Annotated in this window: 43 protein-coding genes and 1 riboswitch (1 of these 44 cut by a window edge); of the genes, 18 read left to right on the top strand and 25 right to left on the bottom strand. The window is 35.7% G+C overall.

All coding sequences use genetic code 11. The annotated features are described in order from the left end of the window. Window positions 1–227: 227 nt before the first annotated feature. Genes AB8P06_RS02885 through AB8P06_RS02895 form a run of 3 tightly spaced genes read left to right on the top strand, consistent with a single transcriptional unit; the run spans window position 228 to window position 3,374 of the window. On the top strand, window positions 228–1,001 hold the full coding sequence (locus AB8P06_RS02885) for a class I SAM-dependent methyltransferase (protein WP_369837611.1): 774 nt from the start codon (window positions 228–230) through the stop codon (window positions 999–1,001). A gap of 14 nt (window positions 1,002–1,015) precedes the next feature. Beyond that, entirely contained in the window at window positions 1,016–2,449 is a 1,434-nt protein-coding gene (locus tag AB8P06_RS02890; RefSeq protein ID WP_369837614.1) for an MBOAT family O-acyltransferase, read from the top strand. 1 nt (window position 2,450) lies between these two features. Further along, window positions 2,451–3,374, top strand: coding sequence for an SGNH/GDSL hydrolase family protein (locus AB8P06_RS02895; RefSeq protein WP_369837617.1), 924 nt, complete (start codon window positions 2,451–2,453; stop codon window positions 3,372–3,374). On the opposite strand, the gene AB8P06_RS02900 is transcribed toward AB8P06_RS02895, so the two are convergent. The 23 genes from AB8P06_RS02900 to AB8P06_RS03010 all read right to left on the bottom strand — a co-directional run bounded on the left by AB8P06_RS02900 (window position 3,371) and on the right by AB8P06_RS03010 (window position 26,941). Then, complete coding sequence (locus AB8P06_RS02900) at window positions 3,371–4,309, bottom strand: glycosyltransferase family 2 protein (RefSeq protein ID WP_369837620.1); 939 nt, start codon at window positions 4,307–4,309, stop codon at window positions 3,371–3,373. The genes AB8P06_RS02895 and AB8P06_RS02900 overlap by 4 nt on opposite strands. 21 nt (window positions 4,310–4,330) lie before the next feature. After that, complete coding sequence (locus AB8P06_RS02905; protein WP_369837623.1) at window positions 4,331–5,275, bottom strand: glycosyltransferase family 2 protein; 945 nt, start codon at window positions 5,273–5,275, stop codon at window positions 4,331–4,333. A 205-nt stretch (window positions 5,276–5,480) separates the two neighbouring features. Further along, on the bottom strand, window positions 5,481–6,419 hold the full coding sequence (locus tag AB8P06_RS02910; protein WP_369837626.1) for a glycosyltransferase family 2 protein: 939 nt from the start codon (window positions 6,417–6,419) through the stop codon (window positions 5,481–5,483). Beyond that, window positions 6,419–8,215, bottom strand: a complete 1,797-nt coding sequence (gene asnB, locus AB8P06_RS02915) for an asparagine synthase (glutamine-hydrolyzing) (RefSeq protein WP_369837629.1) — start codon at window positions 8,213–8,215, stop codon at window positions 6,419–6,421. The genes AB8P06_RS02910 and asnB overlap by 1 nt, the downstream gene beginning before the upstream one ends. Window positions 8,216–8,221: 6 nt before the next feature. After that, window positions 8,222–9,820, bottom strand: a complete 1,599-nt coding sequence (locus AB8P06_RS02920) for a glycosyltransferase family protein (RefSeq protein ID WP_369837632.1) — start codon at window positions 9,818–9,820, stop codon at window positions 8,222–8,224. Between the two features lie 6 nt (window positions 9,821–9,826). Next, the gene (locus AB8P06_RS02925) at window positions 9,827–10,612 is read right to left on the bottom strand and encodes a class I SAM-dependent methyltransferase (protein ID WP_369837635.1); all 786 of its coding nucleotides are present in this window, start codon (window positions 10,610–10,612) and stop codon (window positions 9,827–9,829) included. A 46-nt stretch (window positions 10,613–10,658) separates the two neighbouring features. After that, on the bottom strand, window positions 10,659–11,585 hold the full coding sequence (locus AB8P06_RS02930) for a glycosyltransferase family 2 protein (RefSeq protein ID WP_369837638.1): 927 nt from the start codon (window positions 11,583–11,585) through the stop codon (window positions 10,659–10,661). Window positions 11,586–11,793: 208 nt separating this feature from the next. Next, window positions 11,794–12,711, bottom strand: a complete 918-nt coding sequence (locus AB8P06_RS02935) for a glycosyltransferase family 2 protein (RefSeq protein ID WP_369837641.1) — start codon at window positions 12,709–12,711, stop codon at window positions 11,794–11,796. 12 nt (window positions 12,712–12,723) lie between these two features. Continuing rightward, window positions 12,724–13,392: an NAD-dependent epimerase/dehydratase family protein gene (locus AB8P06_RS02940; RefSeq protein WP_369837644.1), complete on the bottom strand. Its 669-nt coding sequence runs from the start codon at window positions 13,390–13,392 to the stop codon at window positions 12,724–12,726. A 37-nt stretch (window positions 13,393–13,429) separates the two neighbouring features. Next, on the bottom strand, window positions 13,430–14,266 hold the full coding sequence (locus AB8P06_RS02945; RefSeq protein WP_369837646.1) for a 2OG-Fe(II) oxygenase: 837 nt from the start codon (window positions 14,264–14,266) through the stop codon (window positions 13,430–13,432). A 9-nt stretch (window positions 14,267–14,275) separates the two neighbouring features. Further along, window positions 14,276–15,136 carry a glycosyltransferase gene (locus tag AB8P06_RS02950; protein ID WP_369837649.1) on the bottom strand — a complete coding sequence of 287 codons (861 nt, stop codon included), beginning with the start codon at window positions 15,134–15,136 and terminating at the stop codon, window positions 14,276–14,278. Next, complete coding sequence (locus AB8P06_RS02955) at window positions 15,137–16,321, bottom strand: glycosyltransferase family 4 protein (RefSeq protein WP_369837652.1); 1,185 nt, start codon at window positions 16,319–16,321, stop codon at window positions 15,137–15,139. Beyond that, complete coding sequence (locus tag AB8P06_RS02960) at window positions 16,318–16,914, bottom strand: acyltransferase (RefSeq protein WP_369837654.1); 597 nt, start codon at window positions 16,912–16,914, stop codon at window positions 16,318–16,320. The genes AB8P06_RS02955 and AB8P06_RS02960 overlap by 4 nt, the downstream gene beginning before the upstream one ends. After that, a complete protein-coding gene (locus AB8P06_RS02965) occupies window positions 16,914–17,810 on the bottom strand; it encodes a glycosyltransferase family 2 protein (protein ID WP_369837657.1) in 897 nt (298 codons plus the stop codon). The genes AB8P06_RS02960 and AB8P06_RS02965 overlap by 1 nt, the downstream gene beginning before the upstream one ends. A 2-nt stretch (window positions 17,811–17,812) precedes the next feature. After that, on the bottom strand, window positions 17,813–18,913 hold the full coding sequence (locus AB8P06_RS02970) for a DegT/DnrJ/EryC1/StrS family aminotransferase (protein ID WP_369837660.1): 1,101 nt from the start codon (window positions 18,911–18,913) through the stop codon (window positions 17,813–17,815). Between the two features lie 7 nt (window positions 18,914–18,920). Continuing rightward, window positions 18,921–19,859, bottom strand: a complete 939-nt coding sequence (locus tag AB8P06_RS02975) for a GNAT family N-acetyltransferase (RefSeq protein ID WP_369837663.1) — start codon at window positions 19,857–19,859, stop codon at window positions 18,921–18,923. After that, on the bottom strand, window positions 19,859–20,716 hold the full coding sequence (locus AB8P06_RS02980; protein ID WP_369837665.1) for a GNAT family N-acetyltransferase: 858 nt from the start codon (window positions 20,714–20,716) through the stop codon (window positions 19,859–19,861). Before AB8P06_RS02980 ends, AB8P06_RS02975 begins: the two co-directional genes overlap by 1 nt. After that, entirely contained in the window at window positions 20,694–21,971 is a 1,278-nt protein-coding gene (locus AB8P06_RS02985; RefSeq protein ID WP_369837666.1) for an ABC transporter ATP-binding protein, read from the bottom strand. Before AB8P06_RS02985 ends, AB8P06_RS02980 begins: the two co-directional genes overlap by 23 nt. Before the next feature lie 64 nt (window positions 21,972–22,035). Further along, on the bottom strand, window positions 22,036–22,884 hold the full coding sequence (locus AB8P06_RS02990) for an ABC transporter permease (protein ID WP_369837668.1): 849 nt from the start codon (window positions 22,882–22,884) through the stop codon (window positions 22,036–22,038). 163 nt (window positions 22,885–23,047) lie between these two features. Next, window positions 23,048–23,911 carry a glucose-1-phosphate thymidylyltransferase RfbA gene (gene rfbA / locus AB8P06_RS02995; protein ID WP_369837671.1) on the bottom strand — a complete coding sequence of 288 codons (864 nt, stop codon included), beginning with the start codon at window positions 23,909–23,911 and terminating at the stop codon, window positions 23,048–23,050. A 3-nt stretch (window positions 23,912–23,914) separates the two neighbouring features. Beyond that, the gene (locus AB8P06_RS03000) at window positions 23,915–24,367 is read right to left on the bottom strand and encodes a hypothetical protein (protein ID WP_369837673.1); all 453 of its coding nucleotides are present in this window, start codon (window positions 24,365–24,367) and stop codon (window positions 23,915–23,917) included. Between the two features lie 4 nt (window positions 24,368–24,371). Continuing rightward, the gene (rfbB, locus tag AB8P06_RS03005) at window positions 24,372–25,451 is read right to left on the bottom strand and encodes a dTDP-glucose 4,6-dehydratase (protein ID WP_369837676.1); all 1,080 of its coding nucleotides are present in this window, start codon (window positions 25,449–25,451) and stop codon (window positions 24,372–24,374) included. 176 nt (window positions 25,452–25,627) lie between these two features. Continuing rightward, the gene (locus tag AB8P06_RS03010) at window positions 25,628–26,941 is read right to left on the bottom strand and encodes a UDP-glucose dehydrogenase family protein (protein ID WP_369837679.1); all 1,314 of its coding nucleotides are present in this window, start codon (window positions 26,939–26,941) and stop codon (window positions 25,628–25,630) included. Window positions 26,942–27,144: 203 nt separating this feature from the next. Here AB8P06_RS03010 and rimP point away from each other — a divergent pair, with 203 nt between their 5' ends. The 11 genes from rimP to pckA all read left to right on the top strand — a co-directional run bounded on the left by rimP (window position 27,145) and on the right by pckA (window position 45,728). Further along, window positions 27,145–27,612 (top strand): ribosome assembly cofactor RimP, encoded by a 468-nt coding sequence (gene rimP / locus AB8P06_RS03015; protein WP_369837682.1) that lies wholly within the window; start codon window positions 27,145–27,147, stop codon window positions 27,610–27,612. A 17-nt stretch (window positions 27,613–27,629) separates the two neighbouring features. Next, the gene (nusA, locus tag AB8P06_RS03020; RefSeq protein ID WP_007847175.1) at window positions 27,630–28,865 is read left to right on the top strand and encodes a transcription termination factor NusA; all 1,236 of its coding nucleotides are present in this window, start codon (window positions 27,630–27,632) and stop codon (window positions 28,863–28,865) included. Window positions 28,866–28,941: 76 nt separating this feature from the next. Next, window positions 28,942–31,908: a translation initiation factor IF-2 gene (infB, locus tag AB8P06_RS03025; RefSeq protein WP_369837686.1), complete on the top strand. Its 2,967-nt coding sequence runs from the start codon at window positions 28,942–28,944 to the stop codon at window positions 31,906–31,908. Window positions 31,909–32,212: 304 nt separating this feature from the next. Continuing rightward, the gene (locus AB8P06_RS03030; protein ID WP_369837689.1) at window positions 32,213–35,050 is read left to right on the top strand and encodes a SusC/RagA family TonB-linked outer membrane protein; all 2,838 of its coding nucleotides are present in this window, start codon (window positions 32,213–32,215) and stop codon (window positions 35,048–35,050) included. Window positions 35,051–35,063: 13 nt separating this feature from the next. Next, window positions 35,064–36,464: a RagB/SusD family nutrient uptake outer membrane protein gene (locus tag AB8P06_RS03035; protein ID WP_369837692.1), complete on the top strand. Its 1,401-nt coding sequence runs from the start codon at window positions 35,064–35,066 to the stop codon at window positions 36,462–36,464. Window positions 36,465–36,597: 133 nt separating this feature from the next. Beyond that, the gene (locus tag AB8P06_RS03040) at window positions 36,598–38,535 is read left to right on the top strand and encodes a putative porin (RefSeq protein WP_369837695.1); all 1,938 of its coding nucleotides are present in this window, start codon (window positions 36,598–36,600) and stop codon (window positions 38,533–38,535) included. A 15-nt stretch (window positions 38,536–38,550) separates the two neighbouring features. Continuing rightward, on the top strand, window positions 38,551–40,137 hold the full coding sequence (gene bshC, locus AB8P06_RS03045) for a bacillithiol biosynthesis cysteine-adding enzyme BshC (RefSeq protein ID WP_369837698.1): 1,587 nt from the start codon (window positions 38,551–38,553) through the stop codon (window positions 40,135–40,137). Window positions 40,138–40,174: 37 nt separating this feature from the next. Continuing rightward, on the top strand, window positions 40,175–42,124 hold the full coding sequence (locus AB8P06_RS03050) for a LysM peptidoglycan-binding domain-containing protein (protein ID WP_369837701.1): 1,950 nt from the start codon (window positions 40,175–40,177) through the stop codon (window positions 42,122–42,124). A 69-nt stretch (window positions 42,125–42,193) separates the two neighbouring features. Further along, complete coding sequence (gene fabD, locus AB8P06_RS03055; protein WP_369837704.1) at window positions 42,194–43,069, top strand: ACP S-malonyltransferase; 876 nt, start codon at window positions 42,194–42,196, stop codon at window positions 43,067–43,069. Between the two features lie 10 nt (window positions 43,070–43,079). Further along, window positions 43,080–43,985 carry a GYDIA family GHMP kinase gene (locus AB8P06_RS03060; RefSeq protein ID WP_369837707.1) on the top strand — a complete coding sequence of 302 codons (906 nt, stop codon included), beginning with the start codon at window positions 43,080–43,082 and terminating at the stop codon, window positions 43,983–43,985. A 126-nt stretch (window positions 43,986–44,111) separates the two neighbouring features. Continuing rightward, window positions 44,112–45,728, top strand: coding sequence for a phosphoenolpyruvate carboxykinase (ATP) (pckA, locus tag AB8P06_RS03065; RefSeq protein ID WP_369837710.1), 1,617 nt, complete (start codon window positions 44,112–44,114; stop codon window positions 45,726–45,728). Between the two features lie 101 nt (window positions 45,729–45,829). On the opposite strand, the gene AB8P06_RS03070 is transcribed toward pckA, so the two are convergent. Continuing rightward, the gene (locus tag AB8P06_RS03070) at window positions 45,830–46,240 is read right to left on the bottom strand and encodes a type II 3-dehydroquinate dehydratase (RefSeq protein ID WP_369837713.1); all 411 of its coding nucleotides are present in this window, start codon (window positions 46,238–46,240) and stop codon (window positions 45,830–45,832) included. Between the two features lie 242 nt (window positions 46,241–46,482). Then, window positions 46,483–46,578: riboswitch (SAM riboswitch) on the top strand. A gap of 83 nt (window positions 46,579–46,661) precedes the next feature. Between AB8P06_RS03070 and AB8P06_RS03075 the strand changes: the two genes are divergently transcribed. Next, window positions 46,662–49,571, top strand: a complete 2,910-nt coding sequence (locus tag AB8P06_RS03075) for a SusC/RagA family TonB-linked outer membrane protein (RefSeq protein ID WP_369837716.1) — start codon at window positions 46,662–46,664, stop codon at window positions 49,569–49,571. Window positions 49,572–49,589: 18 nt separating this feature from the next. Beyond that, window positions 49,590–51,083 carry a RagB/SusD family nutrient uptake outer membrane protein gene (locus AB8P06_RS03080; protein ID WP_369837719.1) on the top strand — a complete coding sequence of 498 codons (1,494 nt, stop codon included), beginning with the start codon at window positions 49,590–49,592 and terminating at the stop codon, window positions 51,081–51,083. Between the two features lie 365 nt (window positions 51,084–51,448). On the opposite strand, the gene AB8P06_RS03085 is transcribed toward AB8P06_RS03080, so the two are convergent. Continuing rightward, the gene (locus AB8P06_RS03085) at window positions 51,449–52,666 is read right to left on the bottom strand and encodes a protein O-mannosyl-transferase family (RefSeq protein ID WP_369837722.1); all 1,218 of its coding nucleotides are present in this window, start codon (window positions 52,664–52,666) and stop codon (window positions 51,449–51,451) included. Between the two features lie 189 nt (window positions 52,667–52,855). Between AB8P06_RS03085 and AB8P06_RS03090 the strand changes: the two genes are divergently transcribed. Together AB8P06_RS03090 and AB8P06_RS03095 are read left to right on the top strand one after the other, a co-directional pair. Next, window positions 52,856–53,179: a DUF6660 family protein gene (locus tag AB8P06_RS03090; protein WP_369837725.1), complete on the top strand. Its 324-nt coding sequence runs from the start codon at window positions 52,856–52,858 to the stop codon at window positions 53,177–53,179. Window positions 53,180–53,414: 235 nt separating this feature from the next. Then, window positions 53,415–57,671, top strand: partial view of a CusA/CzcA family heavy metal efflux RND transporter gene (locus AB8P06_RS03095; protein ID WP_369837728.1) — the 5' portion only. The gene runs 108 nt beyond the window's last position; only the first 4,257 of its 4,365 coding nucleotides appear in the window; the start codon lies at window positions 53,415–53,417; its stop codon lies beyond the right edge, outside the window.

Genomic DNA, 57,671 nt, shown 5'->3' on the forward strand with positions numbered 1-57,671 from the left:
AAAATTTTTTATTTTTTCTACTTCTGTTTGAATTTCTTCAAATGAACACTGTAAAGATAATTGATTTCATTAATAAAACCAGTTTTTTCCCATAAACACAGATTAAAAATCATTAAATTATAATCTGATTTACTGAGCTTAACAATTGATTTATTAATGCAATTTAACGGTTCAATGACCAAAAGTTAGAGAAAAATTTCTATTTTTGTCCCTTATGAATTTACACAATGAATGAAATTACCAGGGTTCTCAAAACATTTTACGGTTATCTGAAAAGACCGGATCTTTATCCCGAATTAGGAAGGAAGATTCTGAAAAATACAGTAAACAGGAATAATGCGTTTAAAGGAAAAGAAAAAACCCATTCCTGGGCACAATCAAAAGCCGTTTCGCAGCAGGAAGCTGTTTCCCGGCTTTTAGGGATTGATATCGCTCCTTTCAGAAATGAATTTCAAGATATTTTAAAAAAATCGGAACAAAGAGAAAAAGAATGTCCTATTACCATGGGCGGTCCGGGAGCTCTTGAGTTGATTTATTATGCCTGTGAATATACTCAGGCTAAAAATGTTGTAGAAACGGGAGTTGCTTATGGCTGGTCTTCACTGGCTTCTTTATTATCCCTTGAAAAAAGAAACGGAACTTTATACAGTTCTGACATGCCCTATCTGGGGCAGAATGGTGATCAGTATGTTGGTTATATTGTTCCCGAAAATCTCAAAACCCACTGGAAATTATTCCGTTTTGCTGATAAAGAATCTCTCCCAAAGATTTTTGAAGAAAATCAGAGTTTTGATGTGATACATTATGATTCGGACAAAAGCTATAACGGAAGAGTCTGGGCATATGGCGAATTGTATAAACATTTAAGAAGCGGCGGGGTTTTTATCAGTGATGATATCGGAGATAACTCGGCTTATCAGGATTTTTGCGAACAAAATCAGATTGAAACGACGGTGGTGGAATTTGAAGGAAAATATGTAGGTGTTTTTATAAAAAAATAATTTTATAAAACGCTATGTTATTTAATTCCATTGGCTTTTTAGTTTTTCTGCCTGTAGTTTTCATACTCTATTGGTTTGTCTTCAAAAAAAAATACCAGCATCAGAATCTGTTGTTACTGGTTGCCAGCTTCTATTTTTATGCGTGCTGGGACTGGCGGTTTCTTTTTTTGCTGATGTTTTCCATCGGGCTGGATTTTTTATCAGGAATTCAGATTGAAAAAAGTAAAACCAAAAAAGAAGCTACATTTTGGCTGACATTAAGTATTGTGATTAATCTTGGTTTCCTGGGATTTTTTAAATATTATAATTTTTTTGTCGGAAGCTTTGCTGACCTGTTAAACGGCTTTGGTTTTAAAGCCAATGTCTGGTTACTGCATATTGTTCTTCCCGTCGGGATTTCTTTTTATACTTTCCATGGACTTTCTTACGTTATTGATATTTATAAAAAGAGAATTAATGCAGAACGGAATTTCATCGATTATGCAGTATTTGTAAGCTATTTTCCATTATTGGTGGCCGGGCCTATTGAAAGGGCGACCCATCTTTTACCTCAGATACAGAAAAAAAGAATTTTTAATTATGAACAGGCAGCAGATGGAATGCGGCAGATCCTTTGGGGTTTTTTCAAGAAAATGGTTATTGCTGATAACTGCGCTCCCTTAGTCAACGAAATTTTTAATAATTACCAGACGGAAAGTTCCAGTAATCTGGTGTTAGGAGCTATTTTATTTGCATTTCAGATTTACGGGGATTTTTCAGGATATTCGGATATTGCATTGGGAGTATCCAGATTATTTGGAATAGAGTTGCTGAAAAACTTTGCATTTCCTTACTTCTCGAGAGATATTGCTGAATTTTGGCGGAGATGGCATATTTCACTTTCTTCATGGTTCAGAGATTATCTTTATATTCCTTTGGGAGGAAGTAAAGGAGGTTTGTTAATGAAGATCAGGAATACCTTTATTATCTTTCTTGTCTCGGGTTTCTGGCACGGGGCAAACTGGACCTTCCTTATCTGGGGCGGATTGAATGCTCTATACTTTATGCCTTTATTAGTGACAAATAAAAACCGCCAGAACCTTGAAGTGGCAGCTATGGGAAAATTTTTACCATCTGTTAAAGAGATCTTCCAGATCCTGATTACTTTTTTACTGACGTGTTTTGCCTGGATTTTTTTCAGGGCAGAATCGGTAGCACAGGCGATTTCCTATATAAAGAAAATATTCAGCAATACACTTCTTACTGTTCCGCAGCCATTTCCTGTTAAAATACTTGCGCTCACTGCAGTTATGTTTGTCATTGAATGGATCAACAGGGAAAAAGTACACGGACTAAAGATTGAGAGATTTAGCCCCTGGGTGAGACGGGGAGTGTATATAGTAATTATTTACATCATTGTCCGTTATGCAAACTTCGGAAATAATGAGTTTATCTATTTTCAGTTTTAGCATGAAAAAGTTTTTATTTAAAATATCATTCTATATTGCAGGAATCCTTTTATTATTTGGGATTCTGGGGTCTTATGCCGACGGGAATACAGATAATAATTATATGCATTTTGCCGTAGAGAAGCCTCAGAATATTATCCTGGGAGATTCAAGAGGAGCACAGGGAATTGTTCCGGCTGAACTGGAGAAAAAACTCTCAAAGAAATTTGATAATTTTTCTCTGAATATTGTTCAGTCACCATATGGGCAGATTTATCTGGATGCTTTAAAAAGAAAAATAGATCCCGGTACAAAAAGCGGAACCTTTATTTTAACAGTTAATCCCTGGAATTTATCCTTAGATGTCAATGTAAAAAAATTGAAAGACTATCCTGAAGAGCAGTCACATTCACCTTTTACGAATATGTATTTCTATGATTGTTCTCCGAATTATGAATATTTACTGAAGCATTATAACAGAAGCTGGTTTAAATTATATACAGAAAGGGAAGAAGCCGGGAAATCAAATACCTATTTGCATAAGGATGGCTGGATGGAGGTGACCGTTGATATGCAGAAAGATTCGGTGGCCAAGAGAATGTCTGAAAAAATTAATTTTTATAAAGATCTGTCGGTAAAGCAAAAATTATCTGATGTACGGCTATCAGCTCTTGCAGATATTATTGAGTATCTGAAAGATAAAGGAACGGTATATCTGGTGAGAATACCGGCTACAGAAAAAATACTAGAGATAGAAAACAACAAATTTCCCGAATTTAATAAGTTGATGGAGGAACTGGCCTCTAAACATCGGGTTCCTTTCTATGACTTCACAACGCAATATGCTGATTATCTGTACAGCGATGGTACCCATATGTATAAAGAATCCGGGAAAGTGCTTTCGGCCCGGCTTGCGGATTCAATTGCTTTGCACAGAAAAAATTAGAATAAATATTTTCTGAAATTGATATTGTACAATCCTGAACGGATACTCGGAAAATCAGTAACAAGGTATTTTGAGATCAATCCCCATTTTTTTGGCGCAGAGGTGTTGGCAATTTCAAAGCTCCTCAACATTCTTTTGATATGTGTTTTGATATCTTCAGAAATCGAATTTTCACTTTGTGCCCATTTATTAACTTCACTCCAAAGTAAAACTCTGGATATGGAAGGTTTTATTTTTCCGGAATCAACCTTAGTAATCCTGTTATCCTCATGAACTCCTCTCATCGCTATAGCCTGGTCGATAACTCCCGGATAAAGATTCGTATAATAGGATAAACGGAAAATGAATTCCGTGTCCTGATGCAGCCTGAGATGGGTTTTAAAAATTGTTTTTACTTTTGTCAGTGCACTTTTTCTTATCGTTAAGCCATCAAGGCTGAAAAGCCCGAAGCTTCCCCGCATATTGAGTAATCCCGGGAAAACATTTTCAGGATCCTGTTTTTTGTAAACAGTGGTCAGGCGGTCTTCAAAAATACTATAATACTGTTCCTTTGCTTTTTCAGAATAGTAATGTACTCCAATGGCACCATAAACACCTTCAACTTCAGGATTTTTGAAAAGTTCTCTTTCTGCATCAAAACGGTTGGGACAATAATAATCATCTGCATCCAAAAAGGCGATAAAATCTCCGGTAGCCTTATCTATTCCTAAGTTTCTGGTTGCTCCTGCTCCATGGTTTCCTTTGTCAGGATGTTGATAAAGTTTTATTCTGGGATTATTTTCAGCCAGTTTCCTGCAAACCTCTAATGCATTATCGGGAGATTTATCTTCAACAAGGATTATTTCATAGGTTTCCTCAAATTGAAGAGCTGATTCTACAGCCTGAGTGATGTATTTCTCTGCATTGTAGACAGGAATAATGACAGATATTTTCATTGGACAAACGGTACTTGTGTTTTAAGGGACTAATGTATATCTAAAATTGATATTATACAAGCCTGATCGTATACTTTGATAATCTATAAGCAAATATTTAGCAATCATAGCCCATTTTTTTAACTTCGGGACATTGGCAATTTCAAAACTCCGGAGCATTCTTTCGATATGAAGCTTGATATCTTCGGCAATGGCATCCTCGCTTTGGGCCCAATTATTCACTTCGTTCCACAATACAACTCTTGAAATTCCGGGCTTGCTCCTGTTTGTATCTACCTTTGTGATTCTGTTATTTTCATGAACGCCTCTCATCGACACGGCCCTGTCAATAATTCCGGGATAAAGATCAAGATAATAGGACAGCCGGAACAAAAACTCGGTATCTTCATGAAGCCTAAGATCCGGTTTAAACAAAACTTTCATTTTACTGGCTAAAGAGCTTTTTCGAACCGTTAAACCATCAAGGCTGAAAAGTCCGAAGCTGCCGCGCATATTGAGTAATCCCGGAAAGACATCTTCCGGTGCGTGCTTATGGTATACTGTAGTTAAAGAATTTTTAAAAAGAGAATAATACTGTTCTTTTGCTTTTTCAGAATAATAATGCACTCCTAAAGCTCCATAAACCCCATCTATCTCAGGATTCTTGAAAAGTTTCTTTTCTGCATCAAAGCGGTTGGGAAGATAATAATCATCTGCATCCAGAAATGCGATAAAATCTCCTGTCGATTTTTCTATTCCCAGGTTTCTGGTAGGGCCGGCCCCGTGATTATTTTTGTCGGGATGCTGAAATAATTTTACCCTGTCGTATTTTGTGGCTAATTCCTGACAAGCCTGTAAAGAATGGTCAGGAGATTTATCTTCAATGAGAATAACCTCACAGACTTCTTCAAATCTGAGAGCAGATTCCACAGCTTGAGAAACGTATTTTTCGGCATTATAGACAGGTATGATGACGGAAATTTTCATTGTATCAAATTATGGTTATCCTTTTTGTTTCAGATAAATATTCAGTTTTCTTTTATCTGATTTTTATAGAAAAAATTTCTATAAATGAATTGAAAAGATATAAATAATAATACAAATTTCCTATAAAAATTAAAATTCAATTTTTATAATATGTAAATAAAGGATAATATTCTTTTGAAAATAGAGAGATGTAATTTTGTTAAATTTATGAATGGGTATAGGTAAAACGATATCTCGTTTTAAGGATATCAGGATTTTTAAGGATAACTGAAAATAAGTTTGCAGCTTTAGAAATCCCTTTCCTTAAAGAGAGTTCAAAAGCTTTTTTTTGTAAATAAATATGTTTGGCGGCATCAGCATCCGGCTTTACGGAAACAGCCCATTCGTAGAGCGAATTCCAGATTAAAGACTGACGTTGATTATATTCTTTGGAGTAAGTTTTTATTTTAGTAATTCTGTTATTATCATGTACACCTCTCATCGCAACAGCCTCAGAAATATTTCCTGATTTTAAATAACAATGATAAGCAAGTTTAATAATAAAATCTGAATCCTGATGCACCCGGAGATTTACATTGAAACGTAATTGATTAGCGTCAACAGAGGACTTTCGGATGGTAAGGGCATTGAGATGAAAAAAAGTACCGAAAGTTTTAGGTGTCAGACCCAGTAATCCTTTAAAAACTTCTTTTCCTTCTGCCGGATAATTAACGGTCGTAAGCGATGTATCCTTAAATTTAGATTGGAATTCCTTTTTTCCCTGTTCAGTTAAATATTCAATGCCGATGGCGCTGAAAACACCTTCAATCTTTGGATCATTAAATAATTTCTTTTCCGCGTCAAAACGGTTGGGAAGATAATAATCATCCGCATCTAAAAATGAGATGAAACTTCCCGTTGATTTTTCAATTCCCAGATTTCTTGTAGCACCTGCTCCGTGATTGCCTTTGTCGGGATGCTGAAACAATTTTATTCGGGGATTTTCATTGGCCAGTCTTTGACAGAGCTCCAACGAATGATCAGTTGATTTATCCTCAATTAAAATAACTTCTTTTACTTCCTCAAACTGCAACGCAGATAAGACTGATTTTTCAAGAAATTCAGCGGCATTATATACAGGGATAATTACAGAAATATCAAGCATTACAGTACAGATTGGTTATTATGTGCCCAAAGAGCAAGTTGTAATAAGTTCCAGTGTTTATGATCTTTTTTCAGAAACTTTTGAGTCGCTTCAAAATCAATATAATTGAAAACTTTCTGATTACGGTCTTTAAGCAAGTCATTGGAAAGATTCATCAGATTGTCTTCTTCAAACCAGCTTTTAACACTCATTCCAAATCCCTGTTTGTGACGGTTTCTTATGGTTTCCGTCCAATAGGAACCCATGGTTTCGCGAAGGATGATCTTATCATTTTCGTTATCCAGTTTCAGTTGTTCGGGTAACTGGATACAGAATTCAGCAAAGTCGATATCCAGAAATGGTGTTCTCACTTCAAGTGAATTGGCCATAGCCATCCTGTCTGATTTTACCATCATATTTCCCGGAACATAGCCTTCCAGATCTACTCTCATGATGTCATTCAGAGAATCCGGATTCGAGATAAAGCTATAAGGCTGCTGATAATTTTCAGAAAGGCCCAATAAGTGCTGTTCTTCTTTATCAAAAGCATTTCTCACAGAATTCTGATGAAAATCTAAAATAGAAGAGTGTTTTAAATTTTTCTGAGTAATGAAAGAAGTCTGCCTGATGTTCTGATACATTTTTAATCCGAAACGGGCAATGATATTTTTGTAGCTGAAATGATTTCTCAGTTTATTTTCAACTTTGTAAAAATCATAACCACCAAATAATTCATCCCCTACATCTCCGGAAAGAACAACGGTGAGATTTTTTTTAGCATTCCTGCAGATCTCATAATGTGGGAGAAAAGAAATATCCGCAAACGGCTCATCTAAAAATGGTGATATTTTTAACAGTGACGCTGCAAGATCCTGTTTTTTCTCATGAACCTCAATATGATTAGTATTGTATTTATCGGCAATTTCTTTGGCATATTTCAGCTCACTTTCTTTATGATCGTATCCGAAGCTGATAGTGGTCTGTTTAGGCAGAAACTCATTGACCAATGCAACAATAGAAGAGGAATCTAAACCGCCACTTAAAAAACTGCCAACTTCAACATCTGCAATAAGCTGTTTTTTAACGGCATTTTTCAAAAGGTATAAAAACTCTTCTTTGGCATCAGAGAGGCTTATGTTTCTGTCTCTTGCCGGTATACTGTAATAGCGTGAAACCGTAATTTTTCCTTCTTTCCAGATGAGCTGATGGGCAGGAGGTAAAGTGAAAATATTACTGTAAATACTTTGATAGGTACTCACATATCCGTATTGTAAATAGTGGGAGAGCGCTTCAGCATTTACTTTTGGCTGAATCAGTCCTGATGAGAGAATTGCTTTAATTTCCGAAGCAAAGACAAATTCGTTATTGCTTCCGATTGCATAATAAAAAGGTTTTTCCCCGAAACGGTCTCTTGCGCAGAACAGTTGCTGCTTCTGATCGTCCCAGATCCCAAATGCGAACATTCCCGGCAGGTCATGGATGAGGTTTTCCTGTTTTCTCTGATACATGGCAAGAATAACTTCTGTATCGGAGCTCCCGTGATAAGGGTATTCGGAATATTGTTTTTTTATGTCAAGATAACCATAGATTTCACCATTGAGTACGATGCATTCATTTTTATTATTTGAAAACATGGGCTGCTTGCCACTTTCTGAAAGGTCTATAATGGAAAGCCTGCGATGGCCTAAAGCTGCATTTTCATAAAATTCATGATCAGAAGCATCCGGGCCACGATGGTTCATAGCTTCTGTCATTTTTTTTAATTCTTCGTGATAGTTTCGGGCGTTATGAGCTATGATTCCGGCTATTCCACACATTTGTTTTTATTTTTTTTGATAGTTTGAGGGAAGGTACAACGTAAATCTCCCTGTTTTTACTATTCTGTATTTTTCCGGATGACTTACGAACTGTAAAGGTACAATTTCTTTAGAATAGAAAGGGTAATCGTTACTTTCGATATAAATAAAATCATCAGGAGTTTTACCAGTTTTTTTAATGATAAATTTAATATAATCTTTTAATGTAAAATAATAATAAATAGGAGGGTTTGCATTTAAAATATACAAATACCCGCTCAGGTGGTTGCTGGAATAAATTACATTTTGCTGGTTTTCGAGATAGGGTCTAAGGTTTTCAATGTCTTTTTTTCTTGCCTTGTCTAAGTACAGATCATATCCGTTTATTTTTACTTTTTCGGTCTGTTCTGTAAATATAAAATCTTTCCAGCCGTTTTGGTAAGGAATGTGAGTGAATGAAAAGAGCATAAAAGAGAGCCCGCTTAAATATCCAAGTATCCAATATGAGGTTTTGTAAATCCTGAAAAGACAGATGAAAATGAGTAGAAAATAATAAAATTTGTACGCATTCAATCGCAGATGAAACCAGGTTTGGGAACCGAATGTCAGACCATATGGAATGATTAATAAAAGAAGAATTAAATATTTATTGTTTTTAGATTCATCTTCAGTAATCCAAAATCTGATGGAAAGTAAATGCGTGAAAACGATAAATACAAATACATAATATTCATAAAAGAAAATCAGTAACCCTATCGTAAGAATACCGGTAATTGCCAGGATAGCGTCAAGCATTTTGACCGAAGATTCTGAGAATTTTGTTTTCCACAAAAGAAAGATTGCTATGGCAGAAGGTAAGATAGCATTCAGAAAAAGATAGATCACCCATAAAACCATAAATGTTTTGGAATGCTGCTTCCTGTGAAAACCTAAATATTCTTTTAAAAATGTAAATTGATAAATAAAATTATCTAAAGTGTCTAAAAATGTAAAATAAATAAACACTCCTACCACATATCCTATGAAAAAATAAAAAAGGTTCAGCCTCCAGCTTTTTAGATTGATCAATATAAAAAAAGCAAGGATCGGAAGAATGACCACTGTGTGAGAATTGCCATTAAAAAGAACAAACGACAAGACAAAACCTGAAAATAATAGAACGAATTTTTTCTTGAGCAGGGTTGCAATAAGCATTAGTGAAACACCGACGTTTACTAAAATAGTATTACCAATATATTGCTGTATAATAAGATTATTAATCTGCCAGCTTTCAAAGCCAATAATAATCCCGATAAGGCTATATATAAAGATACTATTCTTAAATTTCAGGAATTTTAAGACCGTAAAACAAAGTAAAAAGTTACTGAGTACAAGCGTTGTAATAGAAATGATCCTAAAATGGTAAATATTAGGAGTATATAAAAATTTGAAAATTCTAAAAAAATTAGTTCTGTCAAAACTTAAATATTCTCCTTTATTTCTATAATAAGACAAATAATAAGCTTCGTCATTGAAAATAAAACCTTTATCCAGATTAGAATAGGTAAGATATGCCAATAACACAGTTCCTGCGATGAATACGAAAAATAATAATATATTGACCGGATATTGAAATAATTTCTTCATACCATATTACTTTTCACATTCAAAAATAAAGGCCGAAGCGATATTTTTACTCAACGGATGGTATTGTAGAATAACGTCCAGAAATTTAATCGGGAATGTAAGGCACATTACAATAATCAAAAGAATGTTGTGTAAGGGCCTGATTCCAAAAGAAAAAAGCATCACAAACCACTCCTGTAAAGGCCAAAGCATTCCTCCGGTAGGGCTTATAGAATGAATTTTTAAATTGTTGAAATCCTGAAATTGTACTTTGATCCCTTCATACGTATAGCGCTGGAAATCATATGATGATGCATGAAAAGCCTGCATAAAAGGAATTTCGCATAAAAGTTTTCCTCCGGGTTTTAATACACGGTGAATTTCAGCAATTACAGCCTGCGGATTGGGAACGTGCTCTAAAACGGCGATATTGATAATCTGGTCTACAGAATTATCTTTAAAGGGAAGCCTTGTAATATCACAGAGGATATCAACAGGGGCATAAGGAATCAGATCAACATTTATAATATCATCTCTGAGATCTGTATATCCGCTTCCTAAATTAATAACCACTTTATTGGTGTTTTGGGTTGCTTTTAAAACTCTTCTCAGGAAAAAATATCTTGAAGGGTACAAGGGAGCAATAATGTAGATTAATAACTCGTAAAGCCAAATATATTTTTTGAAAAATGTTTTGATCTTGTCAAGGGAATCTGAAACAATTTCCTCATCAAATTCAAGGAAAACGAATTTTTCATTCTTGTAATTGTAAATAAATTTCGGATCTAAGATGGATTGTATTTTTTCTTTCATTTAGGTTTTTATTTTTAAGTCAGGTTTAATGATGTACTAAAGTGTTTTAGGTGTTGATGGTTTTTTCAATAATGGTATAGGGTCTGTTCCGAACTTCATTATAAATCCGGTAAATATATTCTCCAATAATTCCTAAACTGACCAGTAAAATAGAGTTGAAGAAAAGTATAATAATAATGATTGTAGTATATCCGGCTACTTCAATCTCATTTTTGAAGTATCTTATTATCGTGAATAGTGTAAATAATACTGAAATTAATAAACCGGAATTTCCCAGCAGGCTTATAATTTGAAGGGGAAGAGATGAAAAAGAGAAAATTCCATCTTTTGCAATTTTGATCAGTTTTTTTAATGAATATCCGGATTCTCCTTCTATTCTGCTGCTTCTGTCGTATTCAAGTCCGGTTTGCTTAAAGCCTACCCATGCTCTTATACCTCTTAAATAAGGATTTTGTTCATTAAGAGTCAACATTTGATCCTTCACATTTTTTGTCATCACACAAAAGTCTCCGGAATCCAAAGGGATTTTTGTATCGCTTATCGAATCAAGTAGCCTGTAAAATCCGGTATAAGCGAACTTTTTTAATTGGCTTTCTTTTCTTTTTTTTCGAACTCCATATGCTACTTCGTAACCTAAATCCAGCTGGGCAAAAAAACGGGGTAATAAAGACGGCGGATCTTGCAGATCATCATCTATAATGGCGATATAATCTCCAGTAGCATAATGCAAGCCGGTTTTTACTGCGATTTGATGTCCGAAATTTCGTGAAAGCTTAATTCCCTTGATGTAAGGATAATGTTTAGTCAGCTCTTCTATCACCTCAAAACTATTGTCAGGGCTTCCGTCTTCTACCAAAATCACATCAAGATTCCAGTTGGATTCTTTTTTTTGATGATCTACGGCTTCCATGGTTTTGTGAAGAAATTTTGCCGATCGATAAACAGGAATTACAAGACTTATTTTTTTTTCCATATGTGTTTTATAAATCCCTTAAAATTATATATAAAATGACTGTATTTTTTACATTTAATTTTAATAATCGTGGATTTATGTATGTTTTTAATATGGAAAATAAATTTTGTTTAAATTATTATTTGTTTTCTTTTATTTGGTTTATTAATTTAATAATTTGAATGGTTGTTTCAGACTTTAATTTTGGAAAAATTTGTCAACCGGTTACCTATAAATTTAAAAATGAATGTGATTTTTTTTCTACAATGTTTCTAAGTTCGGTTAATTTTTTTTCTTCTGAGATAATTTTTTTATGCTTTTCTGACAGTTTTTTGTAGTTTTCTAGTTTCCCGGTCATAAGATTCTTAAGCATACTTTGTTTCAGTGATTTCTTCTCTAAATACAAGGAATTCTGCAAACCGGGGTTCATAATATTGGTTTCCACTCTGAGATCAGGATATGTATTGTAATCCACTTTTGTTAATGACTGTTTGCCATCATGAACAACTTTGCTACCCGGGACAAGCAGTGTTTTCTTTTTGTGAAAAAGAATACGGTTCACATATTCTACATCTTCCCCATAATGGAAAAAATAAGGATTAAAGCCACCTATTTCCTCAATCGTATCCTTTGGAAGAAGCCAATGTGCGGCATTGATGAAGTTTATTTCATAAAAAGGCTTTAGATTCTGAAAATAAAGGTCAGAAATTAATCTCGTTTTAAAGTTGATTGCAATATATTTATCCAGGAAGATATCTAAAAGCTTTTCTGTGCCGTCTATATGCATCGGGCTGATAATGCCGATCTCTTTTTTATTGGGATAATCGTGGTAAACCTGTAGCAGTTTTTCTAAACTATCTGCATACAACCAGGCATCCTGATTCATAAGATAAAAGAAATCTGCGCCTTCTTTATATGCTTTTTCGATGCCGATATTATTAGCCTTTCCAAAGCCTAAATTTTCTTTAGATTGAATGAAATCTACTTCCGGAAAATGAGTTTTTATATATTCCTGAGTGCCATCTGTAGAACCATTGTCGATGACAATCGTATGCACGGGAACAGAAGATTGTCTTAAGCTTGTAAAACATCTTTCTGCCCATTTCATGGCATTGTAAGTAACAATAATGATATAAATCCTAGGCATTTGTGTCAGCTTTTAAATATATTTTTGAGCTAAAATCTGTAAATATTCTTGCGGACCGGTTCCCGAAAAGAAATCATTGATTTTTTCATTGAAATCAACTCTATAAAAATCTCCTTCGTTTATTTCATTATAGATGGCTTCTTTATTAATTAAAATTTGCAAAGCGGTGATAATTTCCTTCAGGTTATAATAGTAAGGATAAGCAAAATTGATGGTTTGATTATTCATCTGCATACAATCTGAGGATAAAAACTTAGAGATATCATCAATATCAATCAAAAGCCTTCTGGCTTTATTGTGTACCGTAAATTCAAGATCATTGGTTATCTGATTTTTAAGGAAATTGAATAATGTATTAGGATTTCCTCCTTTTCCTACAATATTTCCAATTCTTAAAATAAGATAAGAGCTAAGATTGTTTTTTATATAATTTTCAATCTCTTTTTTATGGAGAACGTAGTGGCTGTCCTGCTTAGACTGATCATGAATGCTGAGAGTTGAAAAATAAATCAGCTTTTTGTCGCCATGTTCTTCTATATTTTTTTTCAAGAGCGAAAATTCTCTCTCAAACTCAGAACTTCTTGTTTCCAGGGAATTTGAAACCCCGGAAGCAAAGAATAAGTTCTGTTCGGAATCTATATTTTTTAATGAATTGGCAATCAATCCAGAGCCTATTATCATGATTTATTTTTAAATTAATTTTCAACTATATGGAAAGTTAGTTCCCAAAAATTTTATAGTATATTTTTTTTATTAATGAAGGTTTATTATAGCCTTGTTTTTTTCTTTCCGTATTTTCTTTCCAGGCAGTTGTATCTTGTTCAGAATTTTTTCTTTGTACAAAAAGTGTATTATGAGAGTCTTTGAATGCTATTGCTTCCGACTCAGGTCTCCCATTTGAATAATAATATAAAGCTAAGGATTTTCGGCTTCTTTCTTCGGGACAGTTTAACGCATCGGGATGCCCGTGATATGAATTGGATGTCGTGGAAAACATAGCTAATGTATTAAATGTTGGAGAAATCTTAGTTTCACATTTTGTCATATCCTGATTCCATAACTCAAAATGACCTCCATATTCATCTTTCCAATCTTTGTTCAAATAAATTAGAATATTAATTCTTCTGTCCAGCCCATTTATAGGATTTTTATTAAAATCAGCATGAACTTTTAAGAGCCCTCCTTTTTTTATTTCATGAAGTCCTCCTCCAGAAAAATAAGGGTCACCATATAAAACTTCTTCAATACCAGTTAGTTTATTTACAAAATTGAGAAAAGGTTCTGAGTTTAAGAAATACATCAGTTCTCTTGTTTTTGGACCAAAAGACTTTTCCCCTTTGCCGGCAAATTTTTTTTGAAGAGGATCATTGAAGTTTATCGAATCTTGTTTATATAAATCTGGGAATTCTTTTAAAACTTCTTCTAACAATTCAGAATTAAAAAAATTATCGAATGAAATACTTGGAAAAGGAGTTCCATTTTTGTATTTAGCCGAATTTTCTTCAGCAAACTTTAACAAGTCTTGATTGTGGGTGTTTAGAAATTGTTTCATCATAAATTTTTTTTATTTGTGTTTTTTATTTAATTGAAGGGAATATTTTATATAATTAAAATATTTTTTTAAAATTAAAATATTTTCACTGATATTGAGGGATTTAAAAGGGTGGAATTTTAATGTAAAAAAAATATTTTTTTTATTGACAGGATAATATTTAAAGTAATTATATAAAAAGCTTAAAAATGCCTTTGTCTCGGTTTTTGAATTTTTTTTGTTAAATTTTGAACCTAAATTTTCTCGGATAGCTATATTAGTATCAAACCAGGTTTTATCTCTATTTCCCATAGAGAAATGCTCAATTAAAATATCATCAACAACATAATTTTGTAAAGTTTTTGATACCCGTAAGCTTAGATCCAAATCATAACCATGAAATCCCTTTAGATCTTCATTAAATTTGTATATAATAAAATCTGTTTTTTTAATAGCTAAAAAAACACCATCTACACCATATACCTCATTCCTATTACCTAATGTTGTCTTTGTATGTCTGGGAACAGGTTGTTCTTTAGTGCTTTCAAGAATGTTTGTTCGTTGATATTCTATTGAAACAGTCCAACTGGATGGAGCTGTGGGAACATATGACGATCCTGATACACCTATGATACCAACCTGTCTCTCTTTAAGATGTGAAATTAGTTTTTCCCCCCACTTTTGTGTATGGAAAATAATGTCTTCATGAATGAAGAGTAAATATTCGTACTTTGCTTTGGATGCACCCAAATTATAAGCTTTTGTAATACCCATAAGTGCAGGATTCCAAACCTGTATTATTTCGTATTGACATGGTCCTATAGTCTCATCAATATTTTTGATAAGTTGGTTATAATAGTGTTCTTGATAGGATGAAACAATAATTGAAATCATTTAGATAAGCTCATCAATTAAATTAAAAATATCCGATGTAAGTTTTTCATCAGAATATTCTTCTTCCAGTCTTCTGTGGATATTTTCTCCATACTTTTCTCTTAAATCTGAATCTTTCATGAGTTTTATCACTTCATCTGCCATCGTATCCAGATCTAAATACGGGGCAAGAATGCCATATCCGTTTTCTAAAAACTCTACGGCACCACCACTTTGATCAAATGCGGCAATAGGCTTTTTAAGCTTTGCAGCAGTAAGCATTACCAATGGGAAAGGGTCTTCTCTTGATAATAAAAGGAAAATATCAAAGGTGTTGATATAGTCATTAGGGGTTTTATTGTGATCTACATAGACGATCTTATCAATGACACCCAGTTTATCAGCATCAAGTTTAGAGCATTTTACAGGTCCGGTTTTGGAAGAACCACCCAGATTAATAAATTTGAATTTAATATCAGTCTTATCGGCTATCTTTTTTACAAGAAGAGGAACCAGATCTGTTCCCTTACGCAGCTCCTGTGAGCTTGCAATACCAATTACAATTTCCGAATCTGAAATGTTTAATTCTTTTTTTATAGCTGCTTTGTCTTTTTTAAGATCAATGGTTTCGTCAACAAAAGAATGAATAACTTTTATTTTTTCAGGATTCGTATCATATTTGTTGATAAGGTTCTCTGCAACAGCATTGGAGCCGGCAATAATCATGGAAACCTTGGAAAAGTTTTCTAAAATAAAATCTTTCGGATAAGTACTTTCCAAACCATAGGTTAATTCATGAATCGCAACGATGGTAGGGATATTTTTTTTATAAAACGGTATTGACCATCTGAAAGTTTCTGCTGAATTTCCGTAGACAAGATCATAGTTATTGGCCAAAAGCCTGGTGGTTATTTTTTCAACCTGCTCGTCTTTGGTTTCAGATTTCGGGAAAAATGTAGACTGAAGCTTTTTAAAATTTCTGTTGACAAATGAAAAAGACTGATTATAATAGCTGACAACAATTACTTTATTATCAGATATTTTAGCGAAATCTTCATAGAGTTGTCCGGGCCTTAATAACAGAACATCGATGCTGAAATTCTTTCTTTCCTGTTTAAGTTTTTTTAATATGCTCAACAGCAGAATAGGAGCTCCTGAAAGAGATGCTTCGTGGGAAATTACTAATATTTTTTTTATTTCATTCATTTTTGCAGAGGTTCAAATATTAAATTTTGACTATTTTTTATAATGGTGTTGGCAGGAATGGATTTATGTACAACACATCCTGCTCCAATAATACAGTTATCACCGATTTCCACTCCTTTTAATATTACGGCATTGCTTCCGATCCAGCAATTTTTGCCAATGATGACAGGACTTGTTTTAAAATCGGTTTTATCAACAAAAAAATCAGGGTTGAACCCATATTTATGATTGTGGTCATACAATTTCACACCCTCTCCAAATATTGTATCATTCCCGATGATAATGGTATCAATACAATTAACAGAAGAATAGTTATTAAAGAAAACCCCGTTTCCTATGGTAAGCTTAGCGCCGGGCAGAACCGAAATATTACAGTAATCTCTTACAAAAAAACGTTCACCGATTGTTATCTGACCAAATTCACCCTCATTTCCCTTAAATATCTTAACATCCTGAGGAGCAAAAGTATGATGAATATTAATGTTGGGCTTTGAGGTAAAACGCCACCACATTTTCTTCTTCTCCTGAATCTCAAGATCTGTAATTAAAGCAACAATCTTTCTATTGATATAATTTTTTATTTTGTTAAACATTAGAAAAATTTATATTTTAAATGATACAATTTAACGGGTAAACGATATTTTAAGCAAAAATTTAACCAGGGCTCTTTGCCTTTGTACTGATTATATTTTTCGAATACATTTTTTAGTTCCTGCTTATCCGTTGATGTGAGATAAATCTTCTTTACGCTTTTATTGGTTTCGCTTTTATTTTCAAGATCAGGATCATATTTTAACTTCAAAAGTATTTCTTCCACGAAAACCAGTCTTGCTTTTATTTTTGAAATATTTTCCTCATGCCTTCTGTAATATGCCAAGTTTTCCGGGATAAAAGCAAAAAAATAATTCTCATTAATTTTCAGCCATTTATCATAATCTTCCAGAAGAATTTCCTTATTATAAGGCCCCGTTTCAATTAAAGCTTTAGTTTTTATTAAAGCACTTAATCCCGGGACAAAATTTCTGGTTCTTTCCAACTTTCTGAATTGATATTCATCTTTATAGAAATCAAAATTACCATAATATTCTATAACACTTTTATCTTCATTTACAATATAGGCCCCCGAAAATGCCACTGCAAATGTTTCATCTTTATTTTCTAAAGTATGTACAGTTTTTTCAAGAAATTCAGGATGTAAATAATCATCTGCTGCAATAAGTTTTATATATTTTCCTTTAGTAAGTTGAATACATTCGTTAAGCATTTCTGCCAGACCTGTATTTTTTGAATGGAAATTCTTTTCTGCAGGGTAATTATTTTCCAGTAGCCATTGCTCAAAAACTTCTACAGAATTATCCGGTGAGGCATCATCTCCCACAATAAGCTGAATGTTTTTATAGGTCTGATTTTTTATACTGTCAAGGCATTCTTTGATATAACCGGCATGATTATACGAAACGACTACCACTGTTACTAAAGGCTGCTCCATTTTTAATACTCGTTTACCGTTTTAATAATGGTTTCTATTTCATCTTCTTCCAGGACTGAAGAAATCGGCAGGCTTAAGACCTCCTGATGAATTTTTTCACTGATCGGAAAAGACAGATGATTCAGTTCTTTATAAGCCTCCTGCTGATGAGGTGGAATAGGGTAATGAATAATGGTATGAATCCCTTTTTCCGTTAAATAAGCCTGAAGCTTGTCTCTGTTTTCTGTTCGTATTACAAAAACATGCCACACATGTTCCTGTTCATCGGATGGGATTTCCGGCAGAATAATTTTAGGATTGGTAATTCCTTCGATAAATCTTTTTGCGATCTGTCTCCGGGCATCATTCTCTTCATGAATATACTTTAATTTTATATCCAGAACGGCAGCCTGTATCTCATCTAATCTGGAGTTCAGACCTTTGTATATATTGACATATTTTTGTTTTGAGCCATAGTTTCCTAAAGCACGGATGGCTTCATATAATTCATCATCATTTGTTGTTACGGCGCCCGCATCACCAAGCGCGCCAAGGTTTTTTCCGGGATAGAAACTGAATCCTGCGGCATCTCCAAGGTTTCCTGATTTTATATTATTCCATTCCGCACCAATAGCCTGGGCATTATCTTCAATAATTTTTAAATGGTATTTTTCCGCAATATTTCTCAGCTCCTCTGAAAAAACAATTCTTCCCTGTAAATGAACGATTAGGATTGCTTTTGCTTTAGGCGTTATTTTTTCTTCAATTTTTGAAATATCAATATTGTAAGTATGAATATCCGGTTCTACTAAAACGGGGATTAATCCGTTGTCGGAAAGAGCCAGAATAGAAGCAATATAAGTATTGGAGGGTACAATAACTTCATCTCCGGGTTTCATGTAGCCTAATTCTATATAAGCCCGAAAGATCAGGCGCAATGCATCAAGGCCATTGGCTACTCCGATTGCATATTTTGACCCGATATAACGGGATAAATTGGTTTCAAAATTTTTAAGCTCACTTCCTAATAAATACCATCCGCTTCTGAAAACTTCAAGAAGTTTGTTTTCTATTTCCTGTTGGTATTTCAAGTTTACCTTTTTTAGATCTAAAAAATTAATCATTTGTTTTTTAATTTAAAGCGATTTCATAAAAATCATTGCATACAGCTCTTCCGCCATACATTTCTTTCTGATTGATCAGCCCTTCATTCAAAAATTTCCCCTGGTTTTCAGTTGAAATTCCAAAACTGAAATATTCTTTGTTTTGAAACTGATTTTCGATGAGTGAAATAATCAGATAATCCAGGGCGCCGATTTCTCTTCCTCTTTCAGAATTGGCCAGGTATTGAGTGTGAACCACATTCCCGAAATCAAAAAGCAGAGAACCACTTATGAGCTGTTCTTCTTCATATACTTCAAATAATCTGATATTGTCAGGGAAATGATCCGCCAGTTTTTGAATTTCTTCCAAAGTGTGAACCGGCTTTACATTATGTTTGGCCAAAACACTGCTTAATAATTCCCAGTACTTCTCAAGATTTTTATTCTCTGTGATCTTTAGGTCGAGAGCGGAACAGTCTTTAACCTTTTTTGCAGGTGATTTTGCCAGTGGAAGTCTGTTTTTAAGAGAAATGACAGATGAAATATCTCTTCTGACAAGCTGTGCATTATTTAAAAATAAAGCGTACAAGTCTTCCTGAAACGGGAAATCTGAAAATATATAAGGAATAGCTTTGTAAGTCATCTTTTTAAAACCTGCCGAGCTATAATAATTTTTTAATTCAGAAAAGACCTCCAGAACTTCTGTGGCTTTTATTCTTTTGTGGGTAATCAGGGAACCGTAGGTTAATCCTCCATGAGAAAAAATTTCTTTTTTTATTTCTGTGGCAGGGAAAACTGCAATAATTTGATTTTTTCTGGTGAAAACCAGAGAATGGTCTGTAAACCTATCGGCATGATAATCCATATAGTTTCTTTCAAAAAAGAACAGTCCGTTTTTGCTCTCTTTAATGAAAGCATCCCATATTTTTTTTTGATCTGTAGTATATCGTGTAACTTCTATATCCATTATAATTTCAAAGACATTCTCACGTTATTTTGTTCAATCCTATCTATTCTGAAACCAAAATTTTCATAAGCCCTTATGGCTCGGATATTTTCCGGAATTACATTCAGATACAGGCTTTCCAAATGAAGCCCTTCTTTTGCATAAGATAAAATCTGCGTCAATATGGTTGTGCTTAACCCTTTTCCCCAGAATTCCTTTTCGCCTATGTATCCGAAATATTCTGCATTTTTAGTTTCTCTGTCAATTTTTTTAAGACCTGCAACCCCAATGATATTACCATTAAAGGATAATCCTTTTATATAATAATTATCCATTGAATTCAATTTCTGAAACCAGCTTTTCTGATCTTCTTTTGTGAAATCGGGAGTTCCTGTCAGTGTCTTTATTTCCGGGTCGTTCAGCCAATTCCATGACTTTTCCAAAACCGTTTCATTATAATCGATAAATTGCAAATCAGAATATTCATATGATTTAAACTCATCATAATTTCTGAAATAATCCTCTTCATCATAAAATTCAGAAGCTAAACACAGAAGGACGGCACTGTGCGAAAATTTGATATCTCTCCAGATTAATTTGGGAAGATATAAACCTTTTGACGGGTCATCAAGAATAAATGTTTCTTTATTTCCGTCTTTATCTTCAATATTAAACTGAATGATTCCGGAAACAGCAAATATAATCTGCTCCAGTTTTTTATGGGCATGACCGCCCCGCATTACATCCTGAGGAGTATAATACGTCCAATATACTCGTTTAACTTCAAAAGGGATATTTTTTAAATTCTCAGCGATGCTGATGAATCCAAGAGAAGAATCACCTATTTTATTTAAATTAAAATATTGGGGTTTGGCCATTGATGCTTATTTTATAATCAAACTCGGGTCTTATGATTCCCGGTAAAGTGTTGATGTTTTTACCCATTTTTACATTTTCGATTTCAAAACCTATTGTTTCATTGGCAACATATAGAGGAATCTTCTGATCTTCACCGAAAATTATTTTAAAATAATAGTTACCCGTATTAAGAAGATTCGCCGGAATTTCAAATTCCAAAGTATATTCCTTTCTCTGCGAACTGTTATTGGTGGCAACAAAAGCTCCGGTATGGAACACTACAACTTCTTCATAGGTTCTTAATTCAAAAGTTGTATCTAAATTAATGTTTTCTTTGAAATTATAAAACCTCAAACGTACTTTAACTCCGGATTCAATATCCAGAAACTGGCCTTTTGCGGGTTTTGCAGAAAGCTCCAATAATCTGATGTTTTCATTTCCTAAAGCCTTTTCTACAGGTCCTTCATGGAGATAGCTGCTTTGTCTTTCAGCATTTTTCTGATATTCGGTAATGGTATCGATAATATTTCCTGCATAATCCATCATCCCCTGATTTAATAAGATGCCGCTTCTGCAAAGTTCTTTTATAGCCGTCATGTTATGGCTTACAAACAGGATCGTTCTTCCTTCTCCTTTTGTAACATCTCCCATTTTACCGAGACATTTTTTCTGAAAATCGGCATCACCTACTGCTAAAACTTCATCCACAATAAGGATTTCAGATTCAAGGTGAGCGGCCACAGCAAAGGCAAGGCGTACATACATTCCTGATGAGTATCTTTTAACGGGTGTGTCAATATATCTTTCAACACCTGAGAAGTCTACGATTTCATCAAATTTGCGTTTGATCTCTTTATTGGTCATTCCCAGAATTGCCCCATTCAGAAATACGTTTTCCCGGCCTGTCATTTCCGGATGGAATCCTGTTCCTACTTCCAGCAAAGAAGCAATTCTTCCCTGGGTATATATTTTGCCTGTAGTAGGCTTGGTTACTTTACTTAATAATTTTAAAAGGGTAGATTTTCCGGCACCGTTTCTTCCGATAATTCCTACCGCATCTCCCTGTTTGATTTCGAAATCAATATCACGAAGGGACCATACATATTCGGAATCTCCTTTTGTCGTTCTGTCGTTAGCATCACCAATTTTCAGATAAGGATCTTCTTTACCCCTTACTCTGTGCCAGAATCTGTTCAGGTCATGAGAAAGGGTTCCTGTACCCACTTGTCCTAAGCGGTATTGCTTTGATATATTTTCAGCTTTTAAAGCCAGCATGTTTTTTTAATTTAAAGAATTAGACTTCTTGGTATAACTTTTAAACAGTTTTTCCGGGTTTTAATTATACCGTATCCATAAAAGTTTTCTCAACCTTGTTGAAAATAACGATTCCTACTGCTAAAATGATCAGAATAATAACAGTGCTGATTCCCAACATTAAAGGTGAGAAATCTCCAACCCCCAGCCAGGCATATTTGAAACATTCGAAAATACCGGTTAAAGGGTTGTAATAAGCCAACTTTTTAAAACCTGCAGGAAGTGAAGATGTAGGATATATTACCGGAGTAGCATACATGTACAGGCTGACTCCAAACCCAAGCAGCATATTTAAATCTTTGTATTTTGTAGTAAGAGAGGAAAAAATCATTCCTGCTCCCAAGGCGAAAAGTGCCATAAGAATAATTAAGAACGGAGTTATCAAAACCCAGATATTAGGGTGAGCTTCACCGTTGGCAAAATAATATGCCCATACCAGGAGAAATAATAAAAACTGTACCCCGAAACGCATCAGGTTGGAAATAACAATGGAAAGGGGAGTTACAAGTCTCGGGAAATATACTTTTCCAAATATTCCGGCATTCCCCGTAAAGGTATAGGAAGTTCCGGTTAGTGAAGATGCAAAATAGTTCCAAAGTGTAATACCTGCAAGGTAAAACAGTAAAGGAGGTGCTCCGTCTGTAGGCAGTTTGGCAATTCTTCCGAAAACAATCAGATAGGTGATTGTCGTAAAGATGGGATTAATAAAAAACCATACAGGGCCTAAAATTGTCTGTTTAAAACTCGATACAAAATCTCTCTTTACAAACATATAAACAAGATCTTTGTATCTCCAGACTTCTTTAAGTTTTAAATCAAATAAAGAATGGTTGGCCTCTATCGTTTCTGTCCACTTTTGTTGTGGTTCATTCATTTGTGTAATAGTTTATACAAATTTATAATAATTAATTTAACCGATATTTCCCGGATTATGAATAATTATTCATATAAAATCGGAAAAGAAGAACTAATATATTAATATTTGTTATTATGAGCAAACTATTGACTGTAAAGCCAATAGTGGAGGGAATTGTTAATTATTTCTTGACAAGTTGTTTCAGGTATTCACCATATCCGCTTTTGCCGTATTTTAATGCGGTTTCGAGGAGCTTTTCTTCATCAATAAATTTATTCCTGAAAGCAATCTCTTCAATGCAGCCGATTTTAAAGCCCTGTCTTTTTTCAATGACGCTTACGAATTCCGATGCATCATGAAGAGAATCGAATGTTCCTGTATCAAGCCAGGCAGTTCCTCTGTCCAGAACACCTACTTCGAGCTTGCCTTTTCTAAGATAGACGTTATTCACATCCGTTATTTCAAGCTCACCACGTGCGGAAGGCTGTATATTCCTGGCGATTTCCACCACTTCGTTATCGTAAAAATACAGTCCGGGAACGGCGTAATTTGATTTAGGGTGAATGGGTTTTTCTTCGATAGAAACAGCTTTGAAGTCATCATCAAATTCTACCACACCATATCTCTCGGGATCAGAGACGTGATACGCGAAAACAACACCACCATCCGGTTGGGTTTTATTTTTCAATAAAGTTCCCATTTCGGAACCATAGAAGATATTATCACCTAAGACCAATGCAGCTGAATCATTTCCGATAAATTGATCTCCTAAAATAAATGCCTGTGCCAATCCGTCCGGGCTGGGCTGTACCACATATTCTATATTACACCCGATCTGGGAGCCGTCACCCAGAAGTTTTACAAAACCTTCCTGGTCGTGCGGGGTAGTGATGATTAAAATATCTTTTATCCCGGCCAGCAATAATGTGGAAAGAGGATAGTAGATCATCGGCTTGTCATAAACAGGCATGAGCTGCTTACTTACGGCAATGGTAAGAGGGTAAAGTCTGGTTCCGGAGCCTCCGGCTAATATTATTCCTTTCATCTTTTATTTTTTTATGTTTTCTATGGCATAATCCAACTGATTCTTAATATTTAAATCAAGAGTTGGAGTTATTAAAAATGCTGAATTATCTTTTGATAACTGCCCTCCGATAGCTTTGTGGAACTTAATGAGTTCTTTTAATTTCTCTTCAGAGATGAAAGAAAAAGAGCTATATAAGGAGGATTTTACATGATCAAAATTAAAATTATTAATAATGGAGCGTGCCTGTTCTTTGGTGAGAAGTTCTTTAGGCGGGTCTACATTGTAATCAAACATTTTAAGCTCCAGATAATTTTTTGCGTAATGAATGACAGACTCTTTGTAATGGGAAACTTCTATATACTCATCAATCAGCCGTTTCTGTGAAAGATTGGATGCGGCAGGAGGTGGAGGCAATTGCTGGGCACTTCCCCAAATAGAAAATAATACAAAAAGAAATAATGCAATACGCTTCATCCGGCTAGTTATATTGTTTATCGTAATACTTCTGGTAATCTCCGCTCGTTACATTTTCCAGCCATTCCTTATTTTCAAGATACCAGTCAATGGTTTTTCCTAGTCCCTGTTCAAAAGTTACAGAAGGCTTCCAACCCAGTTCTTTATTAAGTTTTGTAGCATCAATGGCGTAACGTTTATCATGGCCGGGTCTGTCTTTTACAAACGTAATCAGCTTTTCGGAATATCCTTCAGGTTTTCCTAATTTAGAATCCATTTGTTTGATCAGCTCTTTCACCAAATCAATATTCTGCCATTCATTGAAACCTCCGATGTTGTAAGTTTCGCCTGTTTTGGCATCATTAAAAATCTGGTGGATTGCTCTGGCATGGTCAATAACGTATAGCCAGTCTCTTGTATATTTTCCGTCACCATAGATCGGGAGTGGTCTTTCATTGATAATATTGGAAATACAAAGCGGAATCAGTTTCTCAGGAAAATGATTCGGGCCGTAATTATTAGAACAGTTGGAAACAATAAACGGCATTCCATAGGTATTTCCGTAAGCTCTCACCAGATGATCTGACGCGGCTTTGGAAGCGGAATAAGGAGATTGAGGATCATAAGAGGTGGTTTCAAGGAAAAAACCGGTTTCACCTAAACTACCGTATACTTCATCTGTGGAAACATGGTAGAATAAATTTTGTCTTTTCTCATCAGGAAATCTTCCGTGGGTATGATCAGGATTTAACGTCCAGAATTCCTTACACAGATTAAGAAGATTAGCCGTACCATTCACATTGGTATTGATGAATGCCATCGGATCGGTAATGCTTCTGTCAACATGGCTTTCCGCAGCCAAATGTACAACAGCGTCCGGATTGTATTTTTCAAAAACCTTTCTTAATTCTTCGGGTTTTGTGATATCTGCTTTTTCGAAAACGTAATTAGGCTCATTTTCGATGTCTTTTAAGTTTTCCAGATTTCCGGCATAAGTAAGCGCATCAAGATTGATAATAGTGATGCCGGGATTGTTTTTTACAAATTCTCTTACAACATGGGAACCTATAAAGCCGGCTCCTCCGGTAATAATTATATTTTTCATTTTAATGTTTTGAAAAAATTTTAGCGTTAAAAATATTAAAAGTACTCATAATAAAGGAAAATGCAATACCCGATTGAAAAAATCAATATGGGTATACAGGTATTCTTAATTGTTTAGAATAGATCAGTATGATGTCAGATGTTCTGTTGAGAACCAACTTCCTTTATGATATACCTTTAGTTTAAGATGGTTTTTCTTCCGATACTTTTATAATAGAATCCGTTCTGTTCGGGGATTTCCAGAGGATACATATTTCTTCCGTCAAAAATAGCTTTATTGTTCATTTTTTCAGCCATAAGCTTGAAATTAGGGTTTTTGAACTCCGGCCATTCTGTAGCAATAAATAAGGCGTCGGCATTTTCTAAAGCCTCGTACATCCCTTTTGCATATTGGATTTTATCCCCAAGGATTTTCTGAACATTATTTTCCGCTATCAGATCGTAAGCAACAATTTTTGCTCCTTTTTTCAATAAAAGTTCAATGTTGTCAAGAGATGAGGCCTCTCGGATATCATCGGTATTGGCTTTAAATGCCAGGCCCCACATGGCAATTGTTTTACCTTCAACACTTCCGCCGAAATACTTTTCAATTTCAGAAACCAGAATTACTTTTTGGGCAACATTCACATTCTCAGTAGCTTCTAAAATCTGGAAATTAAAATCTTCCTGTTTTCCTGATTTAATCAGTGCTTTTACATCCTTTGGAAAACAGCTTCCTCCGTATCCGATACCAGGGAATAAGAACCTGTTTCCGATTCTGTCATCACTTCCCATTCCTAATCTTACCTTATCCACATCAGCACCTACTTTTTCACAATAGTTGGCGATCTCATTCATAAATGTAATCTTTACAGCTAAAAATGAGTTGGAGGCATATTTGGTAAGTTCGGATGACTTTTCATCCATGAAAATAATCGGGATTCCGGTATTTGTGAAGGGCTGATAAATCGTAGACATAATATTTTTTGCCTTTTCCGAGCTTGATCCTACCACCACTCTTGCAGGGTTCATAGAATCTTCAACGGCAAAACCTTCTCTGAGAAATTCAGGATTTGAAACCACATCAAAAGGGATGGCTGTTTTTGAAGCAATGACTTCCTGCACTCTGTCGGCAGTACCTACCGGAACCGTACTTTTGTTTACAATGACCTTATATTCTGTCATCATCTTACCAATGTCATTGGCTACCTTCAGTACATAGGACAGGTCTGCAGAGCCGTCTTCTCCCGGAGGAGTGGGCAAAGCCAGGTAAATCACCTCGCTTTTATCCAAAGCTTCTTTTAAGTCTGTCGTGAAAAATAGTCTTTGAGACTGAATGTTTCTTAAGAACATTTCTTCGAGGTTCGGCTCATAGATGGGAACAATGCCGTTTTTCATATCCTCTACTTTCTTTTCATCAATATCAACACAGTATACTGAATTGCCAAGTTCTGCAAGGGTAGTTCCTGTAACTAGTCCTACATAACCTGTTCCTACAATCGTTATATTCAAAATGTATGTTTTTAAAGTTTGTGACAAAAATAATAAAAATACTTTCAAAACTTCTTTAAATTTAATGTTAACTTATAGGTCTGATAATAAGATGATTTTGCTTTTTCAGAAAAAAAGTGTATATTTGCAATGGATTTACGGAAAAATAATGGAAAGGCTTCGCAAGAAAGCCTTTTTTCGTACAGGTAAACCAAGTTAAATATATGGAGTTTAGAAAAAAAATTGAAGAATTATTAAATGGCTTCCTTGAAACCAGAACAGATTTATTTCTTGTCGATTTAAAGATTTCTGCAGGGGATGACGTTACGGTGATTTTAGATGGAGATAATGGAGTTACTTTGCAGGACTGTCTTGATGCGAGCCGTGCGATAGAGTTTAACATGGATCGTGAAGAACATGATTTCAGCCTGCAGGTGATGTCTGCCGGATTGAGTGAGCCTTTGTCGACTCCAAGACAGTTTAGAAAAAATCTGGGAAGAGAGATTGAAGTGATGTTTGAAGATTCTTCCAAAATTGAAGGCGAATTGTCTAATGTGGATGAAGAAAAAATCACACTAACCTTACGTTACCGGAAACCAAAAGATATTGGAAAAGGTAAAGTAGATGTGGAGGAGGAAAAAGAAATTCCTTACTCAGAGATAAAAAAAGCATTAGTAGTAATTAAATTTTAAAAAAGAAAAAAGAATAAATGGATAATATAGCGTTGATTGAATCCTTTGGTGATTTTAAAGACGAGAAGGGGATCAGTAAAATTGATCTTATGGCGATTATTGAAGATTCTCTGAAAACTCTTTTAAGAAAAAGATTTGATTCAGATGATCATTTTGATGTGATTGTGAATCCTGATAAAGGAGATTTTCAGATATTTTTGAATAAAACGATCGTAGAAGATGAAATGTCGGAAGATGATGATTTGGAAATCGAGATTTCTGAAGCAAAGAAGATAGACCCGACTTTTGAAGTGGGAGAGGATTTTACAATGGAAATTCCGGTAGCTCAATTGGGAAGAAGAAATATCCTTACTTTGAAGCAAATTCTGGCTACAAAATTGCAGGAGCACAACAATGCTATGCTGTATGAGCAGTTCAGAGACAGAATCGGGGAAATTGTTGTAGGAGAAATTCACCATATTCGTCACAAACATGTAATTTTGCTGGATGATGAAGGGAATGAATTTATTTTGCCGAAAGAAAACCAGATTCAATCCGATTTCTTTAAAAAAGGTGAAAACATCAGAGCGATTGTAGAAACCGTAGATTTTAAAGGATCTAAACCGCAGATTATTATTTCCAGAACTGCACCTAAATTCTTAGAGAAGTTATTAGAGCTGGAAATTCCTGAAATCCAGGATGGAACCATTATGCTGAAAAAAGTAGTGAGAATTCCCGGAGAGAAAGCGAAGATTGCAGTAGATGCTTATGATGACAGAATAGATCCTGTAGGAGCCTGTGTGGGAGTGAAAGGATCAAGAATTCACGGCGTTGTAAGAGAGTTGAGAAATGAAAACATCGATGTTATTCAGTGGTCTAAAAACCCTGAGATTTTGGTGAAGAGAGCTTTAGGAAACGTTACCATCAATAAAATTGATATCAATGAGGATAGCAACTATGCATTGGTTTATACCCCGGTTGAAGAGATTTCTAAAGTTATCGGTAAACAAGGTCAAAACATAAGACTGGCTTCTTGGTTGACAGGATATGAAATTGATGTGTACAGAGAATCCAGCGAAGATGATGATGTTGAATTGAGAGAATTTAATGACGATATCGAGCAGTGGATTTTGGATGAATTTAAGAAAGTAGGTCTTACTACGGCAAAATCGGTGTTGGATAAAGATACTGAGAGTCTTTTAAATATGGTTGATCTTGAAGAGGAAACGATTGAAGATGTTAAACGTATTCTAAGAGAAGAATTTGAAGATTAAGATTTTAAATAAATTTTAATAAACAGTAAAAAGAAATACTTTAATTTTAAGAATTAAAAAACAGTAAATAATATAGATGCCAAAAATTAGATTAAATAAAGCGGTTAAGGAATTCAACATATCGATGTCCCGACTAGTGGAGTTTTTACAATCCAAGGGCTTCGAGGTTGAAAGCAATCCTAACGCTCAATTAGAAGAAGCGGCATATTCTGCATTGGACGCTGAGTTTGCCAAAGATGGTGAACAACGTAAAGCTTCCCATGAGGTGGTGATCACAAAAGTTCCGGAAGAAAAACTGGAAATTGAAGAAAAGAAAACCCCTGAAGTAATAAGAGCTAAAGCTAATAAGCCTGAAACTAAAATTTTAGGTAAAATAGACTTAGAAACTAAAAAACCTGAAGTTGAAGAAGCTCCTGTTGCTGCACCTGTAGCAGCAAAACCGGTTGAAGAAGAAAAGAAAGAAGAAGTAGTGGCACAGGAACAGGAAGTGAAAGCAACACCTGAAAAGCAGGAATTCAAAGTTTTAGATAAAATTGATCTGTCTCAAATAGAATCTAGAAACAGACCTGCTAAAAAAGATAAACCAAAAGTGGAAGAGAAAAAAGCAGAGGAAAAACCAGTTGAGCCTGTGAAAGAAGCTCCAAAACCGGTTGTAGAACAACCTGTAGCTAAACCTGTAGAGGATAAAGCTGAACCTCAGAAAACTGAAACTGAGCCACAATCTCAGGAACCACAAAAAATTGAAACGGTCTATCAGAAACTTGATGGTCCTAAAATTGTTGGTGAAAAAATTGATTTGACCCAGTTTGCTCCGAAGCCGAATGCAGGGGCTAAAAAGAAAAGAAAAAGAATTGAAAAACCTGGTGGCCCTAATCAGCCAAACCAAGGTAACAACCAACAAGGCGGAAACAACAACAATAACCAGCAAGGTGGCGGTAACAGACCTCAGGGTGGAAACCAGGGGAACCGTCCTCAAGGGCAGGGTGGACAAGGAAATCGTCCTCCGGGCCAAGGTGGTCAGGGTGGAAACCGTTTTGGAAACAACAATCAGGGAAACCGTCCTCCTGGTCAAGGTGGCGGATTCAAGAAAGGTGGACAAAACAACAGACCCGGGCAAAGAGTTATGCCGGTTGAATTAACTGACGAACAGGTTAAAAATCAAATCAAGGAAACCCTCGAAAAACTTACCAATAAAGGAGGAAAATCCAAATCTGCTAAACACAGAAAAGATAAAAGAACCTTCCGTAGAGAACAAGATGAACGTCAGCAGGAAATTGACGCTCAGGACAGAACATTAAAAGTTACTGAATTTATTACAGTAGGCGAATTAGCCAGCTTAATGAATGTTTCACCAACAGAAGTTATTTCTGCTTGTTTCTCATTAGGAGTAATGGTAACGATGAACCAAAGACTTGAAGCAGATACTCTATTATTGGTAGCTGACGAGTTTGGATATAAAATTGAATTCTCAGATGCTGATCTTGAAGAAGTAGAATCTGAAGAAGATATGGATACTGAAGAGGATCTTTCTCCAAGAGCTCCGATTGTAACGGTAATGGGACACGTTGACCACGGTAAAACATCATTACTTGACTACATCAGAAAAACCAATGTTATTGCCGGTGAATCAGGAGGTATTACCCAGCATATTGGTGCATATAACGTGAAATTGGAGAACGGGCAGAGAATTACATTCTTGGATACACCAGGTCACGAAGCGTTTACAGCGATGAGAGCCAGAGGTGCTCAGATTACCGATATTGCCATTATCGTGATTGCAGCGGATGATGATGTGATGCCTCAAACCAGAGAAGCAATTTCCCACGCACAGGCTGCAGGGGTACCAATGATTATTGCTTTGAACAAAGTTGACCGTCCAAATGCCAATCCTGATAATATCCGTCAGCAGCTTTCAGGGATGAATATCCTTGTAGAAGAGTGGGGTGGAAACGTTCAGGCGCAGGAGATTTCTGCGAAGTTCGGTAACAATATGGATATCCTATTGGAAAAAGTATTACTTCAGGCAGAAATGCTTGATCTGAAAGCTAATCCGAATAGAAATGCTCAAGGAGTCGTTATTGAAGCTTCATTAGATAAAGGAAGAGGATATGTTGCCACGATGCTTGTGCAGACAGGAACATTAAGAGTAGGAGATTATGTTGTGGCTGGTAAAAACCACGGTAAAGTGAAAGCTATGCTTGATGAAAGAGGTAGAAACCTTTCAGAAGCAGGTCCATCTATTCCTGTAACCATTTTAGGTTTAGACGGAGCGCCTACAGCAGGTGATAAGTTTAAGGTGTATGAAGATGAAAGTGAAGCTAAAACAATTGCCAATAAGAGAGAACAGCTTCAGAGAGAACTTTCTATCAGAACGAAGAAACATACGACTCTTGAAGAACTTGGACGAAGAATTGCGTTGGGTGAGTTCAAAGAGCTTAATATTATCTTAAAAGGTGACGTTGATGGTTCGGTTGAAGCATTATCAGATCAGTTACAAAGACTATCCACAGCAGAGATCAATGTAAACATTCTTCATAAAGGTGTGGGTCAGATTACTGAATCTGATGTTAACTTAGCAACCGCTTCTGATGCAATTATTATCGGATTTAACGTAAGAGCCGGTGCAAATGCTAAAGAATTGGCAGAAAAAGAAGAAATTGAAATCAGAACCTACTCTGTAATCTATGCTGCTATTGATGAAGTAAAAGAAGCAATGGAAGGTATGCTTTCCCCTGAAATTAAAGAGCAGGTAATTGGTAATGTAGAAATCAGAGAAATATTCAAAATCTCTAAGGTAGGAACGATTGCCGGCTGTATGGTTCTTTCAGGAAAAGTAACAAGAAATTCCAAAGTAAGAGTATTGAGAGATGGTATCGTGAAGTTTGACGGAGAGCTTGAAAGTTTGAAACGTTTCAAAGATGATGTGAAGGAAGTAACTAAAGGTTACGAATGCGGCTTGAACCTGAAAGGGTACAATGATATTGAAGTAGGTGATATTCTTGAAGTTTACGAAGAAGTAGCTGTTAAGAAAAAACTAAAATAATTCACTTTTTATAGTAAATCAAAAACCACTTTTTTTAAAGTGGTTTTTTTGTTAAAGAAATATAAATTTATAATGGTTCTAAATAATATTTTAACGATTAGTAGAACTTTGTTAAACATAATTTGATTGGTAAATATTCTATTTCTGTAAAAGGTCAAAATTCGGTTATTGTTAAATTTTATTCATTTGTAAGTCATTTTAATCATTATTTACTATAAACATAATAGTAATCACGTTGTTAAAAAGTTGTTAATGTTAAAATTTATTAACATATTTGCCCTCTTAAATATTAAAATTTGTTAATATGAATGTGAAATTACGTGTATTAACAGCTGGTGTTTTGTTTTTTACAGGCCAAGCTGTGATTGCCCAAACAACCAAGAAAGATACTGCAACTAAAGAGCAGCAGATTGAAGAGGTTGTGATGGTAGGTTTTGGACAAAAGAAAACTGTTAACGAGTTAACAGGAGCAGTTGGTAATATCAAAGCTGAAGCATTAGAAAATGTTCCTGTAGCATCTGTGGATAAAATGCTTCAAGGTAGAGTTTCTGGGGTTCAGACAGGTAATGCATCTGGGCAACCAGGAGGATTTGCGACAGTAAGAGTAAGAGGTATATCATCTGTAAATGGGGGAGTAAACCCGATATACATTGTTGATGGTATTAGAGTAACATCTGGAGATCCTACCAGAGGAGCAATTACTGCCAATGCTCTTGCCAACCTAAATACAGAAGATATTGAGAGCATGACGGTTCTTAAAGACGCTGCTTCAACAGCAATTTATGGAGCTGATGCTGGTGCCGGTGTTGTAATCATTACAACAAAATCGGGGAAAAGAGGGAAGCCAAAAATTAATATTAATTTTGAACACGGGACAAACTCCAGAGCAATTGAGGGACAAAGAGGTTTAAATACTGACCAATATAGATATTTATTATCATATACATTTGCTAATAATCCTGCTGCACTAGGTGAATCAACTCTTACTCCTGAACAGTTTATAACCAATGCAATTAATGGTAATTATGGTGCTGATCTTAAAAATATTTATACTACAAGTAATAATACTGATTGGAGAAAAGCGTTAAGCAGAACAGCTTATCAGCAATCAGTTAACGCATCAATCAGCGGAGGTAATGATAAAGTAACTTATTATAATTCAGCAAACTATTTTTTACAGGAAAGTGAAATAAAAGGGTCAGACTTTAAGAGAATGGCTTTCACAAGTAAAGTAAATTATGATGCATCTGATAGATTAAAATTCGGATCTGATATTCAGTTAGGTTATAGCAGAATTAATACATTGAATAATGGTGGGGCATTCTCTAACCCAATGTTGACTGAATTATTTGCAAGACCTACAGATCCTGCTTATAATGCTGACGGAAGCTATTACTTAGGAACGAATGGAAGATTAAGTAATAACTTGTTTAACAATGCTTATTTAGCTGAAAATAATTATTACAGAGCAGAAACTGCAAGAGTTTTTGCAACCGTTAATGCAGATTATAAAATTTTAAAGAATTTAAACTATAGATTTGTTCTAGGTGGTGAATTCCTGAATGTTGAAAACTCTACTTATTTGAATCCAAGTCATGGAGACGGATATCAGGTAAACGGTAGAAAAACTGAATCAATTGAAAGATTCTTTAACTGGAACTTACAGAACATCTTAAGTTATAACTTCAAAATTGGTGATAAAAACAATTTTGATGTTCGTATAATTCAGGAAGCTTATCAGAGACAAAACCATGCAGTAGGTGCAAGTGCAACGTCTGTAGGTTCTCCTACTCTTGAAACATTATCAAACTTCGTAAAGCCTGCATCATTCTTCGGAGAAAGAGGCCAGAGCTCAAGAATGGGATATGCAGGTGCGATTAACTATAACTATGATAGATTAGTTACTGTTGATGCTTCTTATAGAAGAGATGCACTTTCAAATTTTACACCGGATCAAAAATGGGGTGATTTCTATTCAGTCGGTTTAGGTGTTGATCTTGCCAGAATTAACTTCGTAAAACAATTGGAGCAGATTTCTATGTTCAAATTAAGAGGTTCTTATGGTAAAGTAGGTAATCAGATTACAAGTAGCCCATATTCATTACTTGGTTTCACTACCAATTATAATGATCTTGCTGCAGCTACTTATGCAGGTGTTTATAATCCATATTTAAAATGGGAAGTAATTAAGCCGCTAAGTGTTGGTATTGATGCTGGTTTGTTTAAAAACAGATTGACCTTCACTGTTGAATATTATAACAAGAAAACAACAGATCTTGTTTTTGCTCAACCGTTATCATTGGCACAAGGGCTTGCTTCTATGGATAAGAACATAGGATCTTTAGTAAACAAAGGACTTGAACTATCTGTTAATGGAGAAATCATTAATAATGATAATTTTTACTGGTCATTAGGAGGTAACTTTAGTACATTGAAAAATGAAGTTACTGAATTGTATGGTGGGCAGGATATCATCTCAGGCTCTACTATATTAAGAGAAGGAGAAGCTGTGGGAACATACTATATGAGAAAATGGGCAGGAGTAGATGCCTCAAACGGTAATGCATTGTGGTATAAAAATGGTGTGGACGGTGAAACAACTTCAAATTATAACGAAGCTCAGCTTGCTGTACAAGGGAATAACTTCTCTAAATATTATGGAGGTATCAATACAAGAGTACAATACAAAGGAATTAGCTTAGAAGCTTTAGCTACTTATGGATTTGGAGGAAAAGTATTGAACGACTGGGCTAATTATACTCAATCAGATGGTCAGTATTCTTACAACTATCCAGGTTCTACAGATCAATTGGATTTCTGGACTCCGAATAATCCAAACGCAGCTAATCCAAAACCGATTTATAACAATGCAACTTTATCCAACAGAGTATCTACAAGATATTTATCAAAAACAGATTACTTTAGATTAAGTAACGTTAAGATTGGATATAAATTTAGTGCAGATATGTTAAAAGGAACAGGAATGACAGGATTTGAAATATATGTTCAAGGGAATAATATCTGGACACATCTTTATGATGATACTCTAAGATTTGACCCTGAAAACAACTTGAACAATTCAAATAACCTTAACTTGCCTATACAAAAAACATATTCATTAGGATTTAACCTACAATTTTAAAAAGAAGAATAAAATGAAAAATAGTATATTGAAATATGCGTTTGTATGCTTAACTGTGGGAGCGATGACTTCTTGTAGTAAAGATTTTGTAGATACAGAGTTTTATCAGTCTATAGAGCAACGTCCACTTGTTTCCATCGAAGAATTGGAATCTACAGTGAGAGGGCAATACAATGCAATGAGAAATGCAACTTATTATGGTTGTGATTTTCCAATGATCACTGAAATTAGAAGTGATAATATGTTTAGTAATAACGCAAGTGGTTATTACAATACAGTAAGTAACTATTCAATGCTATCCAATGATGCCTATGCATCAGGACCATATACTCAAATGTACAGAACGGTTGCTTTAGCCAATTTGGTTATCAATAACACACCTCCTGCACCTTTGACTTGGAAAGCAAGTGCTGACCCTGCAACAATAGCAGCAAAAGAAAAATATCTTAGAGGACAATCCTATGCGGCTAGAGCATTAGCTTTTTTTGATGCATTAAGACTTTACGGGCAAGAGTATGCTGGCGGAACTTTAGGAGTAGTTATTCCTACAAAATATAGTCCGGAAACATTACAAGCCAGAGCATCTGTTACAGAAACAAGAGCTCAGATTGAGAGTGACTTTAATAATGCAATTTCTTTAATGAGCCCTGCTTTAGATGTTTATACAGATAAAACAGTATTGAATACTATTGCTGTAAAAACTATCATGTCAAGATATTATCTTTACAAAGGAGATTTTGCAAAAGTAAGACAATTAGTGGATGAGGTTGTAGCAGCTAACAAATACTCTGTAATCGGAAGAGGTGATTATGCTAATAGCTTTAAAAGTACTTCAGCCCAAAACTCTATGTTTGAGCTTGCAATAGGAACTTTAGGTGACTTAGGAACCACTTCAACATCTTATAAATTGTTGACGGCACCTAACGGATATGGTAATATGAAAGTATTATCTGCTTTGAGAGGAACATATGCTGCAAATGATATTAGACTGGCTGGTATTTCTACAGGTTTAGTTCTTAACGGGAAGTATACCAATACATTTGATAACATCAAATTAGTTAGATATGAAGAAGCTTTATTAAACGGAGCTGAAGCAGAACTAAATGGGGGTGATGCAACAAAAGCACTTACATATTATAACTTAATCTTGTCAAACCGAATTGCTAATTATACACCAGCTGTGGCTGTAACTTTAGCTGATGTTTATCAGGAAAAGAAGAAAGAATTTGTAGGAGAAGGATTTGGTATGTTTGATCTTTTAAGAAGAGGTCAGCCGATTACTCAAAGAAATACTTCAGGAGCTGCAGTACAGGTAAGAAATGTGGGTAATAATTTACTTGCATTCCCAATCCCGAGAGCAGAAATAAATGTTCCTGGAACTCCGGTTGTTCAGAACCCTGGCTATTCAAATTAATATATAATTTAATTTATATAGAAGCCCACATATTGATGTGGGCTTTTTATTTCCTTTTATTTCTTATTTTTGCTGTACAAAATACAAAGCCTTTTTAAAACGGCTTTGATTTTTGAACAATATAAATAAATGCATGAAATACATATTTCTTATCATATTCTTCCTCAGTCTCACGGCTCAAGCACAGGTTGTAAATAAAACAGATTCAAACCAACTTCCGAAGAAGGATGAAGATACCCTGGTCATAGACTCCGGGAAAAAAGACTCCTTAAAAATATTCAAACCTACAATCAATGATTATCAGTATCAGACCCAGTTTTCTGAAAAGAAAATATTTGATACGGTAATGACTTCTGATAAAACACATATATTTTCACAATACAACAATAAAGACAATTTTGGGAGAATACAGTTTTCCAATATTGGTTCAGGATTTAATCCGCTTTCCTATGAAGTAAATGCTGAGCAGAATTTGGCTTTATTACCAACCAATAAATCTTATGGGATTTTAGGAATCAATGATGTCAAATACTATGATGTGAAAACCCCTACAGCTACCTTTATCTATCATAATTCTATGAAAAACGGGGCAGCATTGAAATCTACCTATACCCAGAATATCGGGAAGAGATTTAATTTTGCATTAGAATATATGGGGCTCCGTTCACAAGGTCTGTATAGAAATTCATTGGCATCCAATAACAATACATTATTTTCAGGGCATTATATAAGCAAAAGCGGAAATTATGAATTATTTGCGCATTACTTGCATCAGAATGTAAACAACCAGGAAAATGGCGGAATTGTTGAGGATGATCTTTTCCAGGAAGGGAACAGTGATTTCAGAAACAGGCTCAATGCTGAAGTGAATCTGGCATCTTCAAGCTCGCAGTTTTCTTATAGAAGATATTATTTAAGCCACCAGTTTACCCCTTTTAATTCAGAGAAATTTCCTTTCAGGATCAGACATACGATTTCTAACCAGGGAAATAAATATTACTACGCACAGGATGCTTTAGAAAGCTATTGGTATAATACGCCGGCCGAAATTGTTGACGGATTTCCCCTTTCCACTAAAAAATATTCAAATAATTTCAGCAATACAGTAAGTCTGGTTTTCGATAATGAAAAGTTTAAATTGGATGCGGGTGTTCGTTACCAGATGTTGAAATTCGGTTCGACAGAGATTTCTTTACCCGGTTTACCCATCCCCAACGAGATCAAAGAAAACAGATTGGGAGCAGTTGGGAATTTACAGATCAAGCTTTTAAAAAAAATTCAGCTGAATTCATTTGTAGAATTTTCTAATGGAAGCCAGTTCGGAAATTATGTGAAAACAACAAATAATTTAAAATTTGAGCCGATCAAAGATTATTTTGTTAATGCTAAAGTGAATTTCCAGAGTGCTTATCCTTCTTTTAATTACCTTATAAATACTTCAATATATAATAACCTGAATTATTATCTTCAGGATGCTAAAAATCAATCGATCACTGAAATTGGAGGAAATATTAATTTGAAATGGTTTAAAACAGAATTATTTGTCAACTATTTCAGAATTGATAATTATACCTATTTTGATCAGTTTGCCATGCCGAAACAGAGCCAAAGCTCTTTGAATATTTCGCAAATCGGAGGAGATGCAACCTTTAGTTATGGTAATTTTCATTTAAATACCAGAGTTCAGTTCCAGAATGCTTTGACGAATAAAGAATTATATCCGATGCCTGGATTTATAGGCCGGGCCAATTTCTTTTATCAGGCTAAAGCGTTCAAAAAAGCGGCGGAAGTTCAGGCAGGTATAAAAGTATATTATTTCTCGAAGTTTGCTTCAAGAGATTATTCGCCGATGCTTAACGAGTATCTTTTACCAAATTCCAATTCATTTTCAATAGGCGGGCAACCCATTGCCGATATTTACTTTAACATGAAAGTAAAGAAAATGTTCTTCTTTATCGAAGGACAGCAGATTGGCACCCTTATTTCGAATAATAAAGCCTATGCATTCCCACATTATCCGGTTTACGACTTTAGACTGAATATCGGGATTGTATGGTATTTGTTCAACTAAAAAACTCAGTTAAAGTTGAAAACAATCAATAAAATATCGTTTACCGATATCGAGAGTATACCTCAGTTAATAAAAGATTTTTTAAATCATAAAATTGAAGGTTTCGAAGAAAATACTTTTTCTTTGGATCATTTCAGAAAACAGATTCATTTAAAGCAGCAATCTTTCACATCAGAACAAAGAAACGTTTTATCTGATACTTTAAAAAAACAGCTTTCAAGCCTTACTTTGTCCACAAGGCAAAAAGAAAATATAGAAAATTTAAAACAGCCGAACACGTTCACGATTACTACGGGGCATCAGTTAAACCTGTTTTCAGGACCTGTTTTCTTTGTCTATAAAATTTTGCAGACCATTAAAACCTGTACCTATTTAAAAGAAAACTTCCCTGATTTTAATTTTGTACCGGTATATTGGATGGCTTCGGAAGATCATGATTTTGCTGAGATCAACCATTTTAAAACTGAAAATAATTATTACGAGATCAATGAGAAATCCGGTGGACCGGTTGGAAGAATCAAGATCAATGATACCTTTTTCATCTCTGAATTTGAGAAAGAATTTAAAGATTCTATTTTCGGGACAGAGTTGATTTTAATGCTGAAAGAAGCATATAAAACGGGAAATACTCTGACAGAGTCCATTAAAACATTAGTCAACAGACTTTTTTCCGATTTAGGATTATTAATTCTTGACGGTGATTCTAATGAACTGAAAACCCAGATCAAAGATATTTTCAAAGACGAGCTTCTTCATTTCAGTTTACACAATGTCTCAAAAGAAAAAGTAAATTTTCTGACTGAAAAATATGGGAAAGTACAGGTAAATCCAAGAGAGATTAATCTGTTTTATCTTTCTGACACCAGGGACAGAATTGATTTTGATGGACAGAAATATAATATCGTCGATAAAAATATTCAGTTTACGGAAAGCGAAATAATCAGTGAACTGGAAAACTCACCCGAAAAGTTTAGCCCGAATGCATTGATGCGTCCTGTTTATCAGGAAAAAGTATTACCGAATCTGGCTTACATCGGTGGAAATGCAGAAATCATGTACTGGCTGGAGCTGAAAGATTATTTTTCAAAAATCAATATTCCGTTTCCGGTTCTTATTCCGAGAAATTCAATGCTGTTTTTAAAAGAAAAGACATTGAAAAAAATAGATAAGCTTGATTTGAAAATAGATGACTTTTTTCAAAACTTTACGGTCCTTACAAATAATAAAATTTTAGGAGATCACGCAATCCTGAAATTGCTTGATGAAAAAGAAAATCTTCTGATCAATCAGTTTTCCATGTTAAGATCTGCTGCGGAAACCACAGAAAAGTCATTCGGAAATATGGTGAAGGCTGAAGAAATAAGACAGCTTAAATCATTTAAAAGAATGAAAAAACGTCTTCTGCATGCAGAAAAAATAAAGCAGAAAGAGTTATTGGAAAGACTTGAAAACCTTTTCTTAGATGTACATCCTTCTAAAACCTGGCAGGAAAGAGTCTATAATTTTAGCGTATTTTTTGCAGATTACGGATATTCGTGGCTTGAAACTTGTTTAGAAGAAATGGTGGTTCAAGAATCCAAATTAATAATTGTTGCCATTTAATTTTAAAGAAGTATTTTTGTAAATATAATTATCGACTATGATAAAGAGGTTTTTTATTCTATCCGGTTTATGTATGGTTTTGAGTGTTTCCGCTCAACAATCTCACACGGTTGTAAAAGGAGATACTCCTTACAATATTGCTAAGAAGTATGGAATAAGTGTAGATGAGTTGCTCAGATTAAATCCGAAATTTAAAGACGGTAAGCTGGCAATCGGAGATGTTTTAACCGTTAAATCTGATAAAAGCACCACTTCAGCTCCTAAAGCTGTTACGGAAAAGCCAAAATCTAACACTTCTTCTCAGACTGGTAAAATTGTTTTGCAGCCTAAACAAACCATTTATGGAATTACAAAACAATACCGGATCTCAGAAGCAGATCTGAGAAAGTTCAATCCTGAGCTTGATTCCCATATGAAAATCGGAGATGAGATTACCCTGCCTCTTGACAGCATAAAAAAATATGGCGGCGATCAGCAAACGGCGGTGGTGACAACAACAAAACCGATAGTCAAACCTGCTGAAACAACAGTGGAAACTCCGGCTGCTTCCGTAGCAGAAGGAGAATCATATACCATTCAGTCTAAAGATAATTATTACAGGATTTCAAAACAATTTGGAATTACCCAGCAGGAACTTTTTGCTTTAAATCCCGGATTGGAAGAAAAAGGGTTGAAGCCGGGAGAAACGATTAAAGTTAAAAAACTGAATACAGAAGTTGTTTCTGAACCGGTTAATAATAAAACTAAAATGGATTCCGGAAACGAAAGAACTACGGAAAATACATCAGAAACGGTTGCCGTTTCACAAGATGAATATGTAACCTATACCGTTCAACAGGGAGATACCGTTTTTTCTATCGTAAATAAATACGGAATCTCTATTGATGAATTAATTGCCCTGAACCCTGAACTTTCAAAAGGGTTGAAAACAGGAATGGTTTTAAAAATTAAAAAGCTTGATCCGGGCTATGTGAAAAAGAGCGGTGATGCTCTAAGTGTCGTATTGATGCTTCCTTTCGGATACAATACCAATGAAACCCAATACAGGGCCATGGCACTGGATTTCTTAACCGGGGCAAAATTAGCGATCGAAAGAAACGCAGGAAGCGGACAAAAATTAGATATCAAAGTAGTGGATTCAGGAAATGAAGCTTCATTTAAAAATTCGCTAACACAGATAAACCCGAATAATACCGATTTGATTATCGGGCCATTCTTTAAATCTAATGTCATCGATGTCCTGGATTTTACCAAAAATCAGAAAATTCCTATTGTAGCACCATTTGCCAACTCTCCGGAATTATACAATTACAGCAATCTTGTAATCATTGAAACCAATGATCAAACTTACGCTGATAAAATCGTTGAAGAAGTAAAAGCCACTTATTCAGATCAGAAGATTTATGTGGTTGCTGACAGTAAAAAAGAACTTGCCAATTATATTAAAGCAGGCCTTGAAAAAGCCGTTAAAAATCCAAATATAACGATTGTCAATTCTCCGGCTGAAATACAACTGGATAAGAATATGATGACCGGCCAGTCGGCACCGGTAATTGCAATCCTGGCGAGTGATAATGACAGTACCGGTGAAGCATTTTCAAATAAAGTAATTGCATTGTCAAAAGAAGTACAGGGAATGAAAGCATTCAGTATGTATTTTGTACCAAGCTTTGAGAAAAAAGTAGACGACCTGAGTCAGGCAAGTCTGGTTTATCTGATGGACAGAAAAATTAATACAGAAGGAAGTTTTGAAAAAGAAATCCTGGCTGCATATAAAGCCAAGTATTGTAAAGCCCCGGCTAAATATGCGATCATAGGTTTTGATGTTGTGAATGACATGCTGACCAGAGAAAACAAAAAAGGCGAGCTTTTTAAACAAATGAATAAAGTTCAGACGCAGCTTGCTACAAAATTTGAATACGTAAAATCAAAAGCCAACGGAGCATATGTAAATACCGGCTACCGTGTGATACGTTTAGTTCCTTAAGATATTTATTTATGTTAAATAATATTTTTAACATTATATCTATATTTGCATAATATTTTAAATTAATACATGAAAGCACTTGTATTTCCTGGGCAGGGTTCTCAATTCGATGGGATGGGAAAAGAATTATATGATTCTCGAAAAGACATAAAGGATTTGATGGAATCTGCCAATGAAATTTTAGGTTTCGATATCCTTTCCATTATGTTTAATGGAGCAGATGAAGACTTGAAGAAAACGGAGGTTACCCAGCCTTCAATTTTTATACATTCAGTAGCTGCTTTGAAAGCAGTAAACGGTCTTGGAGCAGAAATGGTTGCAGGACATTCTTTGGGCGAATTTTCAGCCTTAGTGGCAAACGGCGTTCTGTCGTTTGATGACGGACTGAAATTAGTATCCGAAAGAGCAAAAGCAATGCAGGAGGCCTGTGATGCCAATCCAAGTTCTATGGCAGCAATTTTAGGATTGGAAGATGCTAAAGTTGAAGAAATCTGCGCACAGATCAACGGGATCGTTGTTCCGGCTAATTACAATTGTCCCGGACAATTAGTGATCTCCGGAGAAACGGCAGCCGTTGAAGAAGCCTGCATCAAATTAAAAGAGGCAGGAGCCAAGAGAGCATTATTATTGCCTGTAAACGGAGCATTCCATTCTCCATTGATGCAACCCGCACAAGAAAGGCTGGCCGCTGCTATCGAATTGACTAAATTCAGAAAAGCAACAATTCCTGTTTATCAGAATATCACTACGACAGCCATTACAAACCCTGAAGAGATCAAACAGAACCTGATCGCACAATTAACAGGGCCTGTAAAATGGACACAATCTGTGCAGAATATGATTAAAGACGGTGCCACTAATTTCGTTGAAGTTGGACCCGGAAAAACGCTTCAGGGACTGATCAAGAAAATTGACGGTTCTGTAGATGTTGCCTCTGCCATCTAAATAAAAAATTATGAGCGGAATATTTTCACCGGGAAAGCTGATGCTTACTTCAGAATATTTCGCGATAGACGGAGCTCTTGTCTTAGCGATACCTACCAAGCTGGGACAAGAGTTTTTTTTTGATGAAAAAGATGATCAGAAATCACTTATTTTCTGGGAAGCCTATCATCAGAACAAATTATGGCTGAAAGCTGGCATCGACTATAAAAACTGGCAGGTTTTAGAAACCAATATTCCTTCAGGTGCCGAATTTATCCTGAAAACCCTGAAAAATGTTCAGGATCTTTCTGAAACGAAATTCAAAGGCACTCATTCCTATTACTTAAAGACAAACCTTCAGTTTCCGGCAGACTATGGCCTTGGAAGCAGCTCTACGCTGATGAATAATCTGGCTGAATGGGCTGAAATAGATCCTTTTCATTTAAATTCGATCAGCCTGGGAGGCAGCGGATATGATATTGCCGTAGCAAAAGAGAAATCTGCCGTCCTTTTTCAGAGCAAACCTGAGATCAGATATGAAAAGGTAAACTTTAATCCATCCTTTAAAAACGATTTGATTTTTATTCATTTAAATCAAAAGCAGGACAGCCGTGAAGGCATTGCACTTTACAAATCCAAAACGAAGTCTCAAAAACTGATTGATGAGTTTTCCGATCTTACAAGAAATATTTTGTTATGTAATGAATTGGAAAATTTTTCTCAATTAATGTTCTTTCATGAACAAAAAATATCTGATTTTATTGAAATTCCTACAGTTAAACAAAAAAAATTCGCTGATTGTCCCTCATTCGTTAAAAGTCTTGGTGCCTGGGGCGGAGATTTTGTAATGAGTGCAAAATTTGAGGGGTTTAAGGACTATTTTTGGGGAAAAGGTTTTACGACTGTTTTCGATTGGAATGATTTAATTTATTTGTAATCAGCTGGTTACATCAAGGTTTTTTTCTTTGGTATTCTGACTTATATCATTATATTTATCCACCTTTAACAATTAATTAATATTTAATTTTGTTGAACCCAAAAAGAAATAGAAAATATAAGTAAAATGAAACACGCTAAAATCATCCAGGATTTAGAAAAATTAGGGATTAAAGGAGACTATAAAATGATGTATAATCCTTCTTTCGAAGAATTATATCAGGCTGAAGTATCTCCTGAAAATCAAGGCTTTGAGAAAGCTGAGCTTACGGAATCTGGTGCAGTATCTGTACAAACAGGAATTTTCACAGGTCGTTCACCTAAAGACAGATATATCGTTCAGGATGATGTTACAAGAGACACAATTTTCTGGGATGGTAAAGTGAATTTACCCACAACACCGGAAATTTTCCAGTCTTGTAAGGAATTAGTGCTGAACCAGCTTTCAACATCAAAGAAAATTTATGTCGTAGATGCTTTTTGTGGAACGAATGCAGATACAAGGCTAAAAGTAAGATTCATCGTTGAAGTGGCATGGCAGGCGCATTTCGTTACTAATATGTTTATCCGTCCCTCTCACTATGAGCTTGAAAACTTCGGCGAGCCGGATTTCATCGTAATAAACGGTTCTAAAACGACAAACCCTGATTGGGAAGCACAAGGATTAAACTCTGAAAACTTCGTGATGTTTAACCTTACTGAAAAATTACAGATCATTGGTGGTACATGGTACGGCGGAGAAATGAAGAAAGGTATGTTTGCCATGATGAATTACTATCTTCCGTTGAAAGGAATGGCTTCAATGCACTGTTCTGCAAACGTAGGTGAAGAAGGCGATGTTGCTTTGTTTTTCGGTCTTTCAGGAACAGGAAAAACAACATTGTCTGCAGATCCGAAAAGATACCTGATCGGTGATGACGAGCATGGTTGGGATAACAACGGAGTTTTCAATTACGAAGGCGGTTGCTATGCCAAAGTAATTGATTTGTCTGAAGAAAAAGAACCGGATATTTTCAGAGCGATTAAAAGAGATGCGCTTCTTGAAAACGTTGTGGTCAATAATGGTGTTTCTGATTATACAGACGGATCGATCACAGAAAATACAAGAGTTTCCTATCCGATTTATCATATTAATAAAATCGTTTTACCATCTAAAGCAGGGCATGCTAAAAAGATTGTTTACCTTTCTGCAGATGCGTTCGGAGTATTGCCTCCGGTATCCATTTTGGATGAAAACCAGGCACAATATCACTTCCTTTGCGGGTATACTTCAAAATTAGCCGGAACTGAAAGAGGAATTACAGAACCTGAACCGTCTTTCTCACCTGCATTCGGTGAAGCATTCCTTACATTACACCCAACGATGTATTCTAAAACATTGATCGGTAAAATGAAAGAACACGGAGCTAAAGCTTATCTGGTAAACACTGGCTGGAACGGTACAGGAAAAAGAATTTCCTTAAAAGATACAAGAGCAATCATTGATGCAATCATCGACGGTTCCATTGAAAATGCTCTAAAAACAAGAGTTCCGATTATGAACCTTGAGATCCCGACTTCTTTACCAAATGTTTCGGAAGGTATTTTAGATCCTAGAAATACATACGGCGATGCTGCCGAGTGGGAAGAAAAAGCGAAAGATCTTGCTGCAAAATATATCAAAAACTTTGATCAGTATTGCAATACCGAAGAAGGTAAGAAATTAATTTCTTCAGGCCCTCAATTACAGGAACAGACAATTTAATCAATATAAAGCCTCATCAACTGATGAGGCTTTTTTATATCTTTTCTCAAAGTTCCAATCATCTGTGAAAACCTGAATAATCAATATGTGGTTAAAATCGACTAATATTTTAAACTAAGAATTGCCAATCGGTATCCATCCATTCCAAAACCGGATAAAACAGCATCACTACAGGCTGCAGTCACAGATTTCTGACGGAACTCTTCCCTTTTATAAATATTGCTGATATGCACTTCAATCTTAGGTTTGCGGATATTTTTTAAACAATCGGCAATCGCATAAGAATAGTGAGTGAAAGCCCCCGGATTAATGACCACAGCATCAAAATCATCTTCCTGAAGCCTGTTGATCAGTTCTCCTTCAATATTAGACTGATAGTAGGTTAGCTCATAAGACGAAAATTCCGATCTCAATTTATCAAGATAATCTTCCATAGATAAATTGCCATAGATTTCAGGTTCTCTTGTGCCCAACAGATTCAGATTGGGTCCGTTTACTAATAAAACTTTCATACCATAAAATTAAAAACTTTTTTCAATTGAGGTTTAAATTTATTCTTTTTATTCTTTTTTTATTTTTGAATTATTTTTAATGATATTTCTCATATTTAAAGATTTATCAATTTATTTAACTGCTTATTTTAGTGGTTTTTAAAATAATTTTAACTTAATTTTCATAAAATTATAATTAAAAATATTAAAGTCTACTTGTTTTATAGACTAATTGTTTTTAGATTTGCAACCATATTTCGATCGGCTTATAAAGAAAGACGGAGGGAACTGACCCTGTGAAGTCTTAACAACCTGCATCGTGCAAGGTGTTACATTCAGCCTTAAAGGAAAAATAAGCATTAGGTTTATCATATTTATTGATACCCTTTGCTGTGCTTTCTGCAAAGGGTTAATTTTTAATATTTGATAAATAAAATTGATTATGGTTAGTAAGAATTTATTTAATGCTAAAATTTGGATTCCACCTGTTGCTGTGTTTTTCTTGGGAATTACCGGCGTAAAAGGTCAGGAGACAAAAAAAGATACACTTCGTGAAAAAGAAATAGATGAAGTAGTGGTAGTTGCTTATGGTAAAGCAAAAAAGACAAGCTATACCGGTTCCGTAGCAACAATTTCGAGTGAGAAAATCAACAACAGGCCTGTTACCAATATTACAAAAGCTCTGGAAGGACAGGTTCCGGGATTACAGGCAGTAAGTGCATCGGGACAGCCCGGTTCTACAGCATCAATCCGGATCAGGGGAATTGGTTCTGTGAGTGCTTCAAGCAATCCATTATTTGTAGTAGACGGAATTCCGTTTGACGGAAACATAAACTCGATCAGTCCGAATGATATTGAATCAATCAGTGTTTTAAAAGATGCCACAGCAAGTTCTTTATACGGATCAAGGGGAGCAAACGGTGTTATTATTATCACCACAAAATCCGGAAAAAAAGGAGAATCAAGAGTTAACTTCAATATCAGTCAGGGTTTTTCAGGCAGAGCGGTGAAAGATTACAAGCAGGTAAATACCGACCAGTATTACCAGCTGTATTGGGAAGCCTTGAGAAACGGGTATAAATCAAGCCAGGTTTCATCACAACAGGCCGCTCAGATGGCAACGGATAATTTAGTGAATGCATTAGGAATAAATCCTTATGGGCCAAATTACGCAAAACCTGTAGGTACAGACGGAAGGCTTCTTTCAGGAGCAACCCCTTTATGGAATGACAACTGGAAGGATATTCTTCAGCGAGTGGCTTCAAGAAATCAGGTAGACCTGGATATCAGTGGCGGAAGTGAAAAAAGCAATTATTATTTTTCATTAGGATACCTTGATGATAAAGGAATTGCCATAGAATCCGGTTTCAGGAAATACAGTACCAGATTAAAGGTAAATACGGAAGTTAAAAAATGGCTGAATGTTGGAGCAAATCTAAGCTATACCAACAGCCTTCAGGAAGCTCCGCCTTCTTCAGACTCCAGAACAGATAATATTATCAATGCAGCAAGGGTGATTCCTTCATTTTATCCTTACTATGAAAGGAATGCAGACGGAAGCTATAAGCTTGATGCAGCGGGAAACAATATTTATGATTTCGGAAAATACCGGCCTACAAGTGCTTTGCAGAATGAAAATGCAGCAGCAACCCTACCCTTGGACAAAAACGAAAACAGGGAAGATAACTTTTCCGGAAAAGGATTCGCAGAATTTACTTTCTTACCCGAGCTGAAGTTTAAAACCAGCTTTTCAGTTGATCTGGTAAATTATAACGGACATTATTACACAAATCCATTATTGGGTGAAGGAGCGGAAATCGGAGGCTCGGTAACGAAAACCAATTCCAGGACACTTTCTTATACAACGAGTAATATTCTGACGTATGATAAAAAATTCGGGCAGCACCATTTTAATATTCTGGGCGGTCAGGAATTTTATCATTATGAATACCAGACCATATCCGGAAACAGAAGCCAGTTTTCACTGCCATATTATTATGAGCCGGATGCGGCAGCTTTGTTAGGTGGTTTTAGCGGAAATAGTGATAAGTTAGGCTTACTGAGTTTTTTAGGTAAAGTGGAATATGATTTTAAAAATACATATTTCATCTCCGGATCAGTGAGGGCAGATGGTTCCTCAAGGTTCTCTCCCGAAAACAGATGGGGAACTTTCTGGTCAGTGGGTGGTTCCTGGAAAGCTTCCAATGAAGATTTTATTAAAAGCTTAAATGTTTTCAATCAGCTTACCCTTCGTGCAAGTTACGGAGGCCAGGGAAATGATAAATTAAGTACTTATTACGCTTATCAGAGTTTATATGCTTTCTATAATAACCTCGGAGAAGGCGGGACAGTGGCAAGCAGGCTCCCGACACCGGACCTTAAATGGGAAACCAACCTCAATTTAAATGTAGGATTGGAATTCGCGATTCTTAAAAACAGAATCAAGGGGAATGTAGAATATTTCCAGCGCCAGAGTAAAGATCTTTTATTTGACATGCCATTGGCACCGTCATTAGGTTTTAGCGGTTATCAGGCTAATATCGGGGAGTTAAAAAATACCGGATTTGAATTCTCATTATTCACGACTCCTGTTAAACATGATAATTTCCAGTGGGATGTAGATCTGAACCTGAGTACTTTAAATAATAAGATAACAAAGCTTCCCAAAGGTTCCATCGTAAGCGGCACAAAACTATTGCAGGTAGGAGGTTCGATCTATGACTTCTTTATTCCGGAATGGATGGGCGTTGATCCTGGCAACGGAGCTCCTTTATGGAAATATATTTACCAGGATGCAAACGGAAACACGGTAGAAGGAACCACTTCAGAGTATGCAAAAGCGACAAAAACCTTACAGGGTTCTTCACTTCCCAAAGTGATGGGGGGGCTTACAACAAGTATTACCTATAAAAACTTTGATTTTTCAGGATTGCTGACCTTCAGTATTGGGGGAAAAATTTTGGATACAGACTATACTTCGATCATGCATAACGGAAGCGCGGCAGGAAGAGCCTGGAGTGCAGAAATGCTGAACCGTTGGACGCCGGAAAATCCGAATACTGATGTTCCTGCTTTGAGTACCACAACAAATAACTGGACTTCGGCATCTTCAAGATTTCTGTATTCGGGGACGTATGCAAGAGTGAAGAATGTGAGTTTAGGATATACCCTTCCGTCAGATTATTTTGAAAGATTGGGGCTTAAAAAATTCAGGATTTATGTTCAGGCGGAAAACCTTTTAACCTTCTATAAACATAAAGGAATGGATCCGGAGCAGACCCTTGACGGAACAACCTACTACAGGTATCCGGCAATGAGAACGATCACTTTCGGGCTTCAGGCCACTCTTTAATCATCTAAAATCAAAACAATGAAACAATTAAAATATATATCTTTCGCCTTAATCGCAGCATTGTCATTTACAGGCTGTGCAAGTGATCTGGAAACAGCTCCAACCAATCAGGCCAATGAAGCGGAAATTTTTAAAACTGCTGAAAGCGCAGAAACAGTGATCAATGGAGCCTGGGCGAAATTTAATGATGACGGAACCACCTATGCCAACATCGGGTATTCTACAGTCCTGAGAACAAGTGATTCCATGGGAAGTGATGTCGCGGTTTTAACCAATAAATATGGTTTTGCATCACCTTATGCCTTCACGGATCTGGTAAACAATACAGGAAGCCGTGCCCAGTTTATCTGGAGTCTGCTGTATTCCACCATTAATAATATGAACAATGTAATCAGCCGTATTGATGGAGTAGAAGGAAGCCAGGAAAAGAAAGACCAGGTAAAAGGCCAGGCAAAGGCATTACGTGCTTTTTGCTATCTCAATCTGGCAAGCTTTTATCAGTTCAGCTACTTAAAAGATAAAACAGCGCTCACGGCTCCGATTTATACCGAACCCACCACTACAAATTCCGTAGGTAAGAAAAAAGCGAGTCTGGAAGAAATTTATACCTTGATCAAAAATGATCTGTCTGAAGCAAGTCTTCTGCTGCAAAATTACACCAGAAACAACAAAGATAAAATTGACAGGTCTGTTGTCAACGGATTATTGGCAAGAGCGTATCTGAATACCGGTGAATGGGCTAAAGCCGTTTCAGCCGCACAAATAGCAAAAACAGGTTATCCTTTAATGACGCCGGAAAAATACAAAGACGGCTTCAATGATATCAATAATGCAGAATGGATTTGGGGACATGGCCAGACTCAGGAGCAGTCCGGGGAAAGTTATGCGTTCCATTTTTTAGATGTTTCGTCTTCCGGAAGTTATTATTACAGCTTTATGGCTGATCCTTATTTCAAAGACCTGTTTGATACCAACGACATTCGTTATTCTTTATTTTCATGGGACGGCCTTCCCGGAAGAGAAGGGCTTTTAAGATATGCGAAATTTAAATTTAAAGCCAATCTTATTGCAGACATTGTATTCATGAGAGCTGCTGAAATGTATTTAATTGAAGCTGAAGGTGAAGCCAGAAACGGAAATGTAAATAATGCCGTAGCTGTTTTGAATCAGCTAAAATCAGCAAGAAATGCTAATGCATATACCGGACCTTTAAGTCAGGACGCTGTAATAAAAGAAATTTTAATCGAAAGAAGAAAAGAATTATTCGGGGAAGGTTTTGCTTTATCAGATATTATCAGAACTCAGGGAACCGTTGCAAGAAAAGCTTATATAAATTCAAGCGGTCAACCGATCCAGGTTCAGATAACAACTCCGGACGGAACGGTGAAAACCGTAAACGGAAGAGGACATTCTGTTTTTGCTTTTCCTGACCAATCGGCTTTTGTCGCGAATAGCAGGTATTATCTGTTTTCTATTCCACAGAAGGAGATAGAGAATAACCCGAATTTATAATACCCGTTTTTTAATTCCAATGAAGTCACTGCTTATGCGGTGGCTTTTTGTTTTTATTAAAAGCTTAAGCAACTAAATATTTATTTTACACTCATCATTTTTTATTAACGCAAAGCTTTTAAATCTGACTACGATATTTTAAGAAAAGCAAAGAAAAACAGCCAGGCTGCTATGAAGCATTCTTATGAAAATCTATTATATAGATTAAAGAACTTTGCTCATCTTTAATATATCCGGTCCATAATTTCTTTGCGATAAAAACCGATCAAAGAAGAAAGAAACAATAAGTGTAAAATAGTATATAGATACAAAAAAAATTATTCTTTCTGACTTAAATAAAATGCTTGAAAGAAAGACATTTTTAATTAATGTTTGTTTTTAATATCTTCCCATTCGATGACAAAGGGATATAATCTCCTTAATGCAGGGTCTTTATCCAGAGAATCCTGTTTATACTTTAAAATAAAATAATTTAAATCCGGATTTTGGTTAAGAGGCGGAAACAACATATATCTGGTACCTCCCTTATATCCTTTTTCTTTCTCGAACTGCTTTCCGAAAGATGTTTTTTCAACAATTTTAAATGATAAAAAATAAAATAGCGGAAGTATCACCGGAGTCAGTAAATAGATCCCTGGAAATCGGTCTAATCCCCTGCCTATTACAATCAGGAGAAGCAGATAAGGAACAAGATGAAAAACATAAATATCCGAAATAGTATGCTTAATACAGAAGGCTAAAAAGGGAAGAATTCCTATAATGATATAATCCAGATGCTTTTTATTTTTAATTCCCGGGAATAAAAAAATAATGAAAAACTGAAAATTATAAATTAAAAATCCGGCATTTTTGATAATGCTTTTAAAAATAAGACCGGGATTAAAATTAAAAAGCGAATCTTCATAAGCATTGTCCGTAAAGATGGCAGCAAATGAATGCCGGCCAAGAACAGGAGGAATCAGTAAGATCGAAAACAAAGCAATGGTTATTAATAGTCCGTAAAAAAACTGCCTTTTGATAAAAGAAAAATTTTTAAACAGAAAATAAGCATAAAGCGGGATGAAAAGTATGGTCTGGATATGTATTAAAAACAACAAGCCCAGAAAGAATGATAAATAATAAAAGTGCCTGGAAGTTTTTTCCTGAAGAAATTTAAATAAATGAATCAGAAATAAAATAACAAACACTAAGTAAAAAGTATAAACTTCTGTGATGATCGACTGTCTCCAGAATGTAAACGACAACCCCAGCAGCAAGATACATATCAAAGAGGATCTTCTGGAAACACCCGTTATTTCTAATAATGTATTCAGATAAAATAATGAAAGCAAAGCACAGAATATGCTTACGCCCACAAAAAGAAAATGGACATTAATAAACGGAAGAATTTTGTACAACAAAGACAGGAAATTCGAAAATAATATATGATTCGTTGCATTGGAATCAAACAAAAATCCGTTATATCCCTGAAGTGTAAATCCCAGACTGTCTCCCAGAGCGGGATCTTCTGAAACAGAAAATGCATAAATAATTCCTATCAATAAAAGTGAAAAAAATAAGCTGAATGAATATTTTTTGTCCATGCAAGAAAAAGTAAGGGTGATGATATTTGTACAGTCAGTAAATTTAGTGAATTTTCACAATCCACAGACCTGTCGCTGATTAATGCCTGATAGAAATATACCGATATTCACAGCAGAAAAATATTCAAAACTTAGATTTAAACTTCTCATGCTGCCATTCATCTCGGAAAAATTTCTACCTTTGTCCATATGAACGTCTTAAGATTGGTTTTAGCATTCTACTTCATGGCATTATCCCTGATGCCGTGTGCAGACCTGCATAAACAATCCGGTTCAGAAAGAGCAAAGCTCTCCATGAGTTTTGATGAATCCCATTCAAAAGATAAAGGAGATATCTGTTCGCCATTATGCAGCTGTAACTGTTGTCAGATTACCGTTGCCGCGTTTAAAATGGAGCCTTTGATTAAAATTCCGACTCAGGTTCAACTCTATTTTTCTAAAAAAATCCTTTTCAGAAAAAATAACTTCGCTTACCAGGTTTACGACCATATCTGGCAACCTCCTAAGATTTAATTGGTTTTATTTCAGAAAGTTGTGCTTTCTGAACATCTGAAACTTTGCAATACCATTGCAGAGATCTTCACGATATTTTTGCATCCTGTCATTTCAAATGATAGCGTATGCGTGTTTTCAATAAAAATAGAATCGATTGTCTTATTTTGAATAGTACAAAACTTTGCTGAACAGAACGTCTTTGCATTAAACTTAAAAGTTCAAAAACAGACAATCACAAATTAAATCTCAATTTGTGTTAGATACAATCATAAAATTTAGCATCAAAAACAAAATCGTTATTGGTATAATGACTTTGTTGCTCATCGTTTGGGGCGTTTGGAGCGCTACCAGACTGCCCATTGATGCTGTACCCGATATTACCAATAATCAGGTACAGATTATCACGGTATGTCCTACACTTGCAGGACAGGAAGTCGAACAGTTGGTTACTTTCCCTATCGAACAAAGTATTGCAACCGTTCCGGATATAGAAGAAACACGAAGCATTTCAAGGTTCGGATTATCCGTAATTACCGTTGTCTTTAAAGATAAAGTAGACATCTATTTTGCCAGACAGCTGATTAATGAAAGATTAAAGCAGGCCGAAGAAAGTATTCCCAAAGGAATCGGAACCCCGGAACTGGCGCCTGTAAGTACGGGATTAGGAGAAGTATATCAATATATTTTGCACCCGAAAAAGGGAAGCGAAAAAAAATACAACGCAAAAGATCTCCGTACCATGCAGGACTGGATTGTTGCCCGTCAGCTTTATGGTACAGAAGGAGTTGCTGAAGTAAACAGTTTTGGAGGCGAGCTGAAGCAATACGAAGTCGCTGTCAATCCCAATCGTTTAAAAGCGATGGGAGTTAACGTAACGGATATTTTTACCGCCCTCGAAAAAAATAATCAGAATACAGGCGGTGCCTATATCGATAAAAAGCCGAATGCCTATTTTATCCGTGGAATCGGTCTTGCCACTTCCCTAGATGATATAAAGAATATTGCTGTAAAAAATACCGGGAATATTCCAGTTTTTATCAAAGATGTGGCAGAAGTAGGCTTCGGGCATGCTACGAGATACGGGGCAATGACGTATAACGGACAAACGGATGCCGTAGGAGGAGTGGTCATGATGCTTAAAGGAGCTAACAGTAACGAAGTCGTTACTAAAATCAAGGAAAAAATACCGGTTATCCAGAAATCGTTGCCTGCAGACATAGTTATAGAGCCGTTTTTGGACAGAACCGATCTTGTGAACCGTGCCATAGGTACTGTTGAAAAGAATTTAATCGAAGGGGCGTTGATTGTCATTTTTGTTTTAGTATTATTTCTCGGAAATTTCAGGGCAGGGCTTATTGTTGCTTCCGCAATTCCTTTGTCACTGCTGTTTGCATTAGGCATGATGAATGTTTTTGGGGTAAGCGCCAATCTGATGAGTCTCGGGGCTATTGATTTCGGGCTGATCGTAGATGGTGCCGTAATTATTGTCGAAGCTACCCTTCACCATTTGGGCTTACGAAAATCTATGCAGCGGCTTACCCGGCAGGAAATGGATGAAGAAGTTTTCCTGTCAGCTTCAAAAATCCGGGGAAGTGCAGCATTCGGGGAGATCATTATTCTGATCGTTTACATCCCGATTCTTACCCTTGCGGGAATTGAAGGCAAAATGTTTTCACCAATGGCTAAAACAGTAGGATTTGCCATTCTTGGGGCATTAATTCTTTCCCTGACTTACATTCCGATGATGTGTGCCTTGTTTCTTTCAAAGAAAATTTCACACAAAGAAAACTTTTCGGATAAAATGATGAGCTGGCTCCAGAAAATATATCAGCCATTGTTGCAAAAAGCCATTAAAATCAAATATGTTATCGTCGGAATTACCGTTGCTTTATTCACCATTTCATTATTCCTTTTCAGCAGAATGGGTGGTGAATTTATTCCACAACTTGAAGAAGGAGATTTTGCATTTCACTGTATTTTACCGCAGGGCAGTTCATTAAGCCAGAGTATTGAAACCTCAATGCAGGCTTCCAGAATTATCAAACAGTTTGATGAGGTGAAAATGGTAGTCGGAAAAACCGGTTCCGCAGAAGTTCCCACAGATCCGATGCCGCCTGAAGCAACCGATATGATTATTGTTCTAAAACCGCAGAAAGAATGGAAGTCAAAAAAATCATACACCGAGCTTGCAGATGAAATGACCGAAAAATTAGAAGTGATCCCCGGTGTTTTCTTTGAAAAAAACCAACCGATCCAGATGCGTTTCAATGAATTGATGACAGGAATCCGGCAGGATGTGGCGGTGAAAATTTTCGGTGAAAATATGGATACACTTTCCGTGTATGCCGACAAAGTAAGTAAAGTGATCCAAAGTGTTGATGGTGCAACTTCTCCACAGGTTGAAAGAGTAAGCGGGCTGCCACAGATCAATGTAACCTATGACAGAACCAGAATGGCTAATTACGGCTTAAATGTGGAAGATGTAAACAATGTTTTGAGCACTGCATTTGCCGGTAAAAGCGCAGGCCAGATCTTTGAAAACGAAAGGCGGTTTGACCTTGTCGTAAGATTAGACAGCCTGTACCGTACCAATATTGATGATGTGAATAATCTCATGATTCCTACCGATACGGGAATGCAGATTCCGTTGTCACAGGTTGCCAATATCGAATATAAACTCGGGCCGGCCCAGATCAGCCGGGAAGCCGGGAAACGCAGAATTGTGATCGGCTTTAATGTAAAAGGCCGGGATGTGGAAAGCGTAGTGGAAGATATTCAGAAAAAGCTGACTAAAGAAATACAGTTGCCTTCGGGATATTATTTCACTTACGGCGGGCAGTTTGAAAATTTAAAAGAAGCCAGCCAGCGTCTGATGATTGCTGTTCCGGTATCGCTTCTCCTTATTTTTATGCTGTTGTATTTTACTTTCCATTCATTCAAACAGGCGACGTTAATATTCACAGCCATTCCGATGAGTGCAATTGGAGGGGTGTTTGCGCTTTTATTGCGGGGAATGCCGTTCAGCATCAGTGCAGGAGTTGGGTTTATCGCATTATTTGGAGTTGCAGTTCTTAACGGAATTGTTCTGATAGGAACTTTTAACCAACTTGAAAAAGAAGGAATGACAGATGTTATAAAACGGGTAATCGAAGGAACAAAAACCAGACTTCGTCCCGTATTGATGACTGCAGTAGTGGCTTCTTTCGGATTTTTACCAATGGCGGTGAGTACAAGTGCAGGAGCGGAAGTTCAGAAACCTTTGGCCACAGTAGTAATCGGTGGGTTGATTTCTGCAACTTTCCTGACCTTATTTGTTCTGCCGATGCTGTATATCATGTTTAATTCTAAAATAAATATCAAAAGAAAAATAACGGGAAAACCTTTGGCAATAGCTATCCTGTTTGGATTTTTACTATTGGGACAAAGCATAAATGCACAGAATTCAAAGGAACTGTCATTAGAGGAAGCAATAGCATTAATGCAGAAAAACAACCCGTCGATACGGTCAAAAGATCTTAATATACAGTCGTCGGAGGCATTAAAGCCCACTGCCAAAGAACTTCCGAAGCTGGATTTCAGTACGCAGCTTGGACAATATAACAGCCCGAAATTTGACCAGTCATTTGCGATTTCCCAGACCATTCCGTTTCCCACTTTATTTAAAGCCAGAAAAGAATTGATTCAGGAAGAGATCAAAAGCAAAAAAATCGAAAGACAGCTCACGGAAAATGAGTTGGTAAAACAGATCAGAACCTATTTTTACCAGATTGAATATTTACGGTTTAATCAATCCAGGCTGCAGTATCTTGACAGTTTATACGGTGATTTTATAAGAATTGCAACAGTGAGATTTAAAGCCGGAGATATTAAGAAAATTGAAATTAATACTGCCGAAACACAGAAAGGCGAGATCAATCTCCTGCTTCAGCAAAATAAAGTGTATCTCGATAACGGATATCAAAATTTAAAAGTGTTATTGAATACCGAAGAAGATATTTCCGTTCCGGTTTCTCAGAATTATAAGCCTTTAAAAGCAGATTACCTTTTAGACAGTCTTACCATTGCCAATCATCCGTCAATTATGATGTACAGGCAGAATATGGAAATTCTGGAAAAAAATAAAAATGTTGAAAAAGCACAGGGATTGCCGGATTTCAGCATCGGATATACCAACCAGTCTCTGATAGGTTTTCATACTTTAAACGGGCAGGAGAAATATTTCGGAGCCGGAAATCGGTTCAGTTCGGTGAGTCTGGGGATTGCTATTTCGTTGACATTCGGAGCGACCAAAGCAAGAATAAAGTCTTTGGAATATCAGAAACAGATGGAAGAGAACAGCGCAAAGCTTCAACAGCAGCAACTGGAGGCCCAACTAAAGAATTCGTTAAATCAGTATCAGCAGGATTTTCAGCAATATCAATATTATCTTAACCAGGCGATTCCTAATGCGAAAAATATCGTAAAAGCAGCACAGCTTGGTTATAAGACAGGAGAGATCACTTATGTAGAA

It is taken from the genome of Chryseobacterium tongliaonense (assembly GCF_041224435.1).
Lineage (GTDB): Bacteria > Bacteroidota > Bacteroidia > Flavobacteriales > Weeksellaceae > Chryseobacterium > Chryseobacterium tongliaoense.

What these genes read in the sequence shown, in the direction of transcription:
- AB8P06_RS02950 (WP_369837649.1), bottom strand. Translation starts at nt 15,136, where the DNA reads ATGATTTCAATTATTGTTTCATCCTATCAAGAACACTATTATAACCAA.
- AB8P06_RS02920 (WP_369837632.1), bottom strand. Translation starts at nt 9,820, where the DNA reads ATGAAGAAATTATTTCAATATCCGGTCAATATATTATTATTTTTCGTA.
- AB8P06_RS02960 (WP_369837654.1), bottom strand. Translation starts at nt 16,914, where the DNA reads ATGTTTAACAAAATAAAAAATTATATCAATAGAAAGATTGTTGCTTTA.
- AB8P06_RS02940 (WP_369837644.1), bottom strand. Translation starts at nt 13,392, where the DNA reads ATGATAATAGGCTCTGGATTGATTGCCAATTCATTAAAAAATATAGAT.
- AB8P06_RS02930 (WP_369837638.1), bottom strand. Translation starts at nt 11,585, where the DNA reads ATGGAAAAAAAAATAAGTCTTGTAATTCCTGTTTATCGATCGGCAAAA.
- AB8P06_RS03035 (WP_369837692.1), top strand. Translation starts at nt 35,064, where the DNA reads ATGAAAAATAGTATATTGAAATATGCGTTTGTATGCTTAACTGTGGGA.
- asnB (WP_369837629.1), bottom strand. Translation starts at nt 8,215, where the DNA reads ATGTGTGGAATAGCCGGAATCATAGCTCATAACGCCCGAAACTATCAC.
- fabD (WP_369837704.1), top strand. Translation starts at nt 42,194, where the DNA reads ATGAAAGCACTTGTATTTCCTGGGCAGGGTTCTCAATTCGATGGGATG.
- AB8P06_RS03050 (WP_369837701.1), top strand. Translation starts at nt 40,175, where the DNA reads ATGATAAAGAGGTTTTTTATTCTATCCGGTTTATGTATGGTTTTGAGT.
- AB8P06_RS02965 (WP_369837657.1), bottom strand. Translation starts at nt 17,810, where the DNA reads ATGGAGCAGCCTTTAGTAACAGTGGTAGTCGTTTCGTATAATCATGCC.
- AB8P06_RS02925 (WP_369837635.1), bottom strand. Translation starts at nt 10,612, where the DNA reads ATGAAAGAAAAAATACAATCCATCTTAGATCCGAAATTTATTTACAAT.
- AB8P06_RS02895 (WP_369837617.1), top strand. Translation starts at nt 2,451, where the DNA reads ATGAAAAAGTTTTTATTTAAAATATCATTCTATATTGCAGGAATCCTT.
- AB8P06_RS02980 (WP_369837665.1), bottom strand. Translation starts at nt 20,716, where the DNA reads ATGGCCAAACCCCAATATTTTAATTTAAATAAAATAGGTGATTCTTCT.
- AB8P06_RS02985 (WP_369837666.1), bottom strand. Translation starts at nt 21,971, where the DNA reads ATGCTGGCTTTAAAAGCTGAAAATATATCAAAGCAATACCGCTTAGGA.
- AB8P06_RS02990 (WP_369837668.1), bottom strand. Translation starts at nt 22,884, where the DNA reads ATGAATGAACCACAACAAAAGTGGACAGAAACGATAGAGGCCAACCAT.
- AB8P06_RS02945 (WP_369837646.1), bottom strand. Translation starts at nt 14,266, where the DNA reads ATGATGAAACAATTTCTAAACACCCACAATCAAGACTTGTTAAAGTTT.
- AB8P06_RS03070 (WP_369837713.1), bottom strand. Translation starts at nt 46,240, where the DNA reads ATGAAAGTTTTATTAGTAAACGGACCCAATCTGAATCTGTTGGGCACA.
- AB8P06_RS02890 (WP_369837614.1), top strand. Translation starts at nt 1,016, where the DNA reads ATGTTATTTAATTCCATTGGCTTTTTAGTTTTTCTGCCTGTAGTTTTC.
- AB8P06_RS02970 (WP_369837660.1), bottom strand. Translation starts at nt 18,913, where the DNA reads ATGATTAATTTTTTAGATCTAAAAAAGGTAAACTTGAAATACCAACAG.
- AB8P06_RS02900 (WP_369837620.1), bottom strand. Translation starts at nt 4,309, where the DNA reads ATGAAAATATCTGTCATTATTCCTGTCTACAATGCAGAGAAATACATC.
- AB8P06_RS03080 (WP_369837719.1), top strand. Translation starts at nt 49,590, where the DNA reads ATGAAACAATTAAAATATATATCTTTCGCCTTAATCGCAGCATTGTCA.
- rfbA (WP_369837671.1), bottom strand. Translation starts at nt 23,911, where the DNA reads ATGAAAGGAATAATATTAGCCGGAGGCTCCGGAACCAGACTTTACCCT.
- pckA (WP_369837710.1), top strand. Translation starts at nt 44,112, where the DNA reads ATGAAACACGCTAAAATCATCCAGGATTTAGAAAAATTAGGGATTAAA.
- rimP (WP_369837682.1), top strand. Translation starts at nt 27,145, where the DNA reads ATGGAGTTTAGAAAAAAAATTGAAGAATTATTAAATGGCTTCCTTGAA.
- AB8P06_RS02935 (WP_369837641.1), bottom strand. Translation starts at nt 12,711, where the DNA reads ATGCCTAGGATTTATATCATTATTGTTACTTACAATGCCATGAAATGG.
- AB8P06_RS02885 (WP_369837611.1), top strand. Translation starts at nt 228, where the DNA reads ATGAATGAAATTACCAGGGTTCTCAAAACATTTTACGGTTATCTGAAA.
- AB8P06_RS03030 (WP_369837689.1), top strand. Translation starts at nt 32,213, where the DNA reads ATGAATGTGAAATTACGTGTATTAACAGCTGGTGTTTTGTTTTTTACA.
- AB8P06_RS03060 (WP_369837707.1), top strand. Translation starts at nt 43,080, where the DNA reads ATGAGCGGAATATTTTCACCGGGAAAGCTGATGCTTACTTCAGAATAT.
- AB8P06_RS02955 (WP_369837652.1), bottom strand. Translation starts at nt 16,321, where the DNA reads ATGAATGAAATAAAAAAAATATTAGTAATTTCCCACGAAGCATCTCTT.
- AB8P06_RS03075 (WP_369837716.1), top strand. Translation starts at nt 46,662, where the DNA reads ATGGTTAGTAAGAATTTATTTAATGCTAAAATTTGGATTCCACCTGTT.
- AB8P06_RS03090 (WP_369837725.1), top strand. Translation starts at nt 52,856, where the DNA reads ATGAACGTCTTAAGATTGGTTTTAGCATTCTACTTCATGGCATTATCC.
- AB8P06_RS03085 (WP_369837722.1), bottom strand. Translation starts at nt 52,666, where the DNA reads ATGGACAAAAAATATTCATTCAGCTTATTTTTTTCACTTTTATTGATA.
- AB8P06_RS03000 (WP_369837673.1), bottom strand. Translation starts at nt 24,367, where the DNA reads ATGAAGCGTATTGCATTATTTCTTTTTGTATTATTTTCTATTTGGGGA.
- AB8P06_RS02910 (WP_369837626.1), bottom strand. Translation starts at nt 6,419, where the DNA reads ATGCTTGATATTTCTGTAATTATCCCTGTATATAATGCCGCTGAATTT.
- nusA (WP_007847175.1), top strand. Translation starts at nt 27,630, where the DNA reads ATGGATAATATAGCGTTGATTGAATCCTTTGGTGATTTTAAAGACGAG.
- rfbB (WP_369837676.1), bottom strand. Translation starts at nt 25,451, where the DNA reads ATGAAAAATATAATTATTACCGGAGGAGCCGGCTTTATAGGTTCCCAT.
- AB8P06_RS02905 (WP_369837623.1), bottom strand. Translation starts at nt 5,275, where the DNA reads ATGAAAATTTCCGTCATCATACCTGTCTATAATGCCGAAAAATACGTT.
- AB8P06_RS02975 (WP_369837663.1), bottom strand. Translation starts at nt 19,859, where the DNA reads ATGGATATAGAAGTTACACGATATACTACAGATCAAAAAAAAATATGG.
- AB8P06_RS03040 (WP_369837695.1), top strand. Translation starts at nt 36,598, where the DNA reads ATGAAATACATATTTCTTATCATATTCTTCCTCAGTCTCACGGCTCAA.
- infB (WP_369837686.1), top strand. Translation starts at nt 28,942, where the DNA reads ATGCCAAAAATTAGATTAAATAAAGCGGTTAAGGAATTCAACATATCG.